53 protein-coding genes and 2 pseudogenes (1 of these 55 running past the window's edge) are annotated in these 56,945 nt (G+C 72.1%); 16 read left to right on the forward strand and 39 right to left on the reverse strand.

All coding sequences use genetic code 11. The features are described 5' to 3' along the window. The 8 genes and pseudogenes from QMF80_RS30510 to hisI all read right to left on the reverse strand — a co-directional run. A pseudogene (locus QMF80_RS30510) lies at window positions 1–179 on the reverse strand (tryptophan synthase subunit beta); the annotation flags it as partial. A 144-nt stretch (window positions 180–323) separates the two neighbouring features. Further along, window positions 324–536, reverse strand: a complete 213-nt coding sequence (trpM, locus tag QMF80_RS30515) for a tryptophan biosynthesis modulator TrpM (RefSeq protein WP_283459105.1) — start codon at window positions 534–536, stop codon at window positions 324–326. Between the two features lie 10 nt (window positions 537–546). Beyond that, window positions 547–1,356, reverse strand: a complete 810-nt coding sequence (gene trpC / locus QMF80_RS30520) for an indole-3-glycerol phosphate synthase TrpC (protein ID WP_283459106.1) — start codon at window positions 1,354–1,356, stop codon at window positions 547–549. Between the two features lie 148 nt (window positions 1,357–1,504). Further along, window positions 1,505–2,017 carry a DUF2752 domain-containing protein gene (locus tag QMF80_RS30525; RefSeq protein WP_283459108.1) on the reverse strand — a complete coding sequence of 171 codons (513 nt, stop codon included), beginning with the start codon at window positions 2,015–2,017 and terminating at the stop codon, window positions 1,505–1,507. 52 nt (window positions 2,018–2,069) lie between these two features. After that, window positions 2,070–2,318 (reverse strand): HGxxPAAW family protein, encoded by a 249-nt coding sequence (locus QMF80_RS30530; protein WP_283459110.1) that lies wholly within the window; start codon window positions 2,316–2,318, stop codon window positions 2,070–2,072. A gap of 102 nt (window positions 2,319–2,420) precedes the next feature. Continuing rightward, window positions 2,421–3,095 carry a TIGR02234 family membrane protein gene (locus QMF80_RS30535; RefSeq protein ID WP_283459113.1) on the reverse strand — a complete coding sequence of 225 codons (675 nt, stop codon included), beginning with the start codon at window positions 3,093–3,095 and terminating at the stop codon, window positions 2,421–2,423. Window positions 3,096–3,109: 14 nt separating this feature from the next. Further along, entirely contained in the window at window positions 3,110–4,600 is a 1,491-nt protein-coding gene (locus tag QMF80_RS30540; protein WP_283459115.1) for an anthranilate synthase component I, read from the reverse strand. 15 nt (window positions 4,601–4,615) lie between these two features. Beyond that, window positions 4,616–4,987 carry a phosphoribosyl-AMP cyclohydrolase gene (hisI, locus tag QMF80_RS30545; protein WP_283459117.1) on the reverse strand — a complete coding sequence of 124 codons (372 nt, stop codon included), beginning with the start codon at window positions 4,985–4,987 and terminating at the stop codon, window positions 4,616–4,618. Between the two features lie 84 nt (window positions 4,988–5,071). Between hisI and QMF80_RS30550 the strand changes: the two genes are divergently transcribed. Further along, window positions 5,072–5,704 carry a TIGR03085 family metal-binding protein gene (locus tag QMF80_RS30550; RefSeq protein WP_283459119.1) on the forward strand — a complete coding sequence of 211 codons (633 nt, stop codon included), beginning with the start codon at window positions 5,072–5,074 and terminating at the stop codon, window positions 5,702–5,704. A 134-nt stretch (window positions 5,705–5,838) separates the two neighbouring features. Here QMF80_RS30550 and QMF80_RS30555 read toward each other — a convergent pair whose 3' ends face one another. Genes QMF80_RS30555 through hisD form a run of 9 tightly spaced genes read right to left on the reverse strand, consistent with a single transcriptional unit; the run spans window position 5,839 to window position 12,845 of the window. Beyond that, window positions 5,839–7,050 (reverse strand): MFS transporter, encoded by a 1,212-nt coding sequence (locus QMF80_RS30555; RefSeq protein WP_283459122.1) that lies wholly within the window; start codon window positions 7,048–7,050, stop codon window positions 5,839–5,841. A 27-nt stretch (window positions 7,051–7,077) separates the two neighbouring features. Next, window positions 7,078–7,833, reverse strand: coding sequence for an imidazole glycerol phosphate synthase subunit HisF (hisF, locus tag QMF80_RS30560; RefSeq protein WP_283459123.1), 756 nt, complete (start codon window positions 7,831–7,833; stop codon window positions 7,078–7,080). Continuing rightward, window positions 7,830–8,225: a RidA family protein gene (locus QMF80_RS30565; protein ID WP_283459125.1), complete on the reverse strand. Its 396-nt coding sequence runs from the start codon at window positions 8,223–8,225 to the stop codon at window positions 7,830–7,832. Before QMF80_RS30565 ends, hisF begins: the two co-directional genes overlap by 4 nt. Further along, on the reverse strand, window positions 8,222–8,977 hold the full coding sequence (priA, locus tag QMF80_RS30570; RefSeq protein WP_283459127.1) for a bifunctional 1-(5-phosphoribosyl)-5-((5-phosphoribosylamino)methylideneamino)imidazole-4-carboxamide isomerase/phosphoribosylanthranilate isomerase PriA: 756 nt from the start codon (window positions 8,975–8,977) through the stop codon (window positions 8,222–8,224). The genes QMF80_RS30565 and priA overlap by 4 nt, the downstream gene beginning before the upstream one ends. After that, window positions 8,977–9,654, reverse strand: a complete 678-nt coding sequence (hisH, locus tag QMF80_RS30575; protein ID WP_283459129.1) for an imidazole glycerol phosphate synthase subunit HisH — start codon at window positions 9,652–9,654, stop codon at window positions 8,977–8,979. Before hisH ends, priA begins: the two co-directional genes overlap by 1 nt. After that, window positions 9,651–9,818 (reverse strand): CG2302 family histidine operon protein, encoded by a 168-nt coding sequence (locus QMF80_RS30580; RefSeq protein ID WP_283459131.1) that lies wholly within the window; start codon window positions 9,816–9,818, stop codon window positions 9,651–9,653. Before QMF80_RS30580 ends, hisH begins: the two co-directional genes overlap by 4 nt. A 2-nt stretch (window positions 9,819–9,820) precedes the next feature. Continuing rightward, a complete protein-coding gene (hisB, locus tag QMF80_RS30585) occupies window positions 9,821–10,414 on the reverse strand; it encodes an imidazoleglycerol-phosphate dehydratase HisB (RefSeq protein ID WP_267800852.1) in 594 nt (197 codons plus the stop codon). Then, a complete protein-coding gene (locus tag QMF80_RS30590) occupies window positions 10,411–11,526 on the reverse strand; it encodes a histidinol-phosphate transaminase (RefSeq protein ID WP_283459134.1) in 1,116 nt (371 codons plus the stop codon). The genes hisB and QMF80_RS30590 overlap by 4 nt, the downstream gene beginning before the upstream one ends. Beyond that, window positions 11,523–12,845, reverse strand: coding sequence for a histidinol dehydrogenase (gene hisD, locus QMF80_RS30595; RefSeq protein ID WP_283459136.1), 1,323 nt, complete (start codon window positions 12,843–12,845; stop codon window positions 11,523–11,525). Before hisD ends, QMF80_RS30590 begins: the two co-directional genes overlap by 4 nt. 135 nt (window positions 12,846–12,980) lie before the next feature. Between hisD and QMF80_RS30600 the strand changes: the two genes are divergently transcribed. Genes QMF80_RS30600 through ybaK form a run of 3 tightly spaced genes read left to right on the forward strand, consistent with a single transcriptional unit; the run spans window position 12,981 to window position 15,869 of the window. Further along, window positions 12,981–14,579: an oxidoreductase gene (locus tag QMF80_RS30600; RefSeq protein ID WP_283459138.1), complete on the forward strand. Its 1,599-nt coding sequence runs from the start codon at window positions 12,981–12,983 to the stop codon at window positions 14,577–14,579. 42 nt (window positions 14,580–14,621) lie between these two features. Beyond that, window positions 14,622–15,359, forward strand: coding sequence for an LON peptidase substrate-binding domain-containing protein (locus tag QMF80_RS30605; RefSeq protein WP_283459140.1), 738 nt, complete (start codon window positions 14,622–14,624; stop codon window positions 15,357–15,359). Window positions 15,360–15,377: 18 nt separating this feature from the next. Beyond that, complete coding sequence (gene ybaK, locus QMF80_RS30610) at window positions 15,378–15,869, forward strand: Cys-tRNA(Pro) deacylase (protein ID WP_283459142.1); 492 nt, start codon at window positions 15,378–15,380, stop codon at window positions 15,867–15,869. A gap of 485 nt (window positions 15,870–16,354) precedes the next feature. Here ybaK and QMF80_RS30615 read toward each other — a convergent pair whose 3' ends face one another. From QMF80_RS30615 to QMF80_RS30625, 3 genes are all read right to left on the reverse strand, one after another. Next, window positions 16,355–17,176 carry an ABC transporter permease gene (locus QMF80_RS30615; RefSeq protein WP_283459144.1) on the reverse strand — a complete coding sequence of 274 codons (822 nt, stop codon included), beginning with the start codon at window positions 17,174–17,176 and terminating at the stop codon, window positions 16,355–16,357. Then, complete coding sequence (locus QMF80_RS30620; RefSeq protein WP_283459146.1) at window positions 17,173–18,204, reverse strand: ABC transporter ATP-binding protein; 1,032 nt, start codon at window positions 18,202–18,204, stop codon at window positions 17,173–17,175. Before QMF80_RS30620 ends, QMF80_RS30615 begins: the two co-directional genes overlap by 4 nt. A gap of 88 nt (window positions 18,205–18,292) precedes the next feature. Next, complete coding sequence (locus QMF80_RS30625) at window positions 18,293–19,693, reverse strand: NYN domain-containing protein (protein WP_283459148.1); 1,401 nt, start codon at window positions 19,691–19,693, stop codon at window positions 18,293–18,295. A gap of 264 nt (window positions 19,694–19,957) precedes the next feature. Here QMF80_RS30625 and QMF80_RS30630 point away from each other — a divergent pair, with 264 nt between their 5' ends. Further along, window positions 19,958–20,131, forward strand: a complete 174-nt coding sequence (locus tag QMF80_RS30630; RefSeq protein ID WP_283459150.1) for a hypothetical protein — start codon at window positions 19,958–19,960, stop codon at window positions 20,129–20,131. 119 nt (window positions 20,132–20,250) lie between these two features. Here the strand turns inward: QMF80_RS30630 and dnaE are convergent, their stop codons facing one another. Further along, on the reverse strand, window positions 20,251–23,793 hold the full coding sequence (gene dnaE / locus QMF80_RS30635) for a DNA polymerase III subunit alpha (protein ID WP_283459152.1): 3,543 nt from the start codon (window positions 23,791–23,793) through the stop codon (window positions 20,251–20,253). Window positions 23,794–23,997: 204 nt separating this feature from the next. Here dnaE and QMF80_RS30640 point away from each other — a divergent pair, with 204 nt between their 5' ends. From QMF80_RS30640 to QMF80_RS30665, 6 genes and pseudogenes are all read left to right on the forward strand, one after another. Then, a complete protein-coding gene (locus QMF80_RS30640) occupies window positions 23,998–25,323 on the forward strand; it encodes a DUF2252 domain-containing protein (RefSeq protein ID WP_283459154.1) in 1,326 nt (441 codons plus the stop codon). Between the two features lie 65 nt (window positions 25,324–25,388). Further along, on the forward strand, window positions 25,389–26,078 hold the full coding sequence (locus QMF80_RS30645; protein ID WP_283459156.1) for a hypothetical protein: 690 nt from the start codon (window positions 25,389–25,391) through the stop codon (window positions 26,076–26,078). A 46-nt stretch (window positions 26,079–26,124) separates the two neighbouring features. Next, a complete protein-coding gene (locus tag QMF80_RS30650; protein WP_283459158.1) occupies window positions 26,125–26,919 on the forward strand; it encodes a DsbA family protein in 795 nt (264 codons plus the stop codon). 153 nt (window positions 26,920–27,072) lie between these two features. Continuing rightward, window positions 27,073–28,761 carry an alkaline phosphatase D family protein gene (locus tag QMF80_RS30655; RefSeq protein ID WP_283459159.1) on the forward strand — a complete coding sequence of 563 codons (1,689 nt, stop codon included), beginning with the start codon at window positions 27,073–27,075 and terminating at the stop codon, window positions 28,759–28,761. Window positions 28,762–28,983: 222 nt separating this feature from the next. Next, window positions 28,984–29,958, forward strand: a complete 975-nt coding sequence (locus tag QMF80_RS30660) for a zinc metalloprotease (RefSeq protein WP_283459215.1) — start codon at window positions 28,984–28,986, stop codon at window positions 29,956–29,958. Window positions 29,959–29,980: 22 nt separating this feature from the next. Then, window positions 29,981–30,955, forward strand: a pseudogene (locus QMF80_RS30665) (serine/threonine-protein kinase); the annotation flags it as partial. A 29-nt stretch (window positions 30,956–30,984) separates the two neighbouring features. Here QMF80_RS30665 and QMF80_RS30670 read toward each other — a convergent pair. Then, window positions 30,985–31,554, reverse strand: a complete 570-nt coding sequence (locus QMF80_RS30670) for a dienelactone hydrolase family protein (protein WP_283459162.1) — start codon at window positions 31,552–31,554, stop codon at window positions 30,985–30,987. A 68-nt stretch (window positions 31,555–31,622) separates the two neighbouring features. On the opposite strand from QMF80_RS30670, the gene QMF80_RS30675 reads away from it, so the two are divergent. Beyond that, a complete protein-coding gene (locus QMF80_RS30675) occupies window positions 31,623–32,681 on the forward strand; it encodes a mechanosensitive ion channel family protein (RefSeq protein ID WP_283459164.1) in 1,059 nt (352 codons plus the stop codon). Here QMF80_RS30675 and QMF80_RS30680 read toward each other — a convergent pair. Then, window positions 32,637–34,094 (reverse strand): sensor histidine kinase, encoded by a 1,458-nt coding sequence (locus tag QMF80_RS30680; RefSeq protein ID WP_283459166.1) that lies wholly within the window; start codon window positions 34,092–34,094, stop codon window positions 32,637–32,639. The two genes, QMF80_RS30675 and QMF80_RS30680, sit on opposite strands and share 45 nt — an antisense overlap. After that, window positions 34,091–34,807 carry a response regulator transcription factor gene (locus QMF80_RS30685; RefSeq protein WP_283459167.1) on the reverse strand — a complete coding sequence of 239 codons (717 nt, stop codon included), beginning with the start codon at window positions 34,805–34,807 and terminating at the stop codon, window positions 34,091–34,093. Before QMF80_RS30685 ends, QMF80_RS30680 begins: the two co-directional genes overlap by 4 nt. Before the next feature lie 73 nt (window positions 34,808–34,880). Between QMF80_RS30685 and QMF80_RS30690 the strand changes: the two genes are divergently transcribed. The 3 genes from QMF80_RS30690 to QMF80_RS30700 all read left to right on the forward strand — a co-directional run bounded on the left by QMF80_RS30690 (window position 34,881) and on the right by QMF80_RS30700 (window position 38,780). Further along, the gene (locus QMF80_RS30690; RefSeq protein ID WP_283459169.1) at window positions 34,881–36,059 is read left to right on the forward strand and encodes a UDP-N-acetylglucosamine--N-acetylmuramyl-(pentapeptide) pyrophosphoryl-undecaprenol N-acetylglucosamine transferase; all 1,179 of its coding nucleotides are present in this window, start codon (window positions 34,881–34,883) and stop codon (window positions 36,057–36,059) included. Then, window positions 36,056–37,060 (forward strand): SDR family NAD(P)-dependent oxidoreductase, encoded by a 1,005-nt coding sequence (locus tag QMF80_RS30695; protein WP_283459171.1) that lies wholly within the window; start codon window positions 36,056–36,058, stop codon window positions 37,058–37,060. Before QMF80_RS30690 ends, QMF80_RS30695 begins: the two co-directional genes overlap by 4 nt. Window positions 37,061–37,187: 127 nt before the next feature. After that, window positions 37,188–38,780, forward strand: a complete 1,593-nt coding sequence (locus QMF80_RS30700; RefSeq protein ID WP_283459173.1) for a Na+/H+ antiporter — start codon at window positions 37,188–37,190, stop codon at window positions 38,778–38,780. Window positions 38,781–38,933: 153 nt separating this feature from the next. Here QMF80_RS30700 and QMF80_RS30705 read toward each other — a convergent pair whose 3' ends face one another. From QMF80_RS30705 to QMF80_RS30720, 4 genes are all read right to left on the reverse strand, one after another. Further along, window positions 38,934–39,404: a GNAT family N-acetyltransferase gene (locus tag QMF80_RS30705; protein WP_283459175.1), complete on the reverse strand. Its 471-nt coding sequence runs from the start codon at window positions 39,402–39,404 to the stop codon at window positions 38,934–38,936. A gap of 2 nt (window positions 39,405–39,406) precedes the next feature. Continuing rightward, the gene (locus QMF80_RS30710; protein ID WP_283459177.1) at window positions 39,407–40,348 is read right to left on the reverse strand and encodes an RluA family pseudouridine synthase; all 942 of its coding nucleotides are present in this window, start codon (window positions 40,346–40,348) and stop codon (window positions 39,407–39,409) included. A gap of 130 nt (window positions 40,349–40,478) precedes the next feature. Continuing rightward, window positions 40,479–41,042, reverse strand: a complete 564-nt coding sequence (gene lspA, locus QMF80_RS30715; protein WP_283459179.1) for a signal peptidase II — start codon at window positions 41,040–41,042, stop codon at window positions 40,479–40,481. Window positions 41,043–41,138: 96 nt separating this feature from the next. Beyond that, window positions 41,139–41,930: a TraR/DksA family transcriptional regulator gene (locus tag QMF80_RS30720; protein ID WP_349372252.1), complete on the reverse strand. Its 792-nt coding sequence runs from the start codon at window positions 41,928–41,930 to the stop codon at window positions 41,139–41,141. 577 nt (window positions 41,931–42,507) lie between these two features. Between QMF80_RS30720 and ileS the strand changes: the two genes are divergently transcribed. Next, entirely contained in the window at window positions 42,508–45,654 is a 3,147-nt protein-coding gene (gene ileS, locus QMF80_RS30725) for an isoleucine--tRNA ligase (RefSeq protein WP_283459182.1), read from the forward strand. Window positions 45,655–46,221: 567 nt separating this feature from the next. On the opposite strand, the gene QMF80_RS30730 is transcribed toward ileS, so the two are convergent. From QMF80_RS30730 to mraY, 11 genes are all read right to left on the reverse strand, one after another. Then, window positions 46,222–47,517 carry a DivIVA domain-containing protein gene (locus tag QMF80_RS30730; RefSeq protein ID WP_283459185.1) on the reverse strand — a complete coding sequence of 432 codons (1,296 nt, stop codon included), beginning with the start codon at window positions 47,515–47,517 and terminating at the stop codon, window positions 46,222–46,224. Between the two features lie 49 nt (window positions 47,518–47,566). Continuing rightward, entirely contained in the window at window positions 47,567–47,863 is a 297-nt protein-coding gene (locus tag QMF80_RS30735) for a YggT family protein (RefSeq protein ID WP_007263603.1), read from the reverse strand. Window positions 47,864–47,948: 85 nt separating this feature from the next. After that, window positions 47,949–48,569, reverse strand: coding sequence for a cell division protein SepF (locus QMF80_RS30740; protein WP_283459192.1), 621 nt, complete (start codon window positions 48,567–48,569; stop codon window positions 47,949–47,951). A 163-nt stretch (window positions 48,570–48,732) separates the two neighbouring features. Further along, window positions 48,733–49,452: a YggS family pyridoxal phosphate-dependent enzyme gene (locus tag QMF80_RS30745; protein ID WP_283459194.1), complete on the reverse strand. Its 720-nt coding sequence runs from the start codon at window positions 49,450–49,452 to the stop codon at window positions 48,733–48,735. Continuing rightward, window positions 49,453–50,166 (reverse strand): peptidoglycan editing factor PgeF, encoded by a 714-nt coding sequence (gene pgeF / locus QMF80_RS30750; RefSeq protein WP_283459196.1) that lies wholly within the window; start codon window positions 50,164–50,166, stop codon window positions 49,453–49,455. Window positions 50,167–50,183: 17 nt separating this feature from the next. Continuing rightward, window positions 50,184–51,389 carry a cell division protein FtsZ gene (gene ftsZ / locus QMF80_RS30755; RefSeq protein WP_283459198.1) on the reverse strand — a complete coding sequence of 402 codons (1,206 nt, stop codon included), beginning with the start codon at window positions 51,387–51,389 and terminating at the stop codon, window positions 50,184–50,186. 277 nt (window positions 51,390–51,666) lie between these two features. After that, window positions 51,667–52,527 (reverse strand): cell division protein FtsQ/DivIB, encoded by an 861-nt coding sequence (locus QMF80_RS30760; RefSeq protein WP_502962954.1) that lies wholly within the window; start codon window positions 52,525–52,527, stop codon window positions 51,667–51,669. A gap of 32 nt (window positions 52,528–52,559) precedes the next feature. After that, window positions 52,560–53,654, reverse strand: a complete 1,095-nt coding sequence (gene murG, locus QMF80_RS30765; protein WP_283459200.1) for an undecaprenyldiphospho-muramoylpentapeptide beta-N-acetylglucosaminyltransferase — start codon at window positions 53,652–53,654, stop codon at window positions 52,560–52,562. Between the two features lie 6 nt (window positions 53,655–53,660). Next, a complete protein-coding gene (gene ftsW, locus QMF80_RS30770) occupies window positions 53,661–55,028 on the reverse strand; it encodes a putative lipid II flippase FtsW (RefSeq protein ID WP_283459202.1) in 1,368 nt (455 codons plus the stop codon). A gap of 59 nt (window positions 55,029–55,087) precedes the next feature. Then, window positions 55,088–56,515, reverse strand: a complete 1,428-nt coding sequence (gene murD / locus QMF80_RS30775; protein WP_283459204.1) for a UDP-N-acetylmuramoyl-L-alanine--D-glutamate ligase — start codon at window positions 56,513–56,515, stop codon at window positions 55,088–55,090. Next, window positions 56,497–56,945, reverse strand: partial view of a phospho-N-acetylmuramoyl-pentapeptide-transferase gene (gene mraY, locus QMF80_RS30780; protein ID WP_283459206.1) — the 3' portion only. 622 nt of this gene lie beyond the right edge of the window; only the last 449 of its 1,071 coding nucleotides appear in the window; its start codon lies off the right edge, out of view; its stop codon occupies window positions 56,497–56,499. The genes murD and mraY overlap by 19 nt, the downstream gene beginning before the upstream one ends.

Raw genomic sequence — 56,945 nt, forward strand, 5'->3', positions numbered from 1 at the left:
TCATTCAGCTCAGCCGCGAACGCCGGATCAACCTTCGCCTTCTCATACTCAGCGGCAACCTCGTCCACCGCGGCGACCAACGCCTCCGGAATGAACTTGCCACCGAAATCACCGAAATAGCCCTCGGCGTTGGGCACGGAACCCTCGGGGTCCGGAATGAAGAACTCGCTGGACGGCATGCCAGAACTCCTACGGATGCAAACGGAATGGACTGAACCGTATTGCGCCGCGCGTTCCACGGACGGCGAGCTCCACCGCCGCCTGAGCGGCAGCGGAGGCCGGACCGGAGCCCGGACGGGAGTCCGGGCCAGGGCGTGGGACGGCTACGACGCGACTCCGCCACGCCATCGCATGCCGTTGACCTGACCGGGCTCCGACCCGATCACGTACCGGACCCGCCGCCCCCGCACGCGCCGGGCCGGGGCGCGGCAGCCGCGCGGGCGGCAGCCGCGCGCCAGGGGCGCGTGGGCCGACGGCACACCGGTCCGGCCGGAGGGGCCGGATCGGGTGCGGGCGGCGCGGGCGGACGGAGTCATGGTGCGGGTCTCAGCTCCGGCCGTGGCGCAGGGCGGGGTGGGCGCCCGCGGCGACCAGGTCGGCCACGGCGGCCTTCGGGTCGCGGCCGGTGACCAGGGATTCGCCGACGAGGACGGCGTCAGCGCCCTCGTTGGCATAGGCGATCAGGTCGTGCGGTCCGCGGATGCCGGACTCGGCGACCTTCACGATGTGGGCGGGGATCTCGGGGACGACCCGCTCGAAGGTCGAGCGGTCCACCTTGAGGTCCTTGAGGTTGCGCGCGTTCACGCCGATGATCCTGGCGCCCGCGGCGACGGCGCGTTCGGCTTCCTCCTCGTCGTGAACCTCGACGAGCGGGGTGAGACCGATGGACTCGGCCCGCTCGATGAGGGAGACGAGGGCCTCCTGCTCCAGGGCCGCGACGATCAGCAGCACGAGGTCGGCGCCGTAGGCGCGGGCCTCCCAGAGCTGGTACGCGGTGACGATGAAGTCCTTGCGCAGGATGGGAACGTCCACCCGGGCGCGCACGGCTTCCAGGTCCGCGAGGGAGCCGCCGAAACGGCGCTCCTCGGTGAGGACGGAGATGACGGCGGCGCCGCCCGCCTGGTAATCGGCGGCCAGGGCTGCCGGGTCCGCGATCGCGGCGAGCGCGCCCTTGGAGGGGCTGGAGCGCTTCACCTCGCAGATCACCTTGACGCCTTCACCACGAAGGGCGGCGACGCCGTCCTTGGCCTGGGGCGCCTTGGCGGCACGCTCCTTGAGCTCGTCGAGGCTGACGCGCGACTGCCTTTCGGCGAGGTCGGCGCGGACCCCTTCGATGATCTCGTCGAGCACACTCACGCGAGCGGCCCCCTTCCGGGTCGGTCGACTGGTTCAAGGTCAGTAATCAAATGGTATCCGCAGGAGGCGCCGGCCTCCGCACACGGTTGACGGCGTCCCATTGACTGGACATTCGGAATTTGATCTTCGATCGGAGGCCGTAACGGCCTCAGGGGGCCAGTCCCGACCCGAACGGCAGGTTCCGGACAACGGCGAAAACCAGTGCCACGGCACCGATCCCCCACCAGTACAGCGGCTTCAAGGCCAGCCGGGGGGTCGGCCCGCCGCGATAGGCGCGAATCAGCCAAAGGATCATGAAACCCGCGAAGACGAAATAGCCGGCGACGGCCATCGCGTTCGCCCCGAGAGCGGTGAGCAGATCGCCGTGGGCGAACGCGTGGGCGCTGCGCAGGCCGCCGCAGCCGGGGCACAGGATGCCGGTCAGCCGGAACAGCGGGCAGACCGGGTAGTGGCCGGGTTCGTACGGGTCCACGGTGGCGACGTAGCCGAGGGCCGAGGCGGCCACGGCCAGCGTGAGCGCCGGGGCGGCCAGCCGCCGGGCCCGGGTGGGGGCCGGGGCGGCCGCGGGCCGGGGGGCGCGGCCCGGCACGGGCGCGGGAGTGGGAGGCGGCGGGGTGGCCGGCGAGCGGGAGGCGTCCACCCGCTGATTGTGGCCGGTCATGACAAAAGGCGCAGCCCGACGGGGCCGCGCCTTTCGAATCCGCTTCCGGACATCAGGCCTTCGCGGCCTTGGCGGCGGCGATGACCTTCGCGAGGTCGTTGTGGGCGGGCTTCGGAGCGCCCATGCCCGCCGCCTTCATCGCCATGCCGACGACTCCGCCGAGGGCCACGATCACCAGTCCGGCCCAGAAACCGATCTCGTTCCCCAGCACCATGAACGCGCCGGAGACGCAGAAACCGACGAAGGCGATGATGACACCGGTCCAGGCGGCCGGGGTGTGTCCGTGGTCTGTGCCCGCCATGAGTTGCTCCTCGTTGCTCTGTCGAACGCGTCTGGGTCGGACGCTCGGACACCATTGTCCCGCACCCCGGACGCCCCTCGCGCCCGGGGGGTGACCGGACGGTCAGTGCCCGGTCGTGGGGTCCTCGCCCCGGTCCAGCGCCTTCCACAGGTCCTCGGGCCGGTCCGGGTCCAGCACCGCGGCCTTGCGGGGGCGCGGGGAACCGTCGCGCTCGTAGCGGCCGCCCATCGCGGGCCAGCTCCGGCCGAAGCGCAGGGCCAGCAGCCCGGCCAGCAGGATCAGCAGCGCGCCCGCGGCCGTCACGTACGGCCAGGAGGTGTGGGTCAGCGCGGCCGCGTGGGCGGCGGTGTCAGCGGTCGTACGGGCGGCCGCCTCGTCCAGGGCCGCCCGGTCGCCCGCCCCGGCCAGTGCGGCCAGGACCGCGCCGAGCCCGCTCAGCGCGAGCAGCCCGGAGACCAGCAGTCGGCTCCGGCCGCGTACGGCGAAGACGGCGACCAGGGCCGCCAGGGCCACGATGGCCAGGGCCGCCGGGACCCCGGTGACCGCGCGCCCGTCGGCCGCCAGCGGCAGCGCGCCGCCCCCGGCCGCGGCGGTGGTGCCCCGCGCCCAGGTCCGGCCGGAGGCCAGCAGGACGACGGTGGCACCGAGCGTGCCGAGCAGCAGGGCCGCGGCGACGGTACGGCGGCCGCCGCCCCCGCGTGCCGCGGGTTCGCGATCGGGGTCGGCGGCGGGATGGGCATCGGTTCGGGGCTGGGGTACGGCGCTCACGCACCCCACTATCCCCTACCGGTTCAGGACGAGTGGAGCCGGTTCGCCGCTCCGACCGCGCGGAGCACCGCGGCGGCCTTGTTCCGGCACTCGTCGTCCTCCAGCGCGGGCACCGAGTCGGCCACGACCCCGGCCCCCGCCTGCACGTACGCGGTGCCGTCCCGCAGCAGCGCGGTACGGATGGCGATGGCCGTGTCGGCGTCCCCGGCGAAGTCGAGGTAGCCGACGCAGCCGCCGTACAGCCCGCGACGGGAGGGCTCCAGCTCCTCGATGATCTGCATGGCGCGCGGCTTGGGCGCGCCGGACAGGGTGCCCGCCGGGAAGCAGGCGGTCAGCACGTCGAAGGCGGTCCGGTCCTCGGCGACCCGGCCGGTGACGGTCGAGACGATGTGCATGACGTGCGAGTACTTCTCGATGCTCATGAAGTCGACGACCTCGACGCTGCCGGGCTCGCAGACCCGGCCGAGGTCGTTGCGGCCCAGGTCGACGAGCATGAGGTGCTCGGCGCGCTCCTTGGGGTCGGCCAGCAGTTCCTCGGCGAGGTCGTGGTCCTCCTGCGGGGTGGCCCCGCGGTGCCGGGTCCCGGCGATGGGGTGGACCATGGCCCGCCCGTCCTCGACCTTGACCAGGGCCTCGGGGCTGGAGCCGACGACATCGAAGCCGTTCTCGAAGCGGAAGAGATACATGTACGGGGACGGGTTGGTGGCCCGCAGCACCCGGTAGACGTCCAGCGCTGAGGCCGCGCAGGGGGTCTCGAACCGTTGCGAGGGCACGACCTGGAAGGCCTCGCCCGCGCGGATGCGTTCCTTGATGTCCTCCACGGCCGCCTGGTACTTCTCGCCGCCCCACAGGGCGGAGTACGCGGGCAGCTCGGAGGCGGGCAGCGGCGCGGGCGTGTACGGCGCCGGGCGGGCGAGGTCGGCCTCCATCGCGTCGAGCCGGGCGACGGCGTCGGCGTATGCCTCGTCCACGCCCGAGTCGAGGTCGTTGTGGTTGATCGCGTTGGCGATCAACAGGACCGTGCCGTCCCAGTGGTCGAGGACCGCGATGTCCGAGGTGAGCAGCATCGTCAGCTCGGGGAGCTGGAGGTCGTCGCGGGTGTGCTCGCCGATCTTCTCCAGGCGGCGCACGATGTCGTAGCCGAGGTAGCCGACCATGCCGCCGGTGAAGGGCGGCAGGCCGCCCGACAGGTCGCGGGGGGTATGCAGGGCCTCGATGGTCTCGCGCAGCGCGTCGAGGGGATCGCCGGAGGTCGGTACGCCGACGGGCGGGGTGCCGATCCAGTGCGCCTGGCCGTCGCGGACGGTCAGCGTCGCGTCGCTGCGGACGCCGACGAAGGAGTACCGGGACCAGGAGCGGCCGTTCTCGGCGGACTCCAGCAGGAAGGTGCCGGGGCGCTCCGCGGCCAGCTTGCGGTAGAGGCCGACCGGGGTGTCCCCGTCGGCGAGGAGTCGGCGGCTGACCGGGATGACCCGGCGGTCCCCCGCGAGCTTGCGGAACGTCTCAAGATCCATGGCGTGGGACCCTACCTATTCGGCTTCGGCGGTGGGGAGCAGGACGTCGGCGTCGAAGCAGGTGCGGGAGCCGGTGTGGCAGGCCGCGCCGACCTGGTCGACCTTGACGAGCAGGGTGTCGGCGTCGCAGTCGAGGGCGACGGACTTCACGTGCTGGAAGTGGCCGGAGGTGTCCCCCTTGACCCAGTACTCCCGGCGGCTGCGGGACCAGTACGTGCAGCGGCCGGTGGTCAGCGTGCGGTGCAGGGCCTCGTCGTCCATCCAGCCGAGCATGAGCACCTCACCGGTGTCGTACTGCTGGGCGATGGCGGGCACCAGACCGTCCGCGGAGCGCTTGAGGCGGGCTGCGATGGCGGGGTCGAGGGAGGACGTACTCATGCGGACCATTGTGCCGCGCGGGACGGGTGGGAACGGAAAGGTGTCCGCCTGATGAGCAGGCGTGGGGCGCCTTCCCGCCGTAGGCTGGCCCGCATGTCTACCCATGCGAAGCGTGAACGACTGCTGCTGGCAGACCTGTTGGAGTCGGCGGGGCCAGGGGCGCCGACGCTGTGCGACGGCTGGCGGACCCGGGAGCTGGCGGCGCACGTGGTGGTGCGCGAGCGCCGCCCGGACGCGGCGGCCGGGATCCTGGTGAGCGCGCTGAGGGCGCGGCTCGACCGGACGATGGCCGAGTACGCGGCCAAGCCGTACGAGGAGCTGATCCAGCTGATCCGGAACGGCCCGCCGAAGATGTCGCCGTACTCGCTGAAGCAGATCGACGAGGCGGCGAACGCGGTGGAGTTCTACGTCCACGCGGAGGACGTGCGGCGGGCGCAGCCGGACTGGTCGCCGCGCGAACTGGACCCGGTGTTCTCGGACTCGCTGTGGTCGCGCCTGGAGAAGATGGCCCGCCTGACGGGCCGTCGCTCGCCGGTGGGCCTGGTCCTGCGCCGCCCCAACGGCCAGACGGCGGTGGGCCACAAGGGCACCCCGGTGGTGACGGTGACGGGCGAGCCGGGCGAACTGACCCTGTTCTGCTTCGGCCGCCAGGACGCGGCCCGCGTCGAGCTGGACGGCGAGAAGGACGCGGTGGCGAAACTGACGACGGCGAAACTGGGCATCTGAGCCCGGGCGACGTTCGAGCCCCGGCCCGGCGAAACCCAGCCCCGCCGCCGACGAGCCCCGGCCCGGCCAACCCCAGCCCCGCCGGCGTGTGAGACGCTCCCGGAGGGGCCACCGGGCCGGGCCGCGGGGATCCGCTACGGCTGCCCGAAGGAGAGTTCCGCCCGGCGGACCAGCGGGGCCGAGGTCCCGACGATCGCCCCCACCATGCTCAGGGCGCCCCCGGCGAGGAACACCGGGACGATGCCCCACAGCTCCACCGCCACCCCGAAGGCCGGGTACGCCAGCGGCGCCAGGCCCACGGCGGTGAAGGCCATCACCGAGCTGACCCGGCCCAGGTACGAGGGGTCCGTGGCCGTCTGGATCAGGGCGATGGCCAGGCCTCCGCAGATCCCGCAGACCAGGCCCCCCGCCAGCGCCAGTCCCACCGCGACGGTGAGGGTCGGGGCCAGCGCCAGGGCTCCGATGGCCGCCGAGCCCACGATCAGGGTGAGGTTCTGGACGGCCCCCGCCCGCGGCACCCGCGGGACCAAGGTGAGGAAGAGGGCGCTGGACGCCGCCCCGGCCCCGAAGGCGCCGACCATCCAGCCGATTCCCGACGGGCCCCAGCCGCGTTCCCCGGCCAGCAGGATCAGGCCGACGGTGAGCGGGGCCGACGTACCGAGCTGGCTGAGCGTGCCGGAGAGGATCAGGGGGCCGATCAGGCCATGGTGACGGATGTAGGCCAGGCCCGAGCGGAGCTGCCGCCAGGGCGATTCCGGGGCCGCGTCCTCGGCGCCGCCCGGCTTCGGCAGGGGCGCGATACGGACCGCCAGCAGCAGGACCAGGGAGATCCCGAAGAGGGCGGAGGCCACCGCGAAGGCGGCCCCGGGGCCGCCCAGCCCCATCGCGAGCCCCGCCAGCGGCGGCCCGGCGGTGCCGCCCACGCGTTCGACGAGGCTGCGCAGCCCCTGGACCCGGACCAGCTGCCCCGGCCCGGCGATCCGCGGCGGCAGCGCCCCCACGGCGGGCATGAAGAGCGCGTCGACCGCGCCGAAGACCAGGGCGACGGTGACGAGCAGTCCCAGCCCGGGCGTGCCGAGGGCGAGGGCCCCGGCCAGCGCCAGCACCACCACGCAGCGCACCGCGTCCGAGGAGATGACCACCAGGCGGGGGCCGAAGCGGTCGGCGATCACTCCCCCGCCCAGCATGAGCAGGGCGCGCGGTACGGCGCCGGCCGCCATGACGAGGCCGACCTCGGCGGGCCCGGCGGTCTGCGCCGCCGCCCAGCCGAGGGCGAGGAAGTAGATCCCGTCCCCGACCAGCGAAGCGGCGTAGGCCCCCAGCCAGCGCCAGATGTTCCCGTTCAACCAGTCCCCCCGACCGGTCTGGGCCGTTTAGCGGACCGGGTGCCCGGCCCCCCGCAGCGCGTCCTTGACCTGGCCGATGCGCAGGTCGCCGAAGTGGAACACGGAGGCCGCGAGCACCGCGTCGGCGCCCGCCGCCACCGCCGGGGCGAAGTCGGACAGTTTGCCCGCGCCGCCCGAGGCGATCACCGGAACGCTCACGTGCTTGCGTACGGCCGCGATCAGCTCGGTGTCGTAGCCGTCCTTGGTGCCGTCGGCGTCCATCGAGTTCAGCAGGATCTCCCCGGCGCCGAGTTCGGCGGCCCGGTGGGCCCATTCGACGGCGTCGATGCCGGTACCCGTGCGGCCGCCGTGGGTGGTGACCTCGAAGGTGCCGGCCGCGGTGCGCCGGGCGTCGACGGACAGGACGAGCACCTGGCGGCCGAAGCGCTCGGCGATCTCCTGGATCAGCTCGGGGCGGGCGATGGCGGCGGTGTTGACGCCGACCTTGTCCGCGCCCGCGCGCAGCAGCTTGTCCACGTCGTCCGCGGTGCGCACGCCGCCGCCGACGGTGAGCGGGATGAAGACCTGCTCGGCGGTGCGGCGGACCACGTCGTAGGTGGTCTCGCGGTTGCCGGAGGAGGCGGTGATGTCGAGGAAGGTCAGCTCGTCGGCGCCTTCGGCGTCGTACAGCTTGGCCATCTCGACGGGGTCGCCCGCGTCCCGCAGGTTCTGGAAGTTGATGCCCTTGACGACCCGGCCGTTGTCCACGTCCAGGCAGGGGATCACCCGTACGGCGAGGGTCATGCGTCGTCTCCTCGGTAGGCCTCGATCTCGACCTCGACGACCAGGCTGGGGTCGATGAAGCCGGACACGATGATCATGGAGGCGGCGGGGCGGATGGCGTCGAACAGCTCCTTGTGGGCGCGGCCCACCTCGTCCACGTCCCGGGCGTGCGTGATGTACATCCGGGTGCGTACGACGTGCTCGGCGCCCAGACCCACCTGCGCGAGCGCGTCGAAGGCGACCTGGAAGGAGTTCATGGCCTGCTCGTACGGGCCGCCCGCGGAGATCTGGCCGCCGACGACGGAGGTGCAGCCGGAGACGAGGACCAGGCCGTTGGGCAGGGCGACGGCGCGGGAGTAGCCGACGGCTTCCTCCCAGGGACCGCCCGAGGAGACGCGGCGTACGGCGCTCACAGGGCCACCGCCTTGAGGGCCTCTTCGAGGGTGAAGGCCTTGGCGTACAGGGCCTTGCCGACGATCGCGCCCTCGACGCCCAGCGGTACCAGCGCGGCCAGTGCCCGCAGGTCGTCCAGGGAGGAGATGCCGCCGGAGGCGACGACCGGCTTGTCGGTCGCGGCGCAGACGTTCTTCAGCAGCTCCAGGTTGGGGCCGGTGAGGGTGCCGTCCTTGCCGATGTCGGTGACGACGTAGCGGGCGCAGCCCTCGGAGTCCAGGCGCGCGAGGGCCTCGTAGAGGTCCCCGCCCTCGCTGGTCCAGCCGCGGCCCTTGAGGGTCGTACCGCGTACGTCGAGACCGACCGCGATCTTGTCGCCGTGCTCGGCGATGACCTTGGCCACCCAGTCGGGGGTTTCCAGGGCGGCGGTGCCGAGGTTGACCCGGGTGCAGCCGGTGGCGAGGGCCGCGGCGAGCGTGGCGTCGTCGCGGATGCCGCCGGAGAGTTCCACCTTGATGTCCATGGCGCCGGTGATCTCGGCGACCAGGGCGCGGTTGTCACCGGTGCCGAAGGCCGCGTCGAGGTCGACCAGGTGGAGCCATTCGGCGCCGGACGCCTGCCAGGCGAGGGCGGCCTGGAGCGGGGAGCCGTAGGAGGTCTCGCTGCCGGACTCGCCGTGCACGAGACGGACCGCCTGGCCGTCGCGGACGTCCACGGCGGGGAGGAGCTCGATCGGGTTCGCCGGGTTCACCGGGTTCACCAGATTCGCCATCAGAGGGTCTCGATCCAGTTGGTGAGGAGCTGGGCACCGGCGTCGCCGGACTTCTCGGGGTGGAACTGGGTGGCCCACAGGGCCCCGTTCTCCACTGCCGCGACGAAGGGCTCGCCGTGCGTGGCCCAGGTGACCTTGGGGGCGCGGATCAGCGGATTGGTGACTTCGAGGGTCCAGTCGCGCACCGCGTAGGAGTGGACGAAGTAGAAGCGCGCGTCGTCGTCCAGACCGGCGAAGGCCTGGCTGTCGGCGGGGGCGTCGACGGTGTTCCAGCCCATGTGGGGGACGATCGGGGCCTTGAGGGGCTCGACCGTGCCGGGCCACTCGTCGAGGCCCTCGGTCTCCACGCCGTGCTCGATGCCGCGCTCGAAGAGGATCTGCATGCCGACGCAGATGCCCATGACGGGGCGCCCGCCGGAGAGCCTGCGGCCGATGATCCAGTCGCCGCGGACTTCCTTGAGGCCGCGCATGCAGGCTTCGAAGGCGCCGACGCCGGGGACCAGGAGGCCGTCGGCGTCCATGGCCTTGTCGTAGTCACGGGTGATCTCGACCTCGGCGCCGACGCGGGCGAGGGCCCGCTCGGCGGAGCGGACGTTGCCGAAGCCGTAGTCGAAGACGACGACCTTCTTGGTGGGCCGGGTGGGCCGGGAGGGCCGGGAGGGGGTCGCTGCGCTCATTCCCAGATTCCTTGGATTCGCAGGACTCCGGCGACCAGGCACATCACGGAGCCGATGGCGAGCAGGATGACCACCGACAGGGGCATCTTCTGCTTCTGGAAGGAGTAGACGCCACCGGCCAGGAAGAGGCCGAGGACGATCAGGATGGTGTTGAGGCCGTTCACGGTTAGAGGGCGCCCTTCGTGGAGGGAAGGATGCCCGCGGCGCGCGGGTCGAACTCGGCGGCGTAGCGCAGGGCCCGGGCGAGCGCCTTGAACTGGCACTCCACGATGTGGTGGGCGTTGCGCCCGTACGGGACGTGGATGTGCAGGGCGATCTGGGCCTGGGCGACGAAGGACTCGAAGATGTGCCGGGTCATGGTCGTGTCGTACGACCCGATCATCGGCGCCATGTTCTCGGGCTCGGTGTGCACCAGGTAGGGGCGGCCCGACAGGTCCACGGTGACCTGGGCGAGGGACTCGTCCAGGGGGACCGTGCAGTTGCCGAAGCGGTAGATGCCGACCTTGTCGCCGAGGGCCTGCTTGAAGGCGGCGCCCAGCGCGAGGGCGCTGTCCTCGATGGTGTGGTGGCTGTCGATGTGCAGGTCGCCCTCGGTCTTGACGGTGAGGTCGAAGAGTCCGTGGCGGCCGAGCTGGTCGAGCATGTGGTCGTAGAAGCCCACGCCGGTGGACACGTCGACCTTGCCGGTGCCGTCGAGGTTTATCTCGACGACGACCGAGGTCTCCTTGGTGGTCCGTTCGACCCGTCCGATGCGGCTCATGCCTGCTGCTCCTTCTTCAGTGCGCGAACCGCTTCCAGGAACGCGTCGTTCTCGGCCGGGGTGCCCGCGGTGACCCGCAGCCATCCGGGTACTCCGTTGTCCCTGACCAGGACACCCTGATCGAGGATCTGCTGCCATGCGGTGTGGGAGTCCGCGAATGTCCCGAACTGCACGAAGTTCGCGTCGGACGCGGTGACCTCGTAGCCGATGGCCCTCAGTTCGGTGACCAGCCGGTCGCGCTCGGCCTTGAGCTGCTCGACGTAGCCGAGCAGGGTGTCGGTGTGTTCCAGGGCGGCCAGCGCGGTCGCCTGGGTGACGGCGGACAGGTGGTACGGCAGGCGCACCAGCTGTACGGCGTCCACGACGGCGGGGTGCGCCGCGAGGTAGCCGAGGCGCAGTCCGGCGGCGCCGAAGGCCTTGGACATGGTCCGGGAGACCACCAGGTTCGGGCGGCCTTCGAGCAGCGGCAGGAGCGAGTCCTGGTGGCTGAACTCGACGTACGCCTCGTCCACGACCACCAGGGACGGGCGGGCGGCCTGCGCGGCCTCGTAGAGGGCCAGGACCGTCCCGGCGGCGACCGCGGTGCCGGTGGGGTTGTTGGGCGAGGTGATGAAGACGACGTGCGGGGCGTGCTCCGCGATCGCCTCGGCCGCCGCGTCCACGTCGATGGTGAAATCGTCGCGGCGCGGGCCGGAGATCCAGTCGGTGCCGGTGCCGCGGGCGATCAGGGCGTGCATCGAGTAGGAGGGCTCGAAGCCGATCGCGGTGCGGCCGGGTCCGCCGAAGGTCTGGAGCAGCTGCTGGAGGATCTCGTTGGAGCCGTTGGCGGCCCATACGTTCTCCCGCGCGACCGGGTGCCTGCCCGTACGGGTGAGGTAGGCGGCCAGCTCGGTGCGCAGCTCGACGGCGTCCCGGTCGGGGTAGCGGTTGAGGGTGCGTGCGGCGTCGGCGACGCGTTCGGCGATCCGGGCGACGAGTTCCTCGGGCAGGCCGTAGGGGCTCTCGTTGGTGTTGAGCTGGACGGGTACGTCGAGCTGCGGCGCGCCGTAGGGGGTCTTGCCGCGCAGTTCGTCCCGGATGGGGAGGTCGTCGATGCCGAGGGGGCCGGTCACTGGGTGGGCACCTTCCAGTCGAACCTGGCCTTGAGCGCCGCGCCGTGGGCGGGGAGGTCCTCGGCCTCGGCGAGGGTGACCACGTGGTGGGTGACGTCGGCGAGGGCGTCGCGCGTGTAGTCGACGATGTGGATGCCGCGCAGGAAGGACTGCACGGACAGGCCCGAGGAGTGGCAGGCGCAGCCGCCGGTGGGCAGGACGTGGTTGGAGCCCGCGCAGTAGTCGCCGAGGGAGACCGGGGACCAGGGGCCGACGAAGATCGCGCCCGCGTTGCGGACCCGGGCGGCCCAGGCGGCCGCGTCGGCGGTCTGGATCTCCAGGTGTTCGGCGCCGTACGCGTCGACCACCTTGAGGCCGTCCTCCAGGCTGTCGACGAGGACGATCGCGGACTGGCGGCCCGCCAGGGCGGGCTTGATCCGGTCCTCGATGTGCTTGGACGCGGCGACCTGCGGTACCAGCTCGCGTTCGACGGCCTCCGCCAGCTCGGCGGAGTCCGTGACGAGGACGGCGGCGGCCAGCGGGTCGTGCTCGGCCTGGCTGATCAGGTCGGCGGCGACGTGCACGGGGTCGGCCGTGGAGTCCGCGAGGACCGCGATCTCGGTGGGGCCCGCCTCGGTGTCGATGCCGATCTTGCCGGTGAAGTAGCGCTTGGCGGCGGCGACCCAGATGTTGCCGGGACCGGTCACCATGTTCGCCGGGGCGCACTCCTGCGTGCCGTACGCGAACATCGCGACGGCCTGGGCGCCTCCGGCGGCGTACACCTCGTCGATCCCGAGCAGCGCGCAGGCGGCGAGGATCGTGGGGTGCGGCAGGCCGCCGAAGTCGGCCTGCGGCGGGGACGCGAGCGCGATCGACGCGACGCCCGCCTCCTGGGCCGGAACCACGTTCATGATCACGGAGGACGGGTACACCGAGCGGCCGCCGGGCGCGTAGAGGCCCACGCGCTCGACCGGGACCCACTTCTCGGTGACGGTGCCGCCGGGGACCACCTGGGTGGTGTGCTCGGAGCGGCGCTGCTGGGCGTGCACGATCCGGGCGCGCCGGATCGACTCCTCCAGGGCCGCGCGAACGGCCGGATCCAGCTCCTCCAGGGAGACCTTGAGGGCCTCCGCGGGAACCCGGATCCGCTCCAGCTCGACCCCGTCGAACTTCCGCGCGTACTCGATCAGCGCCGCCGTGCCGCGATGATGGACGTCCTCGCAGATGGGCCGCACCTTGTCCAGGGCGGCCGCTACGTCGAACTCGGCACGGGGCAGCAGATCGCGCAGGGCGCCCCCCTCGGGGAGGGAGTCGCCGCGCAGGTCGATACGAGAGATCACCTCCCAATTCTCTCAGACGGCATCTCGCCACCGTTCGCCTGTATCACTGGCTGATACGCGCCCCGGCTGTCACCGGCGTCCCCTAGCGTTCGACCGCAAGCAGTGACGGGGGAAGAAAGCGGAAGGGGGGCCGCCGTGGCTGAGCCGCGTCCCGGCGAAGAGCCGGACGACCTGACGGGGCCCGAACGACGGATGTGGAGCGCGTTCCGGGACGGCACGGTCTGCGACCTGAGCGCGCGGGCCGCCGACGAGGACGATCCGCACGGCGACCGCACCTGGGGCCCCGAGCGCAGCGTCCGCGCGCGGGTGCTGGCGCTGCTGCTGCTCCACGGGCCGCCGCCGGTGCCGGGCCGGGTGTCCTCGCTGAAGCTGCGGGGCGCGCGGATCACCGGGCGGCTCGACCTGTCCGGCGGCGCGGTGGCCCCGTACGTCGAACTCCAGTCCTGCCGCTTCGACAGCGAGGTCCAGCTGTCCGAGACCCGGCTGGGCACCCTGCGCATCGTCAACTGCGCGGTGCCGCGGCTGGACGCGGCCCGGCTGCACACCGAGGGCGACCTGCACCTGCTGCGCTGCCGGGTGGCCCGCGGGATCCGGCTGACCGACGCGCAGATCGGCACCGACCTGCTGATCAGCGAGCTGGTGGCGCAGCGGGACAACCGGGGGCGGGCGATCGCCGCCGACGGGATGTCGGTGGCCCAGGACTTCCAGGCCGACCTGCTGGAGACGTACGGCGAGGTCAGCCTGCGCGGGGCCAAGGTCGGCGTGTCGATGAGCCTGCGCGGGGCCCGGCTCAGCAATCCGTACGGGCGGCTCGCACTGAACGCGCCCACCCTGACCGTGGAGCGGACGCTGTACCTGACCTCCATCGCGCTGAGCAGCGGGAACGGGGACCCCGGCGCGACTCCCCCGTACGGCTGGGGCCAGACGCCCACGCGCGGCGGGCGCGCCCGGCGCTTCGAGTGCCGGGGCGGGCTGCGGCTGGACGACGGGCGCTTCGGGGACGCGGTGGACTTCTACGGCGCCCGTTTCCTGCTCACCCAGGAGCAGGAGGTCTCGCTGCGCCGGATCCAGACCCCCGAGCTGCGGTTCGTGGGCGAGCAGCCGGAGCGCGGCCGGGTGGTGGTGTCCGGGGCGAAGGTGGTCAAACTGGTCGACCAGTCCACCAGCTGGCCCGCCGCGCCGGGAGCGGTGTCGATGGAGGGGTTCGTCTACGAGAACCTCGCGCCCCGCGGCCACTTCCCGCTCGCCCGGCGCCTGGAGTGGGCGGAGGCGGCCACCGCCGAGTACTCGCCGGAGCCGTACGAGCGCCTGGCGGCCGTCCTGCGGGCCAGTGGGGAGGACGCGGACGCGCGGGAGGTGCTGCTGGCCAAGATGCGCAGGCGCCGGGCGACCCTGCCGCCCGCCGCGAAGGCCTGGGGGCACCTCCAGGACTGGACCATGGCCTACGGGTACCGGCCCGGGCGGGCCGCGCTGTGGATGGCGGTGCTGTGGGCGGCGGGCACCGTCCTGTTCTCGCTGCACGAGCCGACCCCGATCAAGGCGGATGAGCACCCGCAGTGGAGCCCGGCCCTGTACGCCCTGGACCTGCTGCTTCCGGTGATCGACCTGGGGCAGCAGGGGCAGTGGCTGCTCGAGGGAGGCTGGCAGTGGGGGGCGTCGGCGCTCGTCATGCTGGGCTGGATCCTGGCGACGACGGTGGCGACCGGGGCGTCCCGGCTGCTGAGACGTGGATAACGGGGTGACGGGGGTGGCCGCCCGGCCACTACGCTGGGCCACGTGACCACCGTTCGCCTGCCCCTCTTCCCGCTCAACACGGTGCTGTTCCCGGGACTCGTCCTCCCGCTGAACATCTTCGAGGAGCGTTATCGCGCCATGATGCGCGAACTGCTGAAGACGGGCGAGGAGGAACCGCGCCGCTTCGCCGTCGTGGCGATCCGCGACGGCCGTGAGGTGGCGCCCACCGCGCCCGGCCTGCCCGACCAGACGGCCCTGCCCGAACGCGGGCCGACCGCCGGTTTCGGCGCCGATCCCATCCAGGCCTTCCACCGGGTGGGCTGCATCGCGGACGCGGCGACCATCCGGGAGCGCGAGGACGGCAGCTTCGAGGTGCTGGCCACGGGGACCACGCGGGTGCGGCTGCTGTCCGTGGACGCGGGCGGTCCGTTCCTGATGGCCGAGCTGGAGGAACTGCCCGAGGACGCGGGCGAGAGCGCGGGCGCGCTGGCGGAGGGGGTGCTGCGGGCGTTCCGCTCGTACCAGAAGCGCCTCGCCGGAGCCCGGGAGCGGTCCCTGACCGGGGCCGAGCTGCCGGACGACCCCTCCGTGGTGTCGTACCTGGTCGCGGCGGCCGCCGTGCTGGACATCCCGTCGAAGCAGCGGCTGCTCCAGGCGCCGGACACGGCGACCCGGCTGGCGGAGGAGCTGACCCTGCTGCGGTCGGAGACGGCGGTCATCCGGCACCTGCCGTCGCTGCCGATGGTGGACCTGACCCGTACGCCCACGCACCTGAACTGACGGCGGGAGCGGACCGCGGTGGCGAAGAAGAGGTCCGGTGGCACCCCGGCGGTGGCGGCGCTGACGGCGGCGGGCGTGGAGTTCCGCACGCACGCCTACGCGCACGACCCGGCGCACCCCTCGTACGGCGAGGAGGCCGCGCAGGCGCTGGGGGTGTCCCCGGACCGGGTCTTCAAGACGCTGGTCGCGGAGGTGGACGGGGAGCTGACGGTGGCCGTGGTGCCGGTGGCGGGCTCCCTGGACCTGAAGGCCCTGGCGGCGGCGGTCGGCGGCAAGCGGGGCGCGATGGCGGATCCGGCGCTGGCGGAACGCGCCACGGGGTACGTGCGGGGCGGCATCTCCCCGCTGGGGCAGCGCAAACGGCTCCGCACGGTGCTGGACGCGTCGGCGGTGGCGCACGCCACGATCTGCGTGTCGGCGGGCCGCCGCGGGCTGGAGCTGGAACTCCCGCCCACCACCCTGGCCTCCCTGACGTCCGCCACCCTGGCCCCCATCGCCCGCCCGAACTAACCGCCCCCTGGCGATTGACATCCCGCCGGAGCCGACCTCCGCCCGCCCGGCGCCACAGGAACACGCCGACCGCGCTCAGCACGCCCAGCCCCGCGGACAGCAGCAGGAACGTGCCGTCGGACCCGATCCGCGCCTCGCTCTCGGTGTCCTTGAGGTACACCGCCTGCGCGGTGGCCACGTACTGGAGCCGGGGCGCGAGCCACACCCACAGCAGCCCGAGCAGCACCCCGGCCACCCCCACCAGGAGGGCGACGGCGGCGCCGTCCCGGATCTCGGCGGCGGTCACCACCGGGGCGCCGGGCGCCGCGGGCAGGTCGGGCGCGCCCTTCCCGAGCGAGACGGGCGAGGCGGGCGCGACGGGCTCGGCGGGCTCGGCGGGCTCGGCGGGGCCGGACGGGTCGGCGGGGCCGGCGGGATCGCGGGACGGCTGCGGGGTCACGGCTTCGGTCACCCCCACATCGTGCCAGGTGGAACCCGGCCCGGCGTCAGCGGACCGCCGCCCGCCGGTACGCCTTGGTCGCGACGGCCAGCGAGACCACGCCGACCACCCCGCACACCCCGAGGTCCAGCCCCACGGCGGCCCAGTCCGGGTGCGGGGCGAACGTACGGGCGAAGGCCTCCACCCCGTATGTGGACGGCAGCAGGTCCCGCGCCCAGGCGATGACGTCCGGCATCCGTTCGGGCGGCAGCACTCCCAGCAGCAGGGCCGCCGACATGCCCAGCTGCCCGGCCAGCGTCGCCAGTTCCTGGCGGGGCGCCAGCAGCCCGAGCGCCGCGCCGAGCCCGGCCAGCGCCGCCCCGGCCAGCGGTACGACGGCGACCAGGATCCACAGCCCGCCCATCGGCAGCCCGAACAGCACGCACCCGAAGACCGCCGTGACCAGCACCCCGGGCAGGGTGAAGGAGGCGTACGCGGCGGCCGCGCCCAGCACCACCGAGGCGGGCGGCACCGGCAGCGTGGCGTAGTGGTCGAGCCCGCCGCTCGCGCGCAGCTGGCCGAAGTACTGGGCCAGCAGGTTCAGCGCGACGAAGGCGACCACGAGCACCGAGGACCCGGCGACCACGGCCCGCGCCTCGGAGCCGCCGCCGCCGTCCACCACGCCCCGCATGAGGATCATGATGCCGACGGACTGGAAGGTGGCGACGAACAGCAGCGGGATCCGGGAGACCCGGGCCCGCGAGAGCTGCGCCTTGTAGACGGCGGCGAGGGAGGGGAAGAACCGGGCGCGAGGTGCCAGCGGCGCGGGCGCCCCGGCGTCCCCGGCGGTGGTGGCGGGGATGACGACCGTGAGGCTGGGGTTGGTCACGATTTCACGAGGCCCTTCGTACGCCCGCCCAGGGCGAGGTAGACGTCTTCCAGGCTGGGTGTCGCGAGGGTGAAGTCGTCGAGCGCGGCGAAGGCGGGGCCGCCGGTCACCGCGGCCACCGCGGCCCGGGCCCGGTCGGCGTCCGTGCGCAGGGTCCAGCGGCGCCCGGATTCCTCGGCCAGCTCGCGCAGCGCGGCGACCTCGGGGATGTCCAGCGGGGCGCTCTCGCGCCAGACGAGTTCGAGGCGGACCTCGCCGGAGACCTCGGCCTTGAGCCCGGCCGGGGTGTCGCAGGCGATGACCCGGCCCTGGTCGATGACGGCGACCCGGTCGAGGACCGTTTCCGCCTCGATGACGTTGTGGGTGACCAGCAGGACGGTCGCGCCGTGCTCGGCGCGCCGCCGGTCGACGGCGCTCCAGACGGCCCGGCGGGCGACCGGGTCCATCCCGGTGGTGGGTTCGTCGAGGACCAGGACGGGCCGCCGCCCGACCAGGGCGGCGGCGAAGCAGGCGAGGCGCCGCTGTCCGCCGGAGAGCTTCTTCAGCGGCCGGGCGGCGATCGCGCTCAGGCCGAGTTCGTCGATGACGGCGTCCCGCTCGGCCCGTGCCTCGCGCAGGTCCAGCCCGCGCAGCCGTCCGGTGGTCTCGGCGGCCAGGGAGACGGTCAGCTCGTCCAGGGCGGTGGATTCCTGCCCCAGGTAGGCCAGCAGCCGGGAGGCCCGTTCGGGGTGGCGGACCAGGTCGTGGCCGAGCAGGGTGACCGAGCCGGAGTCGGGCCGCATCAGCCCGGTGAGCTGGCGCACGAGGGTGGACTTGCCCGCGCCGTTGGGTCCGAGCAGTCCGAAGATCTCACCGCGCCGGACGTCCAGGCTGATCCCGTCGTTGGCCCGGGTCGCGGGCAGGGCCGGGGCCCCGCGCCCGCCGCGCACGGCGGCGTACGTCTTGACCAGGTCACGCACCGCGCAGACGACGTCCGCCGGTCCTGCCGCGGAACGCTCGCGTCCTGCCTGTGCTGTGCCCGTATTCACGAGGGAGCAGCCTACGGGGTTCCCGCCCCGCCGCCGCGCCGGGGGCGCGGCGGCGGGGCGGCCCGGGCACGGCGGCGGCTGCCCCGGCTCACTCGCCGCCCGGGACGCCCGGTCCGGCGCCCGGTCCGGCGGCCGGCCCCGGTGCGGAGACCGCGGACGGCTCGGCGGACGACGCCGGGTCAGGGACGACGGACGACGCGGGCGCGGGGACGGCGGGAGCGGCGGGGCTCACGTGTTCGGCGGCGGCGCGGACGTCGATCTCCCGCCAGAATCCGGCCCGGATGGCGTAGCGGTCGTGCTCGTCGATCTGGTCGTCCTTGTGCGCGAGCAGGCCGAACCGGGCGGCGTAACGCAGCAGCTCGCCGTCGATGCGGTGCGGGATGCGCGGGTACATGGTGGACAGCTTGTGCAGGTGGACGGTCTCGGGGAGGCGTTCCATCCAGCGGCGGGCGAAGACCTGGCCGACCTCGAAGGGGTCGCCGCCGACGGTGGTGATGTCCTCCTCCCGGTCGGCCCAGCGCTGCTCGGCGCTGGTGAGCTGGGCGAGGGTGGGCAGCGAGGCGGTCTCGGCGGGTTCGCCGAGGGGGCCCGCCCGGTCGATCCAGCCCTTGTCGGAGGACCAGCGCAGGGCGCTGGCGGGTGCGGGTGCGGGGCCGGGGGCGGGGCCCGGCGCGGGGTGCTGCCCGTTGGCGGGGCCGGCGCTCTGGCCCGGGGCGCGCAGGACGGCGAGGTCCTTGGGGGTGGGCACGGCCCGGCCGGGGGCGGCGGGCTGGGCGCCCCCGGGTTCTTCGGTCCCCTCGGGGTCCCGGTCCGCGGCGGCGGCCCGGGCGGCGGAGCCGTTGCGGGCGGCCTCGGCGAGGGCGGCCTCGGGCAGCGGGGCGGAGAGGATCGCGGCGATCTCGGGGCGCGGGGCGGGCGGCGGGGCGCAGAGCCCGGCGAGGTCCTTGGCGCGGACCGCCCGGGTGATCCAGGTCCGGTCGAGGACGCGCCGTTCGTCGGCTTCGGCGACGAGGTCCTCGGACTGGTTGTAGTCGCCGTCGGCGGCCTGTACGGCCCACAGGTGGACGGCGACCCCGTGCTCCTTGGCGGACATCAGTCCGGGCAGCAGGTCGCCGTCGCCGGTCACCAGGACCACGTCCGAGCAGGCCCGGTTGCGGGCCAGCTCGGTCAGCTCGGCGTGCATGGCGGCGTCCACGCCCTTCTGCGCCCAGCGGCCGTCGCTGCGGGTCAGGGCGCCCAGGCGGACGGTGACGCGGGGCATGACGCGCAGCCGCCGGTGTTCGGGCTGGGGCACCCGGTCGGGTGCCCCGTCGAACCAGTAGATGCGCAGCAGGGGCTGTTGCGTGTCGGCCTCGGCGCGCTCGCGCAGGCCCTGGATGAGTGCGGCATGGTCGACGGTGATGCGGGAGCGCGAGGGCTCCCCTGCGAGAAGACTCGCGGCAGCGCCCAGCAGATAGCCGGCGTCCACCAGGACGACGCAGCGGTCCACGCTTCCACCCTCTTCCCTGGGGGTCCCGCCCGGCGGAACGGGGGGACGGTCTGGGTTTTCCCCGAGTCTGCCCGAACGCAAGGGCGTTGACGGCCGGAACTCGATCATCGGCGTGGCGGATCTCACGGCATGCCGCGCGGAAGGCGGGGCAGACGCGGGAGGTACGGCGGGACTACGCGCAGTAATGATCCAAAATGCGGTGTTTCCTGCGGTATGTGAGTGTGAAAGCGGTCCTGGCCCCTAGACCCTCACGGAGGTTCCACCATGGCCAAGAACAAGAAGCAGAACCGCGACCAGCAGAAGTCCTCGGCCCCGGAGCGCGGCGCCGAGCAGGCCAAGAGTCCGTCGGCGACCGATCAGGCGGAGCAGCGAATGACCCAGGCGAGCCCTGGGGACATGGCCCGCAAGAGCCGCGAGAAGCGCTTCGGCCACAACTGACGCCTCCGTGTGCGGCATGTGAGAGGGCGCGTCCGGGATTCCTCCCGGGCGCGCCCTCTCCTCAGGTACGGCGTGTTCCGCACGTACGGCGATCGCCGCGGCCCGCGGCGGTCTCGGTGCTATCCGGCCAGGCAGGACGGCCCGAGCAGCACTTTCAGGTCACCGAAGAGCGCCGGGTCGGGCTGTACCCGGTGCTTGTCGAGGCGTAGCACGGTGGTGGTGCGCGGTCCCTGGAGCTTGATCCGGACCTCGGTGTTGCCCTTGTGGTGGCGCAGGATCTCGCCGAGACGGGTGACCATCGGCGGGGTCACCTTGACGGTGGGGATGGTCAGGACGACCGGGGCGTTGGTTCCGGCGGAGGTGAGGTCGGGGACCATCATTTCCATGGCGACCAGCCGGGGGACGTCCTCGCGCTTGTCGAGGCGGCCCTTGACGAAGACGACGGTGTCCTCGACCAGCTGGGTGGAGACGAGCTGGTAGGTCGCCGGGAAGAACATGCATTCGATGGACCCGGCGAGGTCCTCGACGGTGGCGATGGCCCAGGCGTTGCCCTGCTTGGTCATCTTGCGCTGGAGGCCGGAGATGATGCCGCCGATGGTGACGACCGCGCCGTCCCCGTGCTCGCCGCCGGTGAGCTGGGAGATGCCCGCGTCGCTCTTGTCGGACAGGACGTGTTCCAGGCCGAAGAGCGGGTGGTCGGAGACGTACAGGCCGAGCATCTCGCGCTCCTGGGCGAGCAGGTAGGACTTCTCCCACTCCACGTCCGAGAACTCGACGTCGAGGCCGAAGCCCGGCTCGTCGCTCGCGCTCTCGTCGCCCATGCCGCCGAACAGGTCGAACTGTCCCTCGGCCTCCTTGCGCTTGACCGCCACCACGTTGTCGATCATCGGCTCGTGGTGGGCGACCAGGCCCTTGCGGGTGTGGCCCATCTCGTCGAAGGCCCCGGCCTTGATCAGGGATTCCACGGTCCGCTTGTTGCACACGACCGCTTCGACCTTGTCGAGGAAGTCGGGGAAGGTCGAGTACTTCCCCTTGGTCTTGCGCGTCTTGATGATCGAGTCGACGACGTTGGTGCCGACGTTGCGGACGGCGGTGAGGCCGAAGAGGATCACGTCGTCGCCCTGGGCGGCGAAGTTCGGCTCGGACTCGTTCACGTTCGGCGGGAGCACCTTGATGCCCATGCGCCGGCACTCGTTCAGGTAGATCGCGGACTTGTCCTTGTCGTCCTTGACCGAGGTGAGCAGACCGGCCATGTACTCGGCCGGGAAGTTCGCCTTGAGGTAGGCGGTCCAGTAGGAGACCAGGCCGTACGCGGCCGAGTGGGCCTTGTTGAAGGCGTATCCGGCGAAGGGCACCAGGACGTCCCACAGGGCCTTGATCGCCGCGTCGCTGAAGTTCTTCTTCTTGGCACCCGCCTCGAAGATGACGAAGTTCTTCGCCAGCTCCTCGGGCTTCTTCTTGCCCATCACGCGGCGCAGGATGTCGGCCTCGCCGAGCGAGTACCCGGCGATGATCTGGGCGGCCTTCTGGACCTGCTCCTGGTACACGATCAGGCCGTAGGTGACCGCGAGCACCTCTTCGAGCGGGCCTTCCAGCTCCGGGTGGATCGGGGTGATCTCCTGCTGCTTGTTCTTGCGCAGGGCGTAGTTCGTGTGCGAGTTCATGCCCATCGGGCCCGGCCGGTACAGGGCCGAGACGGCGGAGATGTCCTCGAAGTTGTCGGGCTTCATCAGGCGCAGCAGGGAGCGCATGGGGCCGCCGTCGAACTGGAAGACGCCGAGGGTGTCACCGCGGCCGAGCAGTTCGAAGGTCTTGGGGTCGTCGAGCGGGAGGCCCAGGAGATCGATGTCGATCCCCTTGTTGGCCTTCACCATCTTGACGGCGTCGTCCATGATCGTGAGGTTGCGCAGGCCGAGGAAGTCCATCTTCAGCAGGCCGAGCGACTCGCAGCTCGGGTAGTCCCACTGGGTGATGGTGACGCCGTCGGTGTGCCGGACCCAGACCGGTACGTGGTCGGTGATCGTCTCGCTGGACATGATCACGCCGGCCGCGTGCACGCCCATCTGGCGGACCAGGCCCTCGACGCCCATGGCGGTGTCGATGACCTTCTTCACGTCCGGTTCGTTCTCGTACATCCCGCGGATCTCGCCCGCCTCGCCGTAGCGCGGGTGCTTGGGGTCGAGGATGCCGGAGAGCGGGATGCCCTTGCCGAGGACGTCGGCGGGCATGGCCTTGGTGAGCCGGTCGCCCATGGCGTAGGGGTAGCCGAGGACGCGCGCGGAGTCCTTGATCGCGTTCTTGGCCTTGATGGTGCCGTACGTGCCGATCATGGCGACCTTGTCGGCGCCGTACTTCTCGGTCACGTACCGGATCACCTCGACGCGCCTGCGCTCGTCGAAGTCGATGTCGACATCGGGCATGGAGACGCGCTCGGGGTTCAGGAACCGCTCGAAGATCAGACCGTGGGTGATCGGGTCGAGGTCGGTGATGCCCATGGCGTAGGCGACGATCGAACCGGCGGCGGAGCCTCGGCCCGGGCCGACCGCGATGCCCTGGTTCTTGGCCCACATGATGAAGTCGGCGACCACGAGGAAGTAGCCGGGGAAGCCCATCGAGATGATCGTGTCCATCTCGTACTCGGCCTGCTTCATCCGGTCCTCCGGGATGCCTCCCGGGTAGCGGCGGTCCATGCCGCGCATGGTCTCCTCGCGGAACCAGGTGACCTCGGTGTAGCCGTCCGGGATGTCGAACTTCGGCATCAGGTTCCGGAACTGGAACATGCCCTCGGTCTCGATCTGGTCGGCGACCAGCTTCGTGTTGGCGCAGCCCTGCTGCCAGGCGTCCGAGGAGTCGATGGCGTACATCTCCTCCCCGGACTTCAGGTAGTAGCCGGTGCCGTCGAAGCGGAAGCGGTCCGGGTCGGAGAGGTTCTTTCCGGTCTGGATGCAGAGCAGGGCGTCGTGGGCGACGGACTCGCTCGCGTACGTGTAGTGGGAGTCGTTCGTCACCAGCGGCGGGATGCCGAGCTTCTTGCCGACTTCCAGCAGCCCGTCGCGGACCCGGCGCTCGATCTCGATGCCGTGGTCCATCAGCTCCAGGAAGTAGCGGTCCTTGCCGAAGATGTCCTGATATTCGGAGGCGGCCTTGAGGGCCTCGTCGAACTGGCCGAGGCGCAGCCGGGTCTGCAGCTCGCCGGAGGGGCAGCCGGTGGAGGCGATGAGCCCCTCGGACCACTGGCTGATGGTCTCCTTGTCCATGCGGGGCCACTTGGTGAGCCAGCCCTCGGCGTAGGCGTCGGAGGACAGCCGGAAGAGGTTGTTGAGGCCGGTGGCGTTCGCCGCCCAGATCGTCTTGTGCGTGTAACCGCCGGAACCGGAGACGTCGTCGCGCTTCTGGTGCGGCTGGCCCCACTGGATCCTGCGCTTGTTGCGCCGGGATTCGGGGGCGACGTAGGCCTCGATCCCGATGATCGGGGTGATGCCGGACTTCTTCGCCGTGTGGAAGAAGTCATAGGCCCCGTGCAGGTTGCCGTGGTCGGACATGGCGATGTGGGACATGCCCATCTCGTTGCACGCGTTGAACATGTCCTTGAGCCGCGCGGCACCGTCCAGCAGCGAGTACTGGGTGTGGACGTGCAGGTGCGTGAACGGCGTTTTGGTCACGACGGCAGACCTCCGGGGGAAGTGAGGGGGCAGCCTCGAAGTCTACGTCGGGCGAGTGGAAGATCGGGGAGTGCGCGAAGCGCTGGACGGGGGGTGGCGGCCGGGCGGGCACCGACGGGTACGGTCATCCGTTGCAGGACCGAGGACACTGTCCGAAATCCGACCGACAGCCCGAACCACCCGCGCCACCTGGAGGCACCCGCCATGGCGGTTCCCGAGACGACGAACGAGCAGCGCGCCGAGCAGATACTCGACGTGTTCGACACCGCGTTCGGTGAGCTGCTCGCCGCCGACCCCGCTGCCTTCCAGGTCAAGTTCCGCAAGATGGCGGCCTCGGCCTTCGCCTTCTACCGGGGCACGGCCTGTCTCTTCTACGCCGACCTGGAGCGGGACCGGCACGGCGGTCCGTACCTGGACGAGCGCACGGGCCGGGTCTGGATCCACGGCGACCTGCACGCCGAGAACTTCGGCACCTACATGGACTCCAACGGTCGCCTGATCTTCAATGTGAACGACTTCGACGAGGCGTACGTCGGCCCCTTCACCTGGGACCTCAAGCGCTTCACGGCCTCGGTGGCCCTGATCGGCTACACCAAGGCGCTCAGCGACGAGCAGATCAGCGGCCTGGTGCGGACGTACGCCGCCGCCTACCGGGAGCGGATCCAGGCGCTGGCCACGGGCGCCAAGAACGACGAGGTGCCCTCCTTCACGCTGGACACGGCCGACGGCCCACTGCTGGGCGCGCTGCGCGCGGCCCGGGCGCGCACCCGGTTCTCGCTGCTGGACTCGATGACCGAGATCCGCGACTTCGAGCGGCGCTTCACCGAGGGTGACGGGGCGATCGAGCTGGACGCGGCGACCCGCTACAAGGTTCTGGCCGCCTTCGACGGCTACCTGGAGACCCTGCCGGAGGAGTCGCTGGTGCGTCCGGACTCCTACCGGGTCAAGGACGTGGTCGGCCGCCGGGGCGTGGGCATCGGCTCGGCGGGCCTGCCCTCGTACAACATCCTGCTGGAGGGGCACAGCGACGCCCTGGAGAACGACGTCGTGATCTACCTCAAGCAGGCGCAGACCCCGGCGGTGTCCCGGCACATCACCGACGGGGCGGTGCGGGACTACTTCCTGCACGAGGGCCACCGCACGGTGATCTCCCAGCGCGCGCTCCAGGCGCACGCGGACCCGTGGCTGGGCTGGACGGAGCTGGACGGGTCGGGGCAGCTGGTCGCCGAGGTCTCGCCGTACGCGGTGGACCTGGACTGGTCGGACATCGACGACCCGGGGGAGATCGCGGCCGTGGTCGCGGACCTGGGGCGGGCGACGGCGACCATGCACGCGGCGGCCGACGCGGCCGAGAGCGGGCAGTCGCTGGTGCCGTTCTCCACCGAGCGGGCCATCGACGCGGCGATCGCGGCAGACGAGGAGGGCTTCGCGGAGCTGCTGGTCGATTTCGCGCACGTCTACGGGGCCCGGGCGCGCGCCGACCACCAGATCTTCGTGGACCTGTTCCGCAATGGGCGGATTACCTCCTAAAAGTCGGTTTATGTGCGCGGGGCCAAAGATCCCGCGCACAGGGACCCATGGCACACTCGGCCGCGATGGACATATCAGAGGCAGGGCTCCGGGGGCTGCGGGCCGCGCTGTTCAGCGCGCTCGTCGTGCTGCTCTCGGCGGGCTCGCACGTCCTGATGTCCCGGGTACCGCTGCCCCCCGCCCTGCTGGCCGGGTCCTTCGCCGGGGTCTTCGCCCTGGCCTTCGTGCTGGCCGGGCGCGAACGCGGCTTCGGCGCCATCGCCGGGCTGCTGGTCCCGCTGGAGCTGGCCGCCGATACGGCCTTCACCGCGGCCCAGCACTTCTGCTACGGCCCCGCGGGCGGTCCGGTCGCCGGTCCGCTGCGCGCGCTCGGGCTCGCCGAGCTGTGCGGGGGGACCCCGGTGGGCGGATCGCTCACCCAGGTCGCCGGGCGCGCCGCCGACCCCGCCGTACTGCTCGCCTCCCCCGGGCCCTGGACGCCCTGGCTGCTGCTCGGGGCGCACGTCTCGGTCGGCCTGGCGGCCGCGCTGTGGCTGCGGCGCGGGGAGCGGGCGCTGGGGCAGTTGCTGCGGGTGGTGGCCGTCCGCGCCTTCCGGCCGCTGCTGCTGGCCGCCGCCTCGGCCGTCACGGCCCCGGGGCCGGCGCCGTCCGCGCCGCGGGCGGCACTCCTGGGCCCGGGGGCCCGTACGCGCTTCCCCGTGCACTCCGTGGGACGGAGGGGACCGCCGCGTCCGGCGCCGCTCTTCGGCGTCTGACGCACCGCGTCCCCCATCCGACCCGCGACACCCCACGGAGTACCCCATGAGTTCCCGCAACAGCCAGGCCAACAAGGCAGCCGCCCGCGAGAAGCTGCGCGCCGAGCGCGAACGCCAGGCGAAGAAGGACAAGGCCCGCCGCCAGGTCATCGTGGCGGGCGCGGTCGTCGCCGCCCTCGCACTGGCGGGCGGCATCGGCTACCTGGTGGTCCAGAACACCAAGCCCACCGCCTGGGAGGCCGCGGCCACGGCCACCCTCGTCAAGCCGAAGAACACCACCGGCGACAACGGCACGACCGTCGTCATCGGCAAGGCGGACGCGAAGAAGACCCTGGAGCTGTACGAGGACTCGCGCTGCCCGGCCTGCGCCCAGTTCGAGCAGACCGTCGGCGACCAGGTGAAGAAGGACATCGACGCGGGCAAGTTCAAGCTCCAGTACTTCGGCGCGACCTTCATCGACAACGCCTCCTCCGGCGTCGGCTCGAAGAACGCGCTGAGCGCGCTGGGCGCGGCGCTCGACGTCAGCCCGGAGGCGTTCCTGGAGTACAAGGCGGCGCTGTACTCGACGGCGAACCACCCCGACGAGCGCGACGACGCCTTCGCCAAGGACGCGGCCCTGCTGAAGGTCGCGGACCAGGTAGCGGCCCTCAAGGGCAACGCGGCCTTCAAGAAGGCGGTCGAGGACGGCACCTACGACCGGTGGGCGCTGGAGATGTCGAAGGCGTTCAACACGTCCGGCGTGACGGGCACCCCGACGCTGAAGATGGACGGCAAGAAGATCGAGACGCCGCAGACGCTGGAGGCGTACAACACGGCGCTCGACGCGGCCCTGAAGGGCTGATCGCGGCCGGTTCGCCGGCGAGGCGTCACGGGGGGCGGACTCCCGGAGTTCGCCTGCCAGGCGTCACGGGGCGGGCGGACTCCGCGAGTTCGCCCGCCCTTCGCCGGTTCGGGGCTGTACCCCTGGCCGTACTGGCCAGTAATCTGACCGCCCGTGACCAGTCGACTCCCCTCCCCGTCCCCGTCCCCGTCCCCCTCACCCTCCGCCGCGCCGCGCCGCCGTACGGTCGTCAGGGCCGCCGCCGGCGCCGCCGCGCTCGCCCCCCTCGCGGCGACGGCCGTCCTGGGCAGCGCGCCCGCCCGGGCCGCCGAGAACGCGCCCGGCTTCCTGCACGGAGTCGCCTCGGGCGACCCGCTGCCCGACGGGGTCCTGCTCTGGACCCGCGTCACCCCCACCCCCGGGGCCGTGCCCGGCTCCGGGCTCGGCCCCGACACCCGGGTGGACTGGGAGGTGGCCGAGGACCAGGCCTTCTCCCGGATCACCGCGAGCGGCTCCGTCACCGCGAGCGCCGCCACCGACCACACCGTCAAGGCCGATGTGCGGGGGCTGCGCCCGGGGACCGCGTACTGGTACCGGTTCACCGCCGGGAGCACCGTCTCCCCGGCCGGGCGCACCCGCACCGCCCCGGCGGACGGGGCCCGGGTGCCCGGCGTCCGCTTCGGCGTGGTGTCCTGCGCGAACTGGGAGGCCGGGTACTTCTCCGCCTACCGGCACCTGGCCGCCCGCAGCGACCTGGACGCGGTGCTGCACCTGGGCGACTACATCTACGAGTACCGGACCGGGGGGTACCCGGAGGCGAAGTACGTGGTCCGCCCGCACGCGCCGACGCACGAGATCCTCACCCTCGCCGACTACCGCACGCGGCACGGAAAGTACAAGACGGACGCGGACCTGCGGGAGCTGCACGCGGCCCACCCGATGGTCGCGATCTGGGACGACCACGAGTTCGCGAACGACGCCTGGTCGGGCGGCGCCGAGAACCACACCCCGGGCCCCGAGGGCGACTGGGCGGCCCGCGCCGCCGCCGCGAAGCAGGCGTACTTCGAGTGGATGCCGGTACGCGCCTCCACCGAGGGCACGGTCTACCGGCGACTGCGCTTCGGCAGCCTCGTCGACCTGCTCCTGCTGGACCTGCGCACCTTCCGCTCGCAGCAGGCCACCGTCGGCGGCGGCACGGTGGACGACCCCGACCGCACCATCACCGGCCGGATCCAGCTGGACTGGCTCAAGTCCGGCCTGGCCTCCTCGCAGGCGGCCTGGAAGCTGGTCGGCACCTCGGTGATGATCTCGCCGGTGGCCTTCGGCTCGCTCCCGGCGCACCTGCTGGAACCGCTGGCGGGACTGCTGGGGCTGCCCAAGGGCGGCCTGGCCGTCAATGTCGACCAGTGGGACGGGTACACGGACGACCGGGCCGAGCTGCTGGGGCACCTGACCGGGCAGAACATCAAGAACACCGTGTTCCTGACCGGTGACATCCACATGGCGTGGGCCAATGACGTCCCGGTGACGGCCGCCACGTACCCCTTCTCGCGGTCCGCGGCCGTCGAGTTCGTGGTGACCTCGGTGACCTCGGACAACGTCGACGACATCCTGCACGTCCCGGCCGACACCGCCTCACTGGTGGCCGAGACGGCCGTCAAGGCCGCCAACCGCCATGTGAAGTGGCTGGACATGGACGCTCACGGGTACGGGGTCCTGGACGTGACGGCCGAGCGCTCGCAGATGGACTACTACGTGATCTCGGACAAGACCCAGCAGAACGCCACGTCGTCCTGGGAGCGGTCGTACCGGACCTTGAACGGTACCCAGAAGGTGGAGCGGGCAGACCAGCCCGTTCGCTGACGTACCGTCAATTGTCCTGCGGGCGGGGGTTTTAGGCCATACCACGAAGGCCCCCGCCCCCCGCGGACAACAAAATCTTTTGCTTTCAAGCATTGACCTGAATGTGACATGCACACGTAAGCTGCGCGCCAGCGTGAGGAAATCCCTCCGCCCCCACCACGCTCGCGAGGAGCCAACGTGCGCGCTGTCGCCCGCATATCCCCCCTTCTCCGCCGCCGCCTCATGGGAACGGCCGTCCTGGCCGGAACCCTGGCCCTGGCCCCGCTGACCGCCCCCACCTCGGTCGCCGCCGCCTCCGCCCCCAAGACCCCCGCCGAGGTCTGCGCCAACCAGGCCTCCGGGTCCGGCGCCGCCGCCAACGCCCGGGTGGCGCGCCCGCAGTCACAGCACGCGGCCGACCCCAACGAGATCTCGGACGGCCAGGTCAAGGCCATGGACGCCGACCTGAAGTCGAAGCTCGGCCTGGCCGCCGCCACCGCCAGAGCGCAGCAGCTCGACGGCCTGCGCGCCGGAGCCGTCGCCGCGACGACGCCCATCCCGGTCTACGTGCACGTCATCACCAGCGGCACCGCGGGCAAGCTGACGGCCGCCCAGGTCAACAGCCAGATCTCGGTGCTGAACAACGCCTACGCGGGCCAGGGCAGCGGCAACGTCAACTCCGGCTTCCAGTTCTCCCTGGCCGGGACCGACTACACCGACAACGCCACCTGGTACACCGTCTCGGACGGCACAAAGGCCGAGAAGGACATGAAGAACGCCCTGCGCAAGGGCGGCAAGAACGCGCTGAACCTCTACACCGCCAACCTGGGCGGCGGCCTGCTCGGCTGGGCCACCTTCCCCAGCTCCTACGCCTCCCAGCCCACGATGGACGGCGTGGTCATCCTCAACAGCTCGATCCCCGGCGGCTCCGCCACCAACTACAACCAGGGCGACACCGCCACCCACGAGGTCGGCCACTGGCTGGGGCTCTACCACACCTTCCAGGGCGGCTGCACGGGCAGCGGTGACTCGGTCTCCGACACCCCGGCCGAGTCCAGTGCCGCGTTCGAGTGCCCGACCGGCCGCGACACCTGCGGCGCGAGCGGGGTGGACCCGATCCACAACTTCATGGACTACACGTACGACTCCTGCATGTACCAGTTCACCGCGGGTCAGGTCTCCCGCATGAAGAGCATGTGGACCGCTTACCGCGCCTAGGCCATGGCACTACCCTGGCGCCATGAGCGCGCCGGGGGACGTGATCGACGGACGGTTCGAGCTGCTTGAACGGCTCGGCAGCGGTGGTATGGGCACGGTCTGGCACGCGCTGGACCGTGCCCTTCACCGCGACGTGGCCATGAAGGAGGTCCGGCCACCGCCCGGATACGGCCACGGATACGGCCACGGATACGGCGCCGGGCCCGACGGCGGGGAGCCCGCCCGGATCCTGCGGGAGCGGATCCTGCGCGAGGCCCGGGCCCAGGCCCGGATCAGCCACCCGCACGTGGTGACCCTGCACCACATCGTCATCGCGGACCCGCACCCCTGGCTGGTGATGGAGCTGCTGCCCGGCGGGTCCCTCCAGCAGCGCCTCGACCGCGGCCCGCTGGACCCGGCCGAGGCGGCCCGGACCGGCCGCGAGATCCTCGGCGGGCTGCGCGCCGCGCACGCCGCCGGGATCCACCACCGGGACGTGAAGCCCGCCAACGTCCTGCTGCGCCAGGACGGTTCGGCCGTCCTCACCGACTTCGGCATCGCCGCCCTGGCCGACGCCGCCCCGCTCACCCTGCCCGGCGAGGTCATCGGCACCCCCGAGTACCTGGCGCCCGAGCGGATCCGGGGCGCCGACCTCGCCGCCTCCGACCTGTGGTCGCTGGGGGTCCTGCTGTACGTGGCGGTGGAGGGGGTCAGCCCGATGCGCCGGGCCACCACCATGGCCACGCTGGCCGCCGTACTGGACGAGCCGGTCCCGGCGCCGCGCCGGGCCGGGGCGCTGGGGCCCGTACTCGCCGAACTCCTGGTCCGTGATCCAGCGGCCCGCCCCGACGCGGCCCGGCTGGACGCCCTGCTCGCCCGCGCCGCCTCGGTGGGCGCGGCCCCCACGGATCCCGCACCGCCGCGGCCCGTCTCGCAGCCCGCGCCGCAGAACGCCCCGGGCCGCCGCTTCGCCCCGCCGGGACCCCTGCCTCCGGCGCCCGCGCCGCGCGGGGCCCCCTAACGGGCCTGGCCGCCCGGCGCCCGGTTCTACAGGCTGTCGAGGAAGCCCAGGGCCGCGGTCCAGGTCTGGCCGGCGGCCTCCTTGTCGTAGTCGGGGAGGTCCGGGTCGGTGTACAGGTGGCCCGCGCCCGAGTAGCTGTGGATCTCGACGTCCGCGCCCGCCCGCCGCATCCGCAGGTACCAGGCGGTCAGCCAGTCGTGCGGCTCGAAGGGGTCCGGGTCCGCGATGTGCAGCTGGACCGGCAGCTCGTCGACCACCGCGTCGTCGGCGATGTCCGCCGTGCCGTGCAGGAGCAGCAGCCCGCGCGCCTTCGCGTCGGCGAGGGCGAGGTGCTGGGCGACCGAGCCGCCGAAGGAGAAACCGGCGTAGACCAGGCCGCGGTCCGAGTGGGGGGCCGCCGCCAGGACCGCGCGCTTGAGCAGTTCGTCACGGCCGATCTCGTCGCGGTGGGCCATGCCCTCCTCGACCGTCGCGAACGTGCGCCCCTCGAAGAGGTCCGGGACGTGCACCTCGTGCCCGGCGGCGCGCAGCCGCTCGGCGGCGGCGTGCACCGCGGGCCGCAGTCCGTACGTCGAGTGGAAAAGCATGATGTTCATGAGGCAATCGTGCCAGCTCGGGGGCCTCCCGCCCACGGGAGGCGCACGGCCTCCGCTACGGTCTGGGCATGGAGACCGTACTGCGCCCGCTGATCGTCGTCGGCGGCTCGGTCGTGCTCACCCTGTTCGCCGGGTGGCTGCTCGACCTGCTGCTGCGCCGGGCCGACGCCCGGCACCGCGAGACCCCGCTGTGGGGTCTGCTGCGGCGCTGCCGCCCGCCGTTCCTGCTGCTGCTGTGCGCGGCCCTGCTGCGGTCCTCCTACCCGCAGGCCAAGGTGATGGAGGCGTACACGGTCCCCATCGGCCGGGTCCTGGACCTCGTCCTGATCGGGGCGGCGGCCTGGCTGCTGATCCGGATCGCGACGGCGACCGTGGAGTCGGTGTACGCGCGCTACGCCGCCGGGGCCACCGACGAGGCCCGGGTCCGCCGGGTCCGTACGCAGGTCACCCTCATCCAGCGGGCCGTGGCGGCGATGGTCGTGGTGGTGACCGTGGCCGCGATGCTGCTGACCTTCCCGAGGATGCAGGCGGTCGGCGCCTCGATGCTGGCCTCGGCCGGGGTCGTCGGCATCGTGGCGGGCATCGCCGCGCAGTCCACGCTCGGGAACCTCTTCGCCGGACTCCAGATCGCCTTCGGCGACACCGTGCGGATCGGGGACACGGTGGTCGTGGACAAGGAGTGGGGGAAGGTCGAGGAGATCACCCTCACCTTCCTGGTGGTGCGGACCTGGGACGAGCGGCGGATCACGATGCCGGTGTCGTACTTCACCGGGAAGCCGTACGAGAACTGGTCGCGCGGCGGTGCGGAGATGACCGGGACGGTCTTCCTGCACCTGGACCACCGGGCGCCGGTCGCCCTGATGCGGGAGAAGCTCCAGGACATCCTGAAGGAGCACCCCGAGTGGGACGGCCGCTCCAGCGGTCTGGTGGTCACGGACACCACCGCGCACACCATCCAGGTACGGGCCGTGGTCACCGCGAAGAACGCGGACGACATCTGGACCCTGCGGTGCGCGGTCCGGGAGCAGCTGATCACCTGGCTGGCGGCGGACCACCCGTACGCCCTCCCGCGCATCGCCACCTCACCGGCTTCCGACGCCCCGGGCAGCGCCCCCGCCGAAAGCTAGCCGGAACAACGCCCCGCCACCCGCGGCCCGCTCCGCCGTCAGCTCCGCGCCGTGGGCGCGGGCGATCTGCCGGGCCATGGCGAGGCCGAGGCCCGAGCCGGGGAGGGCGCGGGCCGTGTTCGCGCGGTAGAAACGGTCGAAGACGTACGGCAGGTCCTCCTCCGAGATGCCCCGGCCGTGGTCGCGCACGGTCAGCTCCGGGCGCCCGTCGGGGATGCTCAGCTCGACCTCCACCGGAAGCCCCGGCGGGCTGAACTTGGCCGCGTTGTCGAGCAGGTTGGCCAGCAGCCTGCTGAGCCGGGCCGGTACGCCGGGGACCGTGCCCCCGGCCGAGCGGGCGTCCTCGCCGACCCGCAGGACGAACGGCACGCTGGGCCAGTGCGTACGGGCCGCCGCCACCCCGTGCTCCAGCAGGGCCGCCAGCCGCACCCGCTCCACCAGCGGCTGCGGCTCCTCGTCCCGGGCCAGCTCGATCAGGTCGTTGACCAGCCCGGTCACCTCCCGCAGCTGCCGCCCGAGCGCCCCGCTCGCCCGGTCGCGCTGCTCGGGGGTCAGCCGGTCGGCCCGGGCCAGCAGTTCGGCGTTGGTCCGCAGCGCGGTGAGCGGGGTGCGCAGCTCGTGCGAGGCGTCGGCGACCAGCCGGCGCTGGGCGGTGACGGACTGCTCCAGCTCGCCCAGCATGGTGTTGAAGCTGTCCGCGAGCCGGGTGATCTCGTCCTCCCGCCCCGGCGGCGGCAGTTCGATCCGGTGCCGGGGGTCGCGGGTCGCGGCGATCCGTTCCGCGGTGGCGGTGAGCCGGGTGACCGGCGCCAGACCGGTCCGCGACACCCAGTACCCGAGCCCGGCGGCGAGCAGCACTCCGGCCGCGCCCGTCAGCAGCAGCCAGCCGGCGGCCTCGGCGATGCCGTCCTCCACGGTGTCGGCCCGCAGCGTCACCTGCAGGGCCCGCCCGGGTGCGAAGTCGGTGGTCAGCGTTCTGGCGGAGTACCCCGACGGCAGGCGGACGTTCGTGTAGTACGGCGCCCGTTCGCCCGCGGCGACCTCCCGGGCCCGCGCGTCGACCGGCAGCAGGAAGCCCTTCGCCGGGTCCCGCCCCGGATCCTCCGGCACCACCTGCGCGCAGGCGGGCGCCGCCAGGTACCGGCATTCCCCGGCCAGGACCCCGGGTCCGGCCCCCGCGTCGCGCTGCGCGGCGAGCCGGGCGGACTGGGTGAGGGTGAGGTCGAGCTGGTGGTAGAGCGCGGAGCGTACGACGACGAACGCGGCCACGCACACCCCCAGCGCGACGAACGCGACGGCGGCGGTGACGGCCAGCGCCAGCCGGGTCCGCAGCGGGCGGCGCCGCCGCCAGGCCGCGCCGAGACCGCGCCTGCCGCCGCGCGCGCCGTCGCGCCCGCCCCTGCGCCCGCTCACACCGTGTCCAGCCGGTAGCCGACCCCGTGCACGGTGTGGACCAGCCGTGGTTCGCCCGCCGCCTCCAGCTTCCGGCGCAGGTAACCGACGTACACGGCGAGGGAGTTGGAGTCCGGCCCGAAGTCCCGTCCCCACACCAGCTCCAGGATCAGTTCGCGCGGCAGCACCTGCCCGGGGTGGCGCAGCAGGAGTTCGAGCAGGGCGGCCTCGGTCCGGCTGAACTCCAGGTTCCGGCCCCCGCGCCGCCCGGTCCGCGTCTCCGGGTCGAGGACGAGGTCGGCGTAGCCGAGTTCGGCCGGGCCGCCCGCCGGTTCCGGCGCGGCCCGCCGCAGCAGCGCCCGGACCCGGGCCACCAGCTCGTCCAGCGCGAACGGCTTGACCAGGTAGTCGTCCGCCCCCGCCTCCAGCCCGTCGACCCGCTCGCTGACCGACCCGAGCGCGGTGAGGACCAGTACGGGCGTACGGTCGCCCAGCGCCCTCAGCTGACGGCACACTCCGAGCCCGTCGAGGACCGGCATCATCACGTCCAGCACGAGCGCGTCGGGCTGCCAGGCCCCGACCTCGGCGAGCGCGGCCAGCCCGTCGGCGGCCCCCCGTACCTCGTACCCCTCGACCGCGAGCCCGTCCTCGACGGCGGCCCGCACCTCGGGCTCGTCGTCGACCACCAGGATCCGCTGACCACCGCTCGGCTGACCGCTCGACTGACTACTCATGGAACAAAGAGTGCCAAACAGCCCGAAGGCTTCCTCTTAGAACCTTCTTAGGGCGCACCGGGAGTGTGCGGCCATGACCACACCACTCTCCGTCGTGATCGGTGCGGGCGGCACCGGCGGCCACATCTACCCGGGGCTCGCGCTCGCCGAGGCGCTGCGCGCCGCCGCCCCCGGGGCGGTCATCTCGTTCATCGGGACCGAACGCGGTCTGGAGACCGAGCTGATCCCCGGCGCGGGCTACCGGCTGCACACCGTCGACATGATCCCCTTCGATCCCTCGCTCGGCGCGAAGCGCTACCTGCTGCCCGCGGCCCTGCTGCGGTCGGCGGGCCAGGCCCGTACGGTCATCCGCGCCCAGCGCGCGCAGGTCGTCGTCGGGATGGGCGGCTACCCGAGCGCGCCCGCCGTACTGGGCGCCCGGCTGGCCGGGCTGCCCGCCGTGATCCACGAGTCCAACGCGGTGCCCGGCCGGGCCAACCAGTTCGCGGCCCGGCTCACCCCGCACATCGCGGTCGCCTTCGACCGCAGCCGGGAGCACCTGGCGGGCGGCGCGCGGGCGCTGACCACCGGAATGCCGATCTCCGCGGCGCTGGCCGGGCTCGCGCGACGGGACCGGCCGCAGCGGGAGGCGCTGCGCGCCGAGGCCCGGCGGGCGCTGCGGGTGCCCGCGGGACGGCGGCTCGTGGTGTTCAACGGGGGCAGCCTGGGCGCCGTACGCCTGACCGGGGCCGCGACCGCGCTGGCCGGGCTCTGGCAGCACCGGAACGACGTGCAGCTGCTGATCAAGACCGGGCCGAAGGCGCTGCCCGGGGCCGTCACGGACCTCGCGGCGACCGGCGGGCAGCGGATCGCGCGGGCCGTGCCCTACCTCGACCGGATGGACCTGGTCTACGCGGCGGCCGACCTGGTGGTGTGCCGCGCGGGTTCGGCGACCGTCGCGGAACTGGCCGCGACCGGGGTCCCGGCCGTGCTGGTGCCCTACCCGCACGCGCCCGGCGACCACCAGACGCACAACGCCCGGGTGCTGTCCGACGCGGGCGCGGGCCTGCTGCTGGCCGACGGCGACGCCACGGCCGACCGGCTCGCCGCACTGGTCGGACCGCTGCTGGCCGATCCGGCGCGGCTGACCGCCATGGCCGGGGCCGCAGACCCGGGCCCGCACGCGCGGGCCGCCGAACTCCTGGCCGCCGAGGTCCTGCGGGTCTCCGGCCTCCCCCTCCCCTCCCCCTCCTCCCACCTGGAGCACGCATGACCACGCGAACGAACTGGACCGGCCGCACCGTACTCGTCACCGGAGCGGAGGGGTTCATCGGCTCCACGCTGGTCGACCTGCTCGTGGAGCGGGGCGCCCGGGTGCGGGCCCTCGTGCACTACAAGCCGTACGCCGACAAGGGCCACCTGGCGCGCTACCTCGCCGATCCGGACGGACCCGTGGAGATGTGGGCGGGCGACGTCCGCGACGCGGGGCGGGTCAGTGACGCGGTGGCCGGGTGCGACACCGTGTTCCACCTGGCGGCGCTGATCGGGATCCCGTACAGCTACGTATCGCCGGGTGCCTACGTCCAGACGAACGTGACCGGCACCGAGAACGTCGCCGAGGCCTGCCGTCGGCACGAGGTGCGGCGGCTGGTCCACACCTCGACCAGCGAGGTGTACGGGACGGCGCTGACGGCGCCGATCGCGGAGACCCACCCGCTCCAGCCGCAGTCGCCGTACTCGGCGTCGAAGATCGGCGCGGACATGATGGCACTCTCCTTCCACCACGCCTTCGAGCTGCCGGTGACGGTGGTGCGCCCGTTCAACACCTACGGCGTGCGGCAGTCGGCGCGGGCCGTGATCCCGTCGATCCTGGCGCAGCTGCACTCCGGGGCCCGGGAGATCCGCCTGGGCTCGCTGACCCCGACGCGGGACTTCACGTACGTGACGGACACCGCCGAGGGGTTCCTGGCGGTCGCCGAGTGCGACCGGGCGCTGGGCGAGGTGGTGAACCTCGGGTCCGGGCGGGAGATCTCCATCGGGGACCTGGCCCGGGCCCTGATCACGGCCTCGGGCCGGGACGCGGAGGTCGTGGTCGACCGCTCGCGGCTGCGGCCGTCGGGCAGCGAGGTCCAGCGCCTCCTGTCGGACAACTCCCGCGCCCGCGACTGGGCGGGCTGGCACCCGCGCGTCCCCCTGACGGAGGGCCTCTCCCTGACCTCGTCCTGGATAGCCGCCCACCCCCACCTCTTCACCCCGGACCGCTACCAGGTGTAGCCGCCGGTGACCCCGGGGCGACAACGGCCCGGCCCGCGTGCGAGGCGCGGGGTCCGGGCGGACCCCCGGGGGCGGGGTGTGCGTGTGCCGGTGCGTCCGGCGTCGGCGGATACGGCAGGGTGAGGGGGTGGATCAGCTCGCCCTTCTCTTCGTACTCCTGCTCGGGGCCGTCGTCACCGTACCGCTCGGGGACCGGCTCGGGCTGCCCTCGCCCGTACTGATGACCATCGGGGGGGTGATACTGGCCCTCGTACCGGCCGTGCCGAATGTCGACATCCCACCCGAGTACATCCTGCCGCTCGTCCTGCCACCGCTGCTGTACGCCTCCGTGCAGCGCACTTCCTGGCGGCAGTTCGCGGCCAACGTCCGGCCCATCCTCCTGCTCGCCGTGGCCCTCGTCTTCGTGACCACCGCCGCCGTGGCCGTCGTCGCGCACGCCGTGGTGCCCGGGCTGCCGATCGCCGCCGCCGTCGCGCTCGGCGCGCTCGTCGCCCCGCCCGACCCGGTAGCGGCCACCGCCGTCGCCGGCTCGCTGGGCCTGCCCCGCCGGATGGTGTCCATCCTGGAGGGCGAAGGCCTCTTCAACGACGTCACCGCCATCGTGCTCTACCACGTGGCCATCGCGGCGGCCGTCAGCGGCAGCTTCTCCTGGCCCGGCGCGCTCGGCGAGTTCGTCCTGTCCGCCGTGGTCGCCGTGGCCGTCGGACTCGCCCTCGGCTGGGCCGCCAACCGGCTCATGGGGCTGCTCGGCGACGCCACCCTGCAGATCGGGCTGACCCTGCTGGTGCCGTTCGTGGCGTACGTGGTCGCCGAGGAACTCCAGGGATCGGGGGTCCTGGCCGTACTGACCACCGCCCTGTTCCTCGCCGAATACGCCACGGACGCCGACGACGTTCTCGGCCGCCTCGCCGGGCACACCTTCTGGGAAGTCGTCGACATGCTGGTCACCGGCGTCGCCTTCGGCTTGATCGGCCTGGAGCTGCACCACGTCTTCGGTACGGCGAGCGGCCGGGAGTGGCGGATGGTCGGCTGGGCGGCCGCCGTCATCGCGGTCGTGGTCGGCGTACGGCTGCTGTGGCTGATGCCCGCGTCCTGGCTGGCGAGGAGGCTCCACGACCGGCGCGACGTGGACGAGGAGATCCCGATCAGCTGGCGGGAGAGCGTGGTGATGTGGTGGGCCGGGATGCGGGGGGTGGCGTCGGTGGCACTGGCCCTGGCCATCCCGTACAAGACGGACGGCGGGGAATCCTTCCCGGTCCGCGATGAGATCGTCTTCATCGCCTTCGCCGTGATCATGATGACCCTGGTGCTCCAGGGGCTCACCCTGCCGTGGCTGGTGCGGAAGCTGGGGGTGGAGGCGGACCCGGACGCGGACCGGGAGTTCGAGCGGGCTCTGGCGATCCGCGCCGCCAGGGCCGCCAAGCGGCGGCTGAAGGAGATCGAGGAGGTGGAGCGGCTCCCGGACGACCTCATCGAGCAGTTGCACCGGCGGGCCTACGACGTCGGAGCCAGGATCAGTCCCGACATGGTCGACGAGGAACGGCGCGAGGCGTACGCGAAGCGGGTGGAGCGGATCCGGGACGTCCAGCGGATCCAGCGCGAGATGATGTCCGCCGCGCGGCACGAGGTGCTGGCGGCCCGGAGCGAGCCGGGAGCGGACCCGGAGATCGTGGACCGAGTACTGCGCCACCTGGACGTGCGAAGCCTCCGCAACCCCTAGCCCGCGGGAGCAAACTCAGCCCCGCCGGCGTTTGAGGCGCCGCCGGAGGCACCCCCGACCCACCAGGGCACAACCGGCCCCGCCACGGGCACACCCCGCCCCGCGGGAGGCGGGAGGAGCCTGCCCGGCGCTTGAGGGCAACCACGGACAGGCCTAGCGCAGCGGCCGCCGCATCGAGCGGTGCGGCATGCCCGCGTCGTCGAACTCCGGCCCGTACGCCACGTACCCGAGCCGCTCGTAGAACCCGAGCGCGTGCGTCTGCGCCCCGAGGTCCACCGCACCCAGCCCCAGCCGGCCGGCCTCCGCCTCGATGGCACGGACCAGCGCGGCCCCGACCCCCAGACCGCGCGCGGCCCTCGTCACGGCCAGCCGGCCGAGCGAGCCCACGTCCGGGGAACCGGTCTTGCCGAGCGCCGCCCGGCCGTGGAGCAGCCGCCCCGTGCCGAGCGGGCCGTCCGGGCCCACCGCCAGGACGTGGACCGCGCCCGCGTCGTAGGCGTCGTACTCAAGGGACTCCGGCACCGACTGCTCGATCACGAAGACCTCGGTCCGTACGGCGAAGCAGGCGGCCCGGTCGGCCTCCGACTCCGCGACCCGGACCTCGTAGGCGACGCGCCCCGCCACGCTCACTCGCTCTCGGCGCGGATCACGTCCAGCGCGTGCTGGAGGTCGGCCGGGTAGGTGCTCGAGAACTCGACCCACCGGCCGTCCGACGGGTGCTCGAAGCCCAGGCGCACCGCGTGCAGCCACTGCCGGGTCAGGCCCAGCCGCTTGGAGATCGTCGGGTCGGCACCATAGGTCAGGTCGCCCACGCAGGGGTGCCGGTGCGCCGACATGTGCACGCGGATCTGGTGCGTACGGCCCGTCTCCAGCTTGATGTCGAGCAGCGAGGCCGCCCGGAACGCCTCGATGAGGTCGTAGTGGGTGACCGAGGGCTTGCCCTCCTGGGTCACGGCCCACTTCCAGTCCGAGCTGGGGTGGCGGCCGATGGGGGCGTCGATGGTGCCGCTCATCGGGTCCGGGTGGCCCTGGACCAGCGCGTGGTAGCGCTTGTCCACGACGCGCTCGCGGAACTGCTGCTTGAGCGAGGTGTAGGCGCGCTCGGACTTGGCGACGGCCATCAGGCCGGAGGTGCCGACGTCGAGGCGGTGCACCACGCCCTGGCGCTCGGAGGCACCGGAGGTGGAGATGCGGTACCCGGCCGCGGCGAGACCACCGATGACGGTGGTGCCGGTCCAGCCGGGGCTGGGGTGGGCGGCGACGCCCACGGGCTTCATGACCACGACGATGTCGTCGTCGTCATGGACGATCTCCATGCCCTCGACGGGCTCGGCGACCAGTTCGACCGGACGCGGTGGGGCGGGCATCTCGACTTCGAGCCAGGCGCCGCCGTGCACACGCTCGGACTTCCCGACGACACTGCCGTCGACCGACACCTTCCCGGCCGAGGCCAGTTCGGCCGCCTTCGTCCGGGAAAACCCGAACATACGGGCGATCGCAGCGTCGATGCGCTCGCCTTCGAGGCCGTCGGGAACAGGCAGGGTTCGGATCTCGGGAATCGTACTCACCTGTCGAGTATGCAGGACAAGACCGCTCGCCCGATCCGCGATCACGGTCCGGGCGGCTCCCGGAGCGGCCCGGAGCCGGTCCCCGGACGGTCCCGCCCGCTCCCCGGTCCGGTCCTCGCCCGGTCCCCGCTCAGTCCTTGTGGACGGTGCCGTCCGGGTCCAGACCCTTGAAGGAGAGCAGCACGATCAGGATCCCGCCGCACACGATCGCCGAGTCCGCGAGGTTGAAGACGGCGAAGTGCGCGGGCGCGATGAAGTCGACCACGGCGCCCCGGAAGACCCCCGGGGACCGGAAGATCCGGTCGGTGAGGTTGCCGAGGGCGCCGCCCAGCAGCAGTCCCAGCGCGATCGCCCAGGGCAGGCTGTAGAGCTTGCGCGCCAGTCGCACGATCACCACGATCACCCCGGCCGCGATGCAGGTGAAGATGATCGTGAAGGCCTCGCCGAAGCCGAAGGCGGCCCCGGGATTACGGATGGCGTCCAGCTTGAGCACATCACCGATGAGCCGGATCGGCGCCTGGTGCTCCAGCTTCGCGACCACCAGCATCTTGCTGCCCAGGTCGAGGAGGTACGCGAGCACCGCCACGATGAGCAGTGCCGCGATCCGCCGATGCCCCCTGGGCCGCTCGGACTCCGGCTGGGGGGTGTCGTCCCCGACCTCGGGCGTACCGATGATGCGCTCCGCCTCTGACACGTGAGTCCCTCGAACTAGCTCGAACCAGGATGCCGCCGGGCTCCTGAAGATCCGGGAGACCCTGAACAGAACACGAGGGTACGTCAGGAGGCCGTTCTAGTGGCGACGCTCCTGCTTCTGCTTGCACTCCACGCACAGGGTGGCCCGCGGGAACGCCTGCATCCTGGCCTTGCCGATGGCCTTCCCGCAGTTCTCGCAGAGGCCGTACGTACCCGCCTCCAGGCGCTCCAGGGCCCGCTCGGTCTGCTCCAGCATGTCGTGGGCGTTGGCCGCGAGCGCCAGCTCGGACTCGCGGGTGATGTTCTTGGTGCCCGTATCGGCCTGGTCGTCGCCCGCGCCGTCACCGGAGTCCCGCATCAGGCCCGAGATGGCCTGCTCGGAGGCGGCCAGCTCGCCGCGCAGCCGCAGCACCTCCGAGGTCAGCTCGGTACGGGCCTCGGCCTCCTCCCCCGGGGTCCATGGGTCCTCCCCGGGCCGAACGGCCAGCCCGCCGCTCCCGCCGGTGCCCTTGGCGGCCGAGGCGCGCGTCTTGGGCAACCCGCTCGTCGCGGCCGTGGCCGTCTTCCTGGCCGTGCCCGTGCTCTTCTTGGCAACCACTTTCCCGGCTCCCGTCTCTTCCCGGGCCGGTGCGGCCGGGGCTGTCTTCGCGGTCGTCTTGGCGGTGCGCTTGCTCCCGGTCGGGCCGCTCTTCCCGGCCGCGCTCCCGGCAGCCGCACCATGGGCGGGCGTGCTGTTGGCGGGCCTGCTGTTGGCGGGCGTCTTCACAGCCGCCTTCACAGCCGCCTTCGCTGCCTTCTTCACGGTCTTCTTCGCGACCTTCTTCACTGGTTCCGCCGACGCCTCGTTCACTGACGCCGTCTTCTTCGCGGCGGTCTTCTTCGCCACCATGGCCGCGGCCCCTTCACATACTGTGATATTGCACGCGAATCGTGGTGGGACGATAAATCGACTCCGGCGCCGCGGCAACGGGGCACGCGTCCGCCGAGGCCGACCTGCATCCGTTGTGCCCAGCTCCACGCCCGATAATCCGGTCCTACCGGCGCGCCGGAGCCCGGACGGGCGCGTCAGCCCATTCGGATGACCCGCGCGCCCCCTCCGCGCCCCCGCCGGAGCCCCGTACACGGGCCCCGCGGCAGGCCCCGTAAACCGGTCTGCCGAGCGGCCCCCGGGCCCGTACACTGGGCCCTGCGAAAGGCATGGATGGGGACGAGTAGCGTCGGACGCAGCCAGGAGCGACCCGGGGACGGTGAGAGCCCGGGGGCGAGCGCGATGCGAAGGATCACCCCGGAGCCGCCGGAAGAAAGCCTGTACGGCCCCCCTGGGCGTCCGTAGAGGCGAGTAGAACCGGCTCGCGCCCCAATGAGGGGGCCATCGGATCCGTCCGGCGGCCAAGGAGGGTGGTACCGCGGGAGCAGTGCTCTCGTCCCTCCGACGGAGATCTCACGCCGCCGGAGGAAGACGCCTCATGACCACCCCGCCGCAATACCGCCAGGTACCCGCGCAGGTCGACCTGCCCGCCCTGGAACACGCCGTCCTGGATTTCTGGCGCGAGAGCGACACCTTCGCCAAGACCCTGGCGCAGTCCGAGGGCCGCCCCGAGTGGGTCTTCTACGAGGGCCCGCCCACCGCCAACGGCATGCCCGGCGCGCACCACATCGAGGCCCGCGTCTTCAAGGACGTCTTCCCCCGCTTCCGCACCATGCGCGGCTACCACGTGGCCCGCAAGGCGGGCTGGGACTGCCACGGCCTTCCCGTCGAGCTGGCCGTCGAGAAGGAACTCGGCTTCAACGGCAAGAAGGACATCGAGGCGTACGGCATCGCCGAGTTCAACGACAAGTGCCGTGACTCGGTGACCCGCCACACCGACGCCTTCGCCGAGCTGACGACCCGCATGGGCTACTGGGTCGACCTCGACGACGCCTACGTGACGATGGACCCCGAGTACATCGAGTCCGTCTGGTGGTCGCTGAAGGAGATCTTCAACAAGGGGCTGCTGACCCAGGACCACCGGGTCGCCCCCTGGTGCCCGCGCTGCGGCACCGGCCTCTCCGACCACGAGCTGGCCCAGGGCTACGAGACCGTCGTCGATCCCTCCGTCTTCGTCCGCTTCCCGCTCACCAGCGGCCCCCTCGCGGGCAAGGCCGCCCTGCTGGTGTGGACGACCACCCCGTGGACCCTGGTGTCGAACACCGCCGTGGCCGCGCACCCCGAGGTCACCTACGTCGTCGCCTCCAACGGCGACGAGCGGCTCGTCGTCGCCGAACCGCTGCTGGAGAAGGCTCTCGGCGAGGACTGGGTCACCACCGGCGAGTCCTTCACCGGCAAGGAGATGGAGCGCTGGACCTACCAGCGCCCCTTCGAGCTGGTCGAGTTCCCCGAGCCCGCCCACTACGTCGTGAACGCCGAGTACGTCACGACCGAGGACGGCACCGGTCTGGTCCACCAGTCCCCCGCCTTCGGCGCCGACGACCTCGCGGTCTGCCGCGCGTACGGCCTGCCGGTCGTGAACCCGGTCCGTCCCGACGGCACCTTCGAGGAGGACGTCCCGCTCGTCGGCGGCGTCTTCTTCAAGAAGGCCGACGAGAAGCTGACCGCCGACCTCGACGCGCGCGGCCTGCTCTACAAGCACATCGCCTACGAGCACAGCTACCCGCACTGCTGGCGCTGCCACACCGCGCTGCTCTACTACGCGCAGCCCTCCTGGTACATCCGCACCACCGCCGTCAAGGACGCGATGCTGCGGGAGAACGAGAAGACGAACTGGTACCCGGACTCGGTCAAGCAGGGCCGCTTCGGCGACTGGCTGAACAACAACATCGACTGGGCGCTGTCCCGCAACCGCTACTGGGGCACCCCGCTGCCGATCTGGCGCTGCGAGGAGAACCACCTCACCTGCGTGGGTTCGCGCGCGGAGCTGAGCGAGCTGACCGGCACGGACCTCTCCGGCCTGGACCCGCACCGCCCGTACATCGACGACGTCACCTTCCCGTGCACGCACGAGGGCTGCTCCCTGACCGCGGTCCGCGTCCCCGAGGTCATCGACGCCTGGTACGACTCGGGTTCGATGCCGTTCGCGCAGTGGGGCTACCCGCACAAGAACAAGGAGATCTTCGAGAAGCGCTACCCGGCGCAGTTCATCTCGGAGGCCATCGACCAGACGCGCGGGTGGTTCTACACGCTGATGGCCGTCGGCACCCTCGTCTTCGACAAGTCGGCCTACGAGAACGTGGTCTGCCTGGGCCACATCCTCGCCGAGGACGGCCGCAAGATGTCCAAGCACCTGGGCAACACCCTCCAGCCCATCCCGCTCATGGACAAGCACGGCGCCGACGCGGTGCGCTGGTTCATGGCGGCGGGCGGCTCCCCGTGGGCGGCGCGCCGCGTCGGCCACGGCACGATCCAGGAGGTCGTGCGCAAGACGCTGCTCACGTACTGGAACACGGTCGCCTTCCAGGCCCTGTACGCCCGTACGTCGAACTGGGCGCCCAGCGCCGCCGACCCGGCCCCGGCCGACCGCACGGTGCTGGACCGCTGGCTGCTCTCGGAGCTGCACACGCTGACCGCCGAGGTCACCCAGGCGCTGGAGGTCTACGACACGCAGCGGGCGGGCAAGCTGCTGTCCTCCTTCGTGGACGACCTCTCCAACTGGTACGTGCGCCGCTCGCGCCGCCGCTTCTGGCAGGGCGACGCGTCCGCGCTGCGGACCCTGCACGACGTGATCGAGACGGTCACCCGGCTGATGGCTCCACTGACCCCCTTCATCACGGAGCGGGTGTGGCAGGACATGGTCGTACCGGTGACCCCGGGCGCGCCCGAGTCCGTACACCTGTCCTCGTGGCCGGAGTCGGACGCCGCGCAGGTGGACGGGGTGCTGTCGCAGCAGATGCTGCTGGTACGCCGCCTCGTGGAGCTGGGCCGGGCGACGCGCGCCGAGTCGGGCGTCAAGACCCGCCAGCCGCTGTCCCGCGCGTTGGTGGGCGCGGCCGGGTTCGACGCGCTGACGCCGGAGCTGCGGTCGCAGATCACCGAGGAGCTGAACGTCTCCTCCCTGGCCTCCCTGTCGGAGGTCGGCGGATCCCTGGTGGACACGACGGCGAAGGCGAACTTCCGGGCGCTGGGCAAGCGGTTCGGCAAGGGCGTGCAGGACGTGGCGAAGGCGGTGGCGGCCGCCGACGCGGCGGCACTGTCGCTGGCTCTGCGGTCCGGCTCCGCCGCGGTGCCGGTGAACGGTGAGGAGGTCTCCCTCACCCCGGAGGAGGTCATCATCACCGAGACGCCGCGCGAGGGCTGGTCGGTGGCGTCCGACTCGGGCGCGACGGTGGCCCTCGACCTGGAGATCACCCCGGAGCTGCGGCTCGCGGGCCTGGCGCGGGACGCGATCCGGCTGATCCAGGAGGCCCGGAAGAACTCCGGCCTCGACGTGGCCGACCGGATCGCGCTGCGCTGGACCTCGGCGGACCCGGAGGTCGTGACGGCCCTGACGGACCACGCGGGGCTGATCGCGGACGAGGTCCTCTCGACCGACTACGCCCGGGGGGAGGCGGACGGTACGTACGGAGCCCCCTTCGAGGACGAGCCCCTCGCCCTCACCTTCCGCCTCCGCAAGGCCTGACCCACCCGTGGCCCGGCGCCCCCACCCGGGGGCCCGGGCCACACCCCCACCCGACCCCATCACTGGGTCGGCTGACGGTGCACCGTCGGTCACGGTGACCGCCGCCGGGGGCGCCCCCTCCTCGCCGGGCAGGCTGACTCGCCCGCCGCGGTGGCCGCGCACGCCTCCGGCGGGCCCTCAAACGCCGGGCAGGCTGAACCCACCGCCGGGGCTCGCCCCCTCCCGGTGCCGGATCCAGTCCCCCCGCGCCGGAGGCTCCCAGCCCCGCCGGGGCAACCCGGCCCCACCGAAGACCGACCAGCCCGGAACAGACCGGCCTCGCCGAGGCCAGCCCAGCTCGCCTCGGCAGACCGACCCAGCCGAGCAAACCAGCCCCGCCGGCGTTTGAGGCGCCGCCGGAGGCGAAGACAGCCCGACAGGTGGGACACCACCCCGGCCCCGCCGCGTGGGCGAGGACGACGGACCACCTCCAGCCCCAAGCCCCCCAGAACGGAAAAAGGGCCGGGCCCCCGGTTACAGAAAGTACCCCGGGCCCGGCCCCCCCCACTGGCCCCCGCTGAGGCGCGCTTAGTTGTCGTCCTCGTCGATCAAGAAGCCCCGCATCGGCGACGGCGCCTGCTGCATCGGCTGCGGAGCAACCGGCCGCACCGGAGCCATCGGCTGCGTCATCGCGGGAGACATCTGCTGCTGGCCACCGTAGGAGGGGCCGCCCATCGGCGACGGGCCACCCATCGGGGAGGGGCCGCCCATGGGGGACGGGCCACCCATGGAGTGCCCCATCGCTCCGGCCGGAGCCATCGACGGGGCGGGCGACGGCGGCAGCGAAGCGGTCGCCGGGGTGCGCGGCGGCGCGAGGGAGTCGTCGGCCTGGGTCTCCAGCTGACGCAGCTGGCTCTCCAGGTAGGACTTCAGACGCGTCCGGTACTCACGCTCGAAGCCCCGCAGGTCCTCGACCTTGCGCTCCAGCGTGGCGCGGGCGGACTCCAGCGAGCCCATCGCGACGCGGTGCTTCTCCTGCGCGTCCCGCTCCAGCGCGTCGGCCTTGGCTCGGGCGTCCCGCTCCAGACCCTCGGCACGCGAACGGGCCTCGCCGACGATCTTGTTGGCCTCGGAACGGGCCTCCGCGATCGCCTGGTCGGCGGTCTGCTGCGCGAGCGACAGGACGCGGGCGGCGCTGTCGCCGCCGGGGCCCTGCTGCGGGAGCTGCGGCTGGCCCATCTGCTGCATCTGCTGGCCCATGGGCTGCATCTGCTGCCCCATCGGCTGGCCCATCTGCTGCTGCATGGGCTGCATCTGCTGGCCCATGGGCTGGCCCATCTGCTGCTGCTGCATGGGCTGGCCGAGCTGGTTCTGGCCACCCATGGGCTGCTGCCCGCCCATGGACTGCTGCCCGCCCATGGACTGCTGTCCGGCCATGGGGTGCTGCTGCATGGGGCCGCCCATCGGGCCGGGACCCTGCTGACCGTGGCCCTGCTGGCCATGGCCCTGCGGTCCGTGACCCTGCGGTCCGTGACCGCCCGGTCCGGCCGGCAGCTGCGGCTGGCCGCCCTGCAGCTGGGGCGGACCCATCTGCTGGGGCTGCTGCTGCTGCGGCGGGCCGGATATGGCCGCGGGAACCGGGGCGCCCGGACCTCGCTGGTCCTGGGGTTCCGGCTTGCGCATGCCCTGCTGCTGCTGGTTCTGCGCGGCGGCACGCGTGGCGGCCGCCAGCTTGGCGCGCAGATCCTCGTTCTCGCGGAGCAGGCGCGTCAGTTCGCCTTCGACCTCGTCGAGGAAGGCGTCAACCTCGTCCTCGTCGTAGCCTTCTCGGAGGCGAACGGTCGTGAACTGCTTGTTCCGCACGTCCTCGGGGGTCAGCGGCATCTCTTCTTCACCTCTACGTAGTCGTCGGCAGTCGGCAAGACCGTATCGTTCACACGCTTCTCGCTGCGGTGCTCACGAAACTGATGAGGATGTAAACGATGATCATCAGAACGAAGAAGGACAGGTCGAGTGCCACGCCCCCGAGACGCAACGGCGGGATGAACCGCCGAAGAAGCTTGAGCGGTGGATCGGTGACAGTGTAGGTGGCCTCCAAAACGACCACCATCGCCTTGCCAGGTGCCCAAGAGCGGGCGAACTGGAAGACGTAGTCCATGACCAGTCGGAAGATCAGCACGATGAGGAAGCACATCAGCGCGATGTAGACAACCTGCAGAGCCACGCCCATCCCGCGCTTCCCTCTCCCCTTGCTCTCGCTGTCCGACCTGCCGGCCGGGTCGATCGTTGACGGTCCCGTGTCTTAACTCGTCGGTCTAGCTTTGGTTGAAGAACCCGCCCTCCGCGATGCGGGCCTTGTCCTCCGCCGTGACATCGACGTTAGCAGGCGACAGCAGGAACACCTTCTGTGTCACGCGTTCAATGCTGCCGTGCAGTCCGAACACGAGACCCGCCGCGAAGTCGACCAGACGCTTCGCATCGGTGTCGTCCATCTCCGTGAGATTCATGATCACCGGAGTGCCCTCACGGAAGTGTTCCCCGATGGTACGGGCCTCGTTGTACGTCCGGGGGTGCAGCGTGGTGATGCGGTAAGGCTCCCGCTCGGACACGACCTTGGGCATGATCACGGGGGCGTTCTTCTCCATGGTGGGGCGTTCAGGTGTGATGGATGCCACGGGTGCAATTCGCGGCGATCGTCCGTTTTCAACCGGCAATGCGATGGGTTCGCGCTGCGCCGGGGGCTGTGCGACTCGTACCGGTTCGTCCTGTACGGGCGGTTGGTGCGGTACGGACTGCTGCCGTCGGTCCCGGTCACGGGCCCGTTCCGGTTCCGGCTCGGGCTCGAACTCGTCGTCGGGGTCGTACCCCGGGTTGTCGTACCGGTCGTCCTCCACGAGGCCGAGGTAGACCGCCATCTTGCGCATCGCGCCGGCCATTCTCTGAGTCCTCCGCTCTGTGGTGGATCGCCCTGTCGCAAGTGTCGCGGGTGCCGTGTCGCATTGTCACCAAAGTCACCAACTGCCTGCGATCCACGTGGTCTGTCCGCTCATCAGCGGAAATGACCATATTTTCTGCTGTGGTCCGACTTTCTTCGCGACGTTACCCGAGCCGGGCTCTCGCGCCGAGTACCGCAGTGCCGACGCGTACATGTGTCGCACCGGCCATGACGGCCTGTTCCAGGTCGGCGCTCATCCCGGCCGAGACCATCGTGGCAGCCGGATGGTCCGTGCGCAGCTGGGATGACAATTCCAGCAACCGCTCGAAAGCGGCCTGTTCACGTCCCGCGTAGGGGCCGGCCAGCGGGGCGACGGTCATCAGTCCGCCGATCCGCAGTCCGGGGGCGGCGGCCACGAGGTCCGCCAGTTCCGCCAGCTGGTCCGGCGCGGCCCCGCCCCGCTCTCCGCGCTCCCCCGCCCCGGCGTCGAGCGCGATCTGTACCAGACAAACGAGTTCGCGTCCGGTCTTCTCGGCGGCCGCCGAGAGCGCGGGCACCAGCCGGGCCCGGTCGACGGACTGCACGACGTGCGCGTATCCCGCCACCGAACGGACTTTGTTCGTCTGCAACTGGCCGACGAAGTGCCAGCTGAGCGACAGATCCGCGCAGGCGGCGGCCTTGGGGGCGGCGTCCTGGTCGCGATTCTCCGCCACATGACGGACACCCAGGTCCGCCAGCAGTCGTACGTCGCTCGCGGGGTACGTCTTGGTGACCACGATCAGGGTCACCTCGTCCCTCGCGCGCCCGGCCGCCGCGCAGGCGGACGAGATACGTTCCTCCACCCGCGCGAGGTTCGCGGCCAGCTCGGCCTTACGGTCCGTCATCTAAGAGTCCAACCAGACATATCCGGCAAGCCGCCCGGTCACCCGGTCGCGGCGGTACGAGAAGTGGTCCCGCGACTCCAGTGTGCAGACCGGGGATCGCCGGGCATCGGTGACCCCCAGTCCCGCGAGCTGCGCGTGCACTCCGGCGACGACGTCGACGGCCGGGGTGCCCCAGCTGGTCTCGGCGTGGGCGGCGGGCACGACCGCCGCGACGTCCGCGCGCATCGCGGCGGGGACTTCGTAGCACCGGCCGCAGACGGCGGGTCCGGTACGGACCACCATCCGCCCGGGTTCGGCGCCGAGGGAGACCATCGCCTCCACGGCGGCGGGCACCACGCCCGCGACCAGTCCGGGCCGCCCGGCGTGGGCGGCGGCCGCCACCCCGGCGACCGGGTCGGCCAGCAGGACCGGGGTGCAGTCGGCGGTGAGTACGGCGAGGGCGAGCCCCCGACGGGTGGTCACCACCGCGTCCACGGACGGAACCTCCTGGTCCGCGGCCCAGGGGCCGTCGACCACGGCGACGTCCCGCCCGTGCACCTGGTTCATCCAGACCACCCGGTCCGGGGCGAGGCCCAGGGCCCGTGCTGCGGTAGCCCGGTTGGCGCGTACGACGGCCGGGTCGTCGCCCACCGCGCCGCCGAGGTTGAGCTCCTCATACGGAACGGCGCTCCCCCCGCCCCACCTGTCGGTGAAAGCGAAGTGGGCGCCGCTCACGCTGTGCCGCTCTATCGTCACTTCAAGAAATCCGGGACATCCAGCTCTTCGGCCGGGCTGTCCTGGTAGGGACGGGCCGTCGGGACCTGCGGGGCCGTGGGCATCGCGGACTCGGCCGGAGCGGCCTCGGCCGGAGCCTTCGCGTCCTCGCGCGGGGTGACCGAACCGAGTCCGCCGAAGGCCGGACGGACCGGCTCCGCGGCGCGGACCGGCGTCGCCGGCTCCTCGCGCTTGGTGGACGCGGCGCCGATGACGTTGTCCCGGCGGGTCGGGGGCTGTCCGCCGTCGAACCCGGCGGCGATGACGGTGACCCGTACCTCGTCGCCGAGCGCGTCGTCGATGACGGCGCCGAAGATGATGTTCGCCTCGGGGTGCGCGGCCTCGCTGACCAGCTGCGCGGCCTCGTTGATCTCGAAGAGACCGAGGTCGGAGCCACCGGAGATGGAGAGCAGCACACCGCGGGCGCCGTCGATGGACGCCTCCAGCAGCGGCGAGGAGATCGCCATCTCGGCGGCGGCCACGGCACGGTCGTCGCCGCGGGCCGAGCCGATGCCCATGAGGGCCGAGCCCGCCTCGGACATCACGGACTTGACGTCCGCGAAGTCGAGGTTGATCAGACCCGGGGTGGTGATGAGATCGGTGATGCCCTGGACGCCGGACAGCAGGACCTGGTCCGCCGACTTGAAGGCGTCCAGCACGCTGACCTGGCGGTCCGAGATGGACAGCAGCCGGTCGTTGGGGATGACGATGAGGGTGTCGACCTCTTCGCGGAGTTCGGCGATGCCGTCCTCCGCCTGGTTGGCACGCCGACGGCCTTCGAAGGTGAAGGGCCGGGTGACCACACCGATCGTCAGGGCGCCGAGCGAGCGCGCGATGTTGGCGACCACGGGGGCGCCGCCGGTGCCGGTGCCGCCGCCTTCACCCGCGGTGACGAAGACCATGTCGGCCCCCTTGAGGACCTCCTCGATCTCCTCGCGGTGGTCCTCTGCCGCCTTGCGGCCGACGGCCGGGTTGGCTCCGGCGCCGAGGCCCCGGGTGAGTTCACGGCCGACGTCGAGCTTGACGTCGGCGTCGCTCATCAACAGCGCCTGGGCGTCGGTGTTGATGGCGATGAACTCGACGCCCTTGAGACCGACCTCGATCATTCGGTTGATGGCATTGACACCACCGCCGCCGACACCGATGACCTTGATGACTGCGAGGTAGTTCTGCGGTGCTGCCACGTCGAAGGCCTCTCGCCTCGAGTTACGTGTCGCCGCCTCGCGGGCCTGCGGTGCGACGACTGATGCCGAAAGTGGGACGGTCCAACACGCCGACCCGAACCCTAACCCTGAAGTTTAGGGTTATGGGTGTGTCTGTTCCCTGGACTCTCCGAACAGGACACTAAGTCGACAAGTGGTGCGCGTTCAACGAACACGCCGAACCTCCCGTTTTTCTTTTCACCCTATGTGATCACCCATATCGCTGGCCAACCAGGGTGCGTCGCTGTTCGACTCGGCGTCAACTCCCGGACACCGCAGGTGCCGTGGGCACGCTCACGTCGAAGTGGTCAGCCTTGGGCACCGCCTTGAGCAGCGCGGTCAGCGCGCGACCCTTCGCCTCACCCTGTTCGCCGCTCCCCCAGATCACCTTCCGGCCCCGGGAGAGCTCCAGAACGACCGAATCGTACGAGCCCACCTTGACCAGCAGGGTCTCCCTGGCCACGGCCTTGGGGAGGTCGCCCGCGACCGCCACGGCCTCGCGCAGCAGCCTGCCCTCGTCGAACCGGCGGCCGCTCGGTGACTGACCGGCCGCCAATTCGAGGACCGGAACACCCGCGGGTGCTTTCGGAACCGTGTCGAATCGCACACCCGAAGCGTCGACTTCGACGAAGTCGGCGCCCTTTTTGACGAGCAGTACCGGTTTGCGCTCCGTCACTTCGACTCCGATTCCGTGCGGCCACGAGCGCGTGACCGTCACCGAGCCGACCCGCGGCAGCCGCCCGCGGACCCGGCTCTCGATCTCGCCGGTGTCCACGGAGACGAGCGGCGCCCCGACCGGGACGGCCGCCGCGGTGAGCACCTGCGCGGGCGTGAGCACCTCGGTGCCGTGCGCCGTGACCTTCTCGACGCGCAGCCAGCTGGAGCCGTACAGGGCCCACGTGACGCCCGCGCCGAGCAGGACCGCGGCGAGGGCCGCGGCGAGCAGCACCGGGCCCCGGCGCGGCCGCCCCGGGGCGTGCGGGGGGCCGCCGGGGCCTCGGAACGCGGAGCTCTTCGCCGCCTTCGCCGTTCTGCCCGGCTTGGGCGGTTTGGGTGGCCGGGGCGCCTTGGCGGGCTTCGGGGGCTTGTCGCCCTTGCGTGCGGTCGTCGCTCCGGCCACTGCGGTGCCTCCTGCGTCGGTGCCTGCCCGGCTCAGCGGGCCCTTCGTGCGGCAATCGCCTCGTAGACCATGCCGACCAGCAGATCATCGGCGTCCCGACGGCCGAACTCGGCGGCGGCGCGCGACATCTCGTACAGGCGGTGCGGGTCGGCCAGTACCGGGAGGACCTGGCTCAGGATCCACTCGGGGGTCAGTTCCGCGTCGTCGACGAGCAGGCCGCCACCGGCCTTGACCACCGGCTGGGCGTTCAGCCGCTGTTCGCCGTTGCCGATCGGCAACGGGACGTAGGCGGCGGGCAGCCCGACGGCGGACAGTTCGGCGACGGTCATCGCACCCGCGCGGCACAGCATCATGTCGGCGGCTGCGTACGCGAGATCCATCCGGTCCACGTACGGTACCGGCACATAGGGCGGCATCCCGGGCATGTTGTCGACACGCGGCAGTTCGTTCTTCGGGCCGACCGCGTGCAGGATCTGGATCCCGGAGCGCTGGAGGGTCGGCGCGACCGCCTGGACGACCTCGTTGAGCCTGCGCGCGCCCTGCGAGCCGCCGGAGACCAGCAGCGTCGGCAGGTTGGGGTCGAGCCCGAAGGCGGCCCGCGCCTCCGGCCGGACCATGGCGCGGTCCAGGGTCGAGATGGAGCGCCGCAGCGGGATGCCGATGTAGCGCGCGTTACGGAGCTTGCTGTCGGGCGTGGAGACCGCGACGGCGGCCGCGTAGCGCGAGCCGATCTTGTTGGCGAGGCCCGGCCGGGCGTTGGCCTCGTGGACGATGATCGGGACCCCGAGCCGCTTGGCGGCCAGGTAGCCGGGCAGCGCCACGTAGCCGCCGAAGCCGACGACGCAGTCGGCCTTGGTGCGCTCCAGGATCTGCTCCGCGGCCTTGATGGTGCCGCGGAGCCGTCCGGGGACGGTGATCAGCTCAGGGGTGGGCTTGCGGGGCAGCGGTACGGCGGGGATCAGTCCCAGCTCGTAGCCGCGCTCCGGCACCAAGCGGGTCTCAAGGCCCCGTTCCGTTCCGAGGGCGGTGATGCCCACGGAGGGGTCCTGCCTGCGCAGGGCATCCGCGAGGGCGAGCGCCGGCTCGATGTGGCCGGCGGTCCCCCCACCGGCAAGTACGACATGCACCGAAATTCACCGCTCTCCGGACGGACGCTTCTTGACGCGCCGTCTCATCGATTTCCATCTCAGCCCGACCCGCTTCCAGCCGAACTTCGGCTGTCGCATCGCGAGCGCCGCGCGCGCCGCGGGCTCCTCCCGCGCGAACGCGATGAGCAGCCCCACGGCGAACATCGTCGGCAGCAGGGCGGACCCCCCGTAGGAGAACAGCGGGAGCGGGACCCCGGCGATCGGCAGCAGACCGAGCACCGCACCGATGTTGATCACGGCTTGCGCCGTGATCCAGGTGGTCACGCCTCCCGCGGCAAACCTGACGAAGGAGTCCTCCGTACGTCCGGCCACGCGGATACCCGCATAGCCTAGAGCCGCGAACAGGGCGACTACCGACAGCGTCCCCGCCAGCCCCAGTTCCTCACCGGTGATGGCGAAGATGAAGTCGGTGTGCGCTTCCGGTAGTTGACCCCATTTTTCCACGCTCGCACCGAGTCCTGAACCGAACCATCCACCGGACGCCAGGGCGTAGATTCCGTGGACGGCCTGCCAGCACAGGTCGTTCTTGCCCGGGTCGGTCGCCCCCAGGCAGGCGAGCCGGTCCATCCGGTGCGGACTGGTCCGGATCAGTACGAAGACGATCACGGCCGCGAAGCCGAGCACTCCGGCGAACATCCTGGTCGGAGCCCCGGCCAGCCACAAGAGGCCGAAGAGGATCGCGCCCAGGATCATCGCGGTGCCCATGTCCCCGCCGAGCATGATCAGCCCGAGCAGCAGGAAGGCCACCGGCACCAGCGGCACCAGAAGGTGCTTCCACTGGCTCAGCAGGTCCCTGTCGCCCTTGCGGGCCAGCAGGTCGGCGCCCCACAGGATCAGTGCCAGCTTGCCGAACTCACTGGGCTGGAGCATGAACGGGCCGCCAAGGGAAATCCAATTCTGGTTGCCGTTGATCGACACTCCCATCCCGGGGATCTGGACCAGGGCCATCAGGAAGAGGGTTCCGGCGAGCACGGGGTAGGACAGCGCCCGGTGGAGTGTGACGGGCATCCGGGAGGCGGCCAGCAGCAGGACGGCGCCGATGGAGGCGGCCAGGAACTGCTTCTTGAAGAAGTACGAGGCGCCCAGGCCCAGCTGGAGCCCCTTGATCATGGAGGCCGAGTAGACCATCACCAGGCCGAGTACGGTGAGGAGCAGGGCGCTGCCGAAGATCAGGTAGTACGCGGTGAGGGGACGGTCCCAGGCCCGGCGCACTTGCCGTTGCGTGCGCCGCAGCCCGTCCAGCGAACCGCGCCCCGCGGGCCGCCGCGCGCTCGGCGCCGGTCTCTTGCGGCCCTGGGTCTTCGGCTTCGGTGCGGACGGCCGCCGCCCCGGGAGCAGTTGCTTGGCCGGCATGTGTGATCTTCCCCTCCACTCGTCCGGGCGCCGACCGGAGGGGTCCGACCCCTGCGTCGCTAAGCGCCCGCCGCGGCGAGTTCGCGGACCGCGTCGGCGAACGCGTCCCCGCGCTTGTTGTAGTTCGCGAACATGTCCATCGAGGCACACGCGGGTGCCAGCAGGACCGTGTCGCCCGGCTCGGCCAGTCGGGCCGCCTCCCGGACGGCCGCGAGCATCGCCCCAGTGTCGGTCCGTTCCAGCTCGACCACCGGGACCTCGGGCGCGTGTCGCGCGAGCGCGTCCCGGATCAGGGCCCGGTCGGCGCCGATCAGGACCGCGGCGCGCAGCCGCTTCGCGGAGCGGGTGACCAGCTCGTCGAAGGTCGCGCCCTTGGCCAGGCCGCCCGCGATCCACACGACCGGCTCGTAGGCCGCCAGGGAGGCTTGCGCGGCGTGCGTGTTGGTCGCCTTGGAGTCGTCGATGTAGGTGACCCCGTCGACCTCGTCGACGTGGGCGATGCGGTGCGCGTCGGGGCGGAAGTCGCGCAGGCCGTCGCGGACGGCCCGCGGCGGCACGCCGTAGGCGCGGGCCAGGGCCGCCGCCGCGAGGGCGTTGGCGATGTTGTGCGGGGCGGCCGGGACGACGTCGGAGACCTCGGCCAGCTCCTGGGCGTTCTTCTGCCGGTTGTCGACGAAGGCGCGGTCGACGAGGATGCCGTCGACGACGCCGAGCATGGAGGGGCCGGGGGCGCCGAGGGTGAAGCCGATGGCGCGGCAGCCCTCTTCGACGTCGGCCTCGACGACCAGGTCCTCGGTGGCCTTGTCGGCGACGTTGTAGACGCAGGCGACGGTGTTGCCCTCGTAGATGCGGCCCTTGTCGGCGGCGTACGCCGCCATGGTGCCGTGCCAGTCGAGGTGGTCGGGGGCCAGGTTCAGGACGACCGCCGAGTGGGCGCGCACGGAGGGCGCCCAGTGCAGCTGGTAGCTGGAGAGTTCGACGGCGAGTACGTCGTACTCCTCCTCGCCGGTCACCACGTCGATGATCGGGGTGCCGATGTTGCCGACGGCGGCGGTCCGCAGACCGGCGGCGCGCAGGATCGACGCGAGCATCTGGGTGGTGGTGGTCTTGCCGTTCGTACCGGTGATCGCGAGCCAGGGGGCGGCGTTCTCGCCGCGCAGCCGCCAGGCGATCTCCACGTCTCCGACGACGTCGACCCCGGCCGCGGCGGCGGCCGCGAAGAGCGGGCTCCCGGGCTGCCAGCCCGGCGAGGTGACGACCAGCTCGGTGCCCGCGGGGAGGGTGTCCGCGTCGGCGAGGCGTACGGAGATCCCCAGTTCGCCGAGTTCGGCGGCCCGGGCCCGCAGGGCCTCGCTGTCGCCGCCGTCCACGACGGTGACGGACGCACCGAGGCCGGCCAGGGCGCGGGCGGCGCTGACGCCGCTCACGCCGAGACCGGCGACGGTGATGTTCTTGTGGTGCCAGGCGGTCACTTGTCGGCTGCCCATCCCGCGTAGAAGAGTCCGAGTCCCACGATCACGCACACGCCCTGGATGATCCAGAAGCGGACCACGACAAGGACTTCGGACCACCCCTTGAGTTCGAAGTGGTGCTGGAGTGGCGCCATCCGGAAGACCCGCTTGCCGGTCATCTTGAAGGAACCGACCTGGATCACCACGGACATGGTGATCAGCACGAAGAGGCCGCCGAGCAGGGCGATCAGGAACTCCGTGCGGGAGCAGATCGCGAGACCGGCGAGCGCGCCGCCGAGGGCCAGCGAACCGGTGTCGCCCATGAAGATCTTGGCGGGCGAGGTGTTCCACCACAGGAAGCCGAAGCAGGCGCCCATCAGGGCGGAGGCGACGACCGCGAGGTCCAGCGGGTCGCGCACTTCGAAGCACGCGGACGGGTTCGGCAGGGTCTGCGCGTTGGCGCAGG

The organism is Streptomyces sp. G-G2, assembly GCF_030063135.1.
Taxonomy (GTDB): domain Bacteria; phylum Actinomycetota; class Actinomycetes; order Streptomycetales; family Streptomycetaceae; genus Streptomyces.

Excerpts from the sequence above, each read along its gene's own strand:
- trpM (WP_283459105.1), bottom strand. The coding sequence starts at position 536 with ATGACTCCGTCCGCCCGCGCCGCCCGCACCCGATCCGGCCCCTCCGGC.
- QMF80_RS30525 (WP_283459108.1), bottom strand. The coding sequence starts at position 2,017 with ATGACCGGCCACAATCAGCGGGTGGACGCCTCCCGCTCGCCGGCCACC.
- QMF80_RS30530 (WP_283459110.1), bottom strand. The coding sequence starts at position 2,318 with ATGGCGGGCACAGACCACGGACACACCCCGGCCGCCTGGACCGGTGTC.
- QMF80_RS30540 (WP_283459115.1), bottom strand. The coding sequence starts at position 4,600 with ATGGATCTTGAGACGTTCCGCAAGCTCGCGGGGGACCGCCGGGTCATC.
- hisI (WP_283459117.1), bottom strand. The coding sequence starts at position 4,987 with ATGGTCCGCATGAGTACGTCCTCCCTCGACCCCGCCATCGCAGCCCGC.
- QMF80_RS30550 (WP_283459119.1), top strand. The coding sequence starts at position 5,072 with ATGTCTACCCATGCGAAGCGTGAACGACTGCTGCTGGCAGACCTGTTG.
- hisF (WP_283459123.1), bottom strand. The coding sequence starts at position 7,833 with ATGACCCTCGCCGTACGGGTGATCCCCTGCCTGGACGTGGACAACGGC.
- priA (WP_283459127.1), bottom strand. The coding sequence starts at position 8,977 with ATGGCGAATCTGGTGAACCCGGTGAACCCGGCGAACCCGATCGAGCTC.
- hisH (WP_283459129.1), bottom strand. The coding sequence starts at position 9,654 with ATGAGCGCAGCGACCCCCTCCCGGCCCTCCCGGCCCACCCGGCCCACC.
- hisB (WP_267800852.1), bottom strand. The coding sequence starts at position 10,414 with ATGAGCCGCATCGGACGGGTCGAACGGACCACCAAGGAGACCTCGGTC.
- QMF80_RS30630 (WP_283459150.1), top strand. The coding sequence starts at position 19,958 with ATGGCCAAGAACAAGAAGCAGAACCGCGACCAGCAGAAGTCCTCGGCC.
- QMF80_RS30640 (WP_283459154.1), top strand. The coding sequence starts at position 23,998 with ATGGCGGTTCCCGAGACGACGAACGAGCAGCGCGCCGAGCAGATACTC.
- QMF80_RS30645 (WP_283459156.1), top strand. The coding sequence starts at position 25,389 with ATGGACATATCAGAGGCAGGGCTCCGGGGGCTGCGGGCCGCGCTGTTC.
- QMF80_RS30650 (WP_283459158.1), top strand. The coding sequence starts at position 26,125 with ATGAGTTCCCGCAACAGCCAGGCCAACAAGGCAGCCGCCCGCGAGAAG.
- QMF80_RS30660 (WP_283459215.1), top strand. The coding sequence starts at position 28,984 with ATGGGAACGGCCGTCCTGGCCGGAACCCTGGCCCTGGCCCCGCTGACC.
- QMF80_RS30670 (WP_283459162.1), bottom strand. The coding sequence starts at position 31,554 with ATGAACATCATGCTTTTCCACTCGACGTACGGACTGCGGCCCGCGGTG.
- QMF80_RS30675 (WP_283459164.1), top strand. The coding sequence starts at position 31,623 with ATGGAGACCGTACTGCGCCCGCTGATCGTCGTCGGCGGCTCGGTCGTG.
- QMF80_RS30685 (WP_283459167.1), bottom strand. The coding sequence starts at position 34,807 with ATGAGTAGTCAGTCGAGCGGTCAGCCGAGCGGTGGTCAGCGGATCCTG.
- QMF80_RS30690 (WP_283459169.1), top strand. The coding sequence starts at position 34,881 with ATGACCACACCACTCTCCGTCGTGATCGGTGCGGGCGGCACCGGCGGC.
- QMF80_RS30695 (WP_283459171.1), top strand. The coding sequence starts at position 36,056 with ATGACCACGCGAACGAACTGGACCGGCCGCACCGTACTCGTCACCGGA.
- QMF80_RS30720 (WP_349372252.1), bottom strand. The coding sequence starts at position 41,930 with ATGGTGGCGAAGAAGACCGCCGCGAAGAAGACGGCGTCAGTGAACGAG.
- ileS (WP_283459182.1), top strand. The coding sequence starts at position 42,508 with ATGACCACCCCGCCGCAATACCGCCAGGTACCCGCGCAGGTCGACCTG.
- QMF80_RS30730 (WP_283459185.1), bottom strand. The coding sequence starts at position 47,517 with ATGCCGCTGACCCCCGAGGACGTGCGGAACAAGCAGTTCACGACCGTT.
- QMF80_RS30735 (WP_007263603.1), bottom strand. The coding sequence starts at position 47,863 with ATGGGCGTGGCTCTGCAGGTTGTCTACATCGCGCTGATGTGCTTCCTC.
- QMF80_RS30740 (WP_283459192.1), bottom strand. The coding sequence starts at position 48,569 with ATGGCCGGCGCGATGCGCAAGATGGCGGTCTACCTCGGCCTCGTGGAG.
- QMF80_RS30745 (WP_283459194.1), bottom strand. The coding sequence starts at position 49,452 with ATGACGGACCGTAAGGCCGAGCTGGCCGCGAACCTCGCGCGGGTGGAG.
- ftsW (WP_283459202.1), bottom strand. The coding sequence starts at position 55,028 with ATGCCGGCCAAGCAACTGCTCCCGGGGCGGCGGCCGTCCGCACCGAAG.
- murD (WP_283459204.1), bottom strand. The coding sequence starts at position 56,515 with ATGGGCAGCCGACAAGTGACCGCCTGGCACCACAAGAACATCACCGTC.